General features: G+C 64.1%; 21 protein-coding genes and 1 pseudogene (1 of these 22 running past the window's edge). 16 read left to right on the plus strand and 6 right to left on the minus strand.

Annotated elements, in window-relative coordinates; genetic code table 11:
* From JF545_RS04045 to JF545_RS04105, 13 genes are all read left to right on the plus strand, one after another.
* Nucleotides 1–745, plus strand: partial view of an amino acid ABC transporter ATP-binding protein gene (locus JF545_RS04045; RefSeq protein ID WP_206939426.1) — the 3' portion only. The gene continues 68 nt to the left of window position 1, outside the view; only the last 745 of its 813 coding nucleotides appear in the window; the start codon falls outside the window, past its left edge; its stop codon occupies nucleotides 743–745.
* A 30-nt stretch (nucleotides 746–775) separates the two neighbouring features.
* Nucleotides 776–1618: a transporter substrate-binding domain-containing protein gene (locus tag JF545_RS04050; protein ID WP_206939428.1), complete on the plus strand. Its 843-nt coding sequence runs from the start codon at nucleotides 776–778 to the stop codon at nucleotides 1616–1618.
* A gap of 81 nt (nucleotides 1619–1699) precedes the next feature.
* On the plus strand, nucleotides 1700–2413 hold the full coding sequence (locus JF545_RS04055) for an ABC transporter permease (protein WP_206939431.1): 714 nt from the start codon (nucleotides 1700–1702) through the stop codon (nucleotides 2411–2413).
* A 1-nt stretch (nucleotide 2414) separates the two neighbouring features.
* Nucleotides 2415–3155 (plus strand): ABC transporter permease, encoded by a 741-nt coding sequence (locus JF545_RS04060; protein ID WP_206939433.1) that lies wholly within the window; start codon nucleotides 2415–2417, stop codon nucleotides 3153–3155.
* A gap of 763 nt (nucleotides 3156–3918) precedes the next feature.
* Nucleotides 3919–13803 (plus strand): VCBS domain-containing protein, encoded by a 9885-nt coding sequence (locus JF545_RS04065; protein WP_206939435.1) that lies wholly within the window; start codon nucleotides 3919–3921, stop codon nucleotides 13801–13803.
* Nucleotides 13804–13832: 29 nt separating this feature from the next.
* A complete protein-coding gene (locus JF545_RS04070; protein ID WP_206939437.1) occupies nucleotides 13833–15425 on the plus strand; it encodes a TolC family protein in 1593 nt (530 codons plus the stop codon).
* Nucleotides 15415–16299 (plus strand): efflux RND transporter periplasmic adaptor subunit, encoded by an 885-nt coding sequence (locus JF545_RS04075; protein ID WP_206939439.1) that lies wholly within the window; start codon nucleotides 15415–15417, stop codon nucleotides 16297–16299. The genes JF545_RS04070 and JF545_RS04075 overlap by 11 nt, the downstream gene beginning before the upstream one ends.
* Entirely contained in the window at nucleotides 16296–17663 is a 1368-nt protein-coding gene (locus JF545_RS04080; RefSeq protein ID WP_206939441.1) for an HlyD family efflux transporter periplasmic adaptor subunit, read from the plus strand. Before JF545_RS04075 ends, JF545_RS04080 begins: the two co-directional genes overlap by 4 nt.
* A gap of 2 nt (nucleotides 17664–17665) precedes the next feature.
* Nucleotides 17666–19873: an HlyD family efflux transporter periplasmic adaptor subunit gene (locus JF545_RS04085; protein ID WP_206939443.1), complete on the plus strand. Its 2208-nt coding sequence runs from the start codon at nucleotides 17666–17668 to the stop codon at nucleotides 19871–19873.
* A gap of 89 nt (nucleotides 19874–19962) precedes the next feature.
* Nucleotides 19963–20727 (plus strand): FCD domain-containing protein, encoded by a 765-nt coding sequence (locus JF545_RS04090; protein ID WP_206939445.1) that lies wholly within the window; start codon nucleotides 19963–19965, stop codon nucleotides 20725–20727.
* Nucleotides 20728–20830: 103 nt separating this feature from the next.
* Nucleotides 20831–21529 (plus strand): CDP-alcohol phosphatidyltransferase family protein, encoded by a 699-nt coding sequence (locus JF545_RS04095; protein WP_206939447.1) that lies wholly within the window; start codon nucleotides 20831–20833, stop codon nucleotides 21527–21529.
* Nucleotides 21526–23301 (plus strand): bifunctional alpha/beta hydrolase/class I SAM-dependent methyltransferase, encoded by a 1776-nt coding sequence (locus tag JF545_RS04100; protein WP_206939448.1) that lies wholly within the window; start codon nucleotides 21526–21528, stop codon nucleotides 23299–23301. The genes JF545_RS04095 and JF545_RS04100 overlap by 4 nt, the downstream gene beginning before the upstream one ends.
* The gene (locus tag JF545_RS04105; protein WP_206939458.1) at nucleotides 23298–24785 is read left to right on the plus strand and encodes a phosphatase PAP2/dual specificity phosphatase family protein; all 1488 of its coding nucleotides are present in this window, start codon (nucleotides 23298–23300) and stop codon (nucleotides 24783–24785) included. Before JF545_RS04100 ends, JF545_RS04105 begins: the two co-directional genes overlap by 4 nt.
* Before the next feature lie 10 nt (nucleotides 24786–24795).
* Here the strand turns inward: JF545_RS04105 and JF545_RS04110 are convergent, their stop codons facing one another.
* The 3 genes from JF545_RS04110 to JF545_RS04120 form a co-directional block, all read right to left on the minus strand.
* A complete protein-coding gene (locus JF545_RS04110) occupies nucleotides 24796–34194 on the minus strand; it encodes an immunoglobulin-like domain-containing protein (protein ID WP_206939460.1) in 9399 nt (3132 codons plus the stop codon).
* Nucleotides 34195–35158: 964 nt separating this feature from the next.
* Nucleotides 35159–36589, minus strand: a complete 1431-nt coding sequence (locus JF545_RS04115; protein ID WP_242520681.1) for a sugar porter family MFS transporter — start codon at nucleotides 36587–36589, stop codon at nucleotides 35159–35161.
* Between the two features lie 86 nt (nucleotides 36590–36675).
* Nucleotides 36676–37446 carry an SDR family NAD(P)-dependent oxidoreductase gene (locus JF545_RS04120; RefSeq protein WP_206939462.1) on the minus strand — a complete coding sequence of 257 codons (771 nt, stop codon included), beginning with the start codon at nucleotides 37444–37446 and terminating at the stop codon, nucleotides 36676–36678.
* A gap of 379 nt (nucleotides 37447–37825) precedes the next feature.
* Here JF545_RS04120 and JF545_RS04125 point away from each other — a divergent pair, with 379 nt between their 5' ends.
* The gene (locus JF545_RS04125; protein WP_242520682.1) at nucleotides 37826–39034 is read left to right on the plus strand and encodes an ROK family transcriptional regulator; all 1209 of its coding nucleotides are present in this window, start codon (nucleotides 37826–37828) and stop codon (nucleotides 39032–39034) included.
* A gap of 93 nt (nucleotides 39035–39127) precedes the next feature.
* On the opposite strand, the gene JF545_RS04130 is transcribed toward JF545_RS04125, so the two are convergent.
* The 3 genes from JF545_RS04130 to JF545_RS04140 all read right to left on the minus strand — a co-directional run bounded on the left by JF545_RS04130 (nucleotide 39128) and on the right by JF545_RS04140 (nucleotide 43865).
* The gene (locus JF545_RS04130; RefSeq protein WP_206939466.1) at nucleotides 39128–40054 is read right to left on the minus strand and encodes a Gfo/Idh/MocA family protein; all 927 of its coding nucleotides are present in this window, start codon (nucleotides 40052–40054) and stop codon (nucleotides 39128–39130) included.
* A gap of 114 nt (nucleotides 40055–40168) precedes the next feature.
* Nucleotides 40169–41971 carry an IlvD/Edd family dehydratase gene (locus tag JF545_RS04135; RefSeq protein ID WP_206939468.1) on the minus strand — a complete coding sequence of 601 codons (1803 nt, stop codon included), beginning with the start codon at nucleotides 41969–41971 and terminating at the stop codon, nucleotides 40169–40171.
* A gap of 73 nt (nucleotides 41972–42044) precedes the next feature.
* Nucleotides 42045–43865, minus strand: coding sequence for an IlvD/Edd family dehydratase (locus tag JF545_RS04140; protein ID WP_224852112.1), 1821 nt, complete (start codon nucleotides 43863–43865; stop codon nucleotides 42045–42047).
* A gap of 315 nt (nucleotides 43866–44180) precedes the next feature.
* Here JF545_RS04140 and JF545_RS04145 point away from each other — a divergent pair, with 315 nt between their 5' ends.
* Together JF545_RS04145 and JF545_RS04150 are read left to right on the plus strand one after the other, a co-directional pair.
* Nucleotides 44181–45215, plus strand: a complete 1035-nt coding sequence (locus JF545_RS04145; protein ID WP_206939470.1) for a TRAP transporter substrate-binding protein — start codon at nucleotides 44181–44183, stop codon at nucleotides 45213–45215.
* Nucleotides 45216–45338: 123 nt separating this feature from the next.
* Nucleotides 45339–45532, plus strand: a pseudogene (locus JF545_RS04150) (TRAP transporter small permease subunit); the annotation flags it as partial.

A 45532-nucleotide genomic window follows, 5' to 3' on the forward strand; every position in this document is an offset into this window, starting at 1 on the left:
GGTCAAGCGCTATGGCGACGTTGACGTGCTGCGCGACGTGTCCCTATCCGTCGCCGAAGGCACTGTGACCACCATCATCGGCGCCAGCGGCTCCGGCAAGAGCACCCTGCTCAGGTGCATGAACCTGCTGGAACGCCCGCAGCAGGGTCAGTTGACCATCGCCGACGAGTCTATGCGCTTCACCGCACAAGGTCCCCGCAGCGGCCACACCGACATGCCCCTCAGCCGCCACCAGCTGCAGCGCCTGCGCGCCAAGGTGGCGATGGTCTTTCAGCAGTTCAACCTGTGGCCTCACATGACCGTGCTGGGCAACGTCAGCGAGCCGCCCGTGCGGGTCAAGGGGGTCAGTCGACGCAAGGCCAACGCCCTGGCCATGCACTATCTCGAGCGTGTCGGCATGGCCGAACGTGCGGACGCCTATCCCGCCTTTCTGTCCGGCGGACAGCAGCAGCGTGTGGCGATTGCCCGCGCACTGGCCATGGAGCCACAGATCCTGCTGTTCGATGAACCCACCTCGGCGCTCGACCCAGAGCGGGTCAATGAAGTGCTCGGCGTCATCCGCGGGCTGGCCGATGAAGGGCGCACCATGCTGATGGTCACCCATGAAATGGCATTCGCCCGCGACGTGTCCGACCAGATCGTGTTTCTCGACCGCGGAGTGGTCGGCGCTGCCGGCTCTCCCGAGCGCATCTTCGAACAGAGCGACAACGAACGCTGCCGGCGCTTCATCGCCCCTGCCGCCTGACTGCCCGTCCCACAACAACCAGGAGTTTCCATGACCGTCTTCCCTTCCCTGCGTCCGTCAGTCGATCTCGCTCGCCGCCTTGGCCTGGGCGTCGCGCTGGCCACGACCCTCGGTGCCGCCGCCATCGACAGCGCCCATGCGACCGACCGGGCGGACACCGCCTCCGCGGGCGAGCCCCTCAAGATCGGCATCTCGGCAGAACCTTACCCGCCTTTTACCTACACCTCCTCAGACGGTGACTGGACCGGTTTCGAGATAGAACTGGCCGCAGCGATCTGCGAACAGATGGCTCGGGAATGCGAGATCACCCCGACCGGCTGGAGCGGCATCATTCCCTCGCTCAAGTCAGGCCGTATCGACATGATCATGAACTCCATGTCGATCACCGAAAAACGTCTGCAGGTCATCGATTTCAGCGCCCCCTACTACTACACCCCTGGCGCCTATGTCGCCGCCCGCTCGCTGGAGCTGGATCCCCCCGAGGGCCTCGATGGTCTGGTCCTGGGCGTACAGAGCGCCACCACCAACGCCACCTATGCTCGTCGGGCGCTAAGGGACACCGGCGTCGACATCCGCCTGTACGACCAGGCAGAACAGGTGAACCGAGATCTACTGTCAGGTCGCCTGGACGTCATTCTGGCCGACGAGATCGCCATGGTGGAACTGACCGAGCGTGATGAAGCTGGTGACTTCGAGATCAAGGCAACGGCGCCTCACCATGCGGCCTACGGCGAAGGCGTCGGCATCGGGCTGCGCCAGCAGGACGATGCCCTGACCGAGGCCGTCAACGCCGCCATTGAGCAGGTCAATCAGGACGGTACCTGCACCGAGCTGTCCGAGAAGTACTTCGGCACCGACGTCTGCGTCAGCTGACGTCAATGGCCCGGGCGGTCCCTGCTGCGACGCAGGGACCGCTGCAAGGCTGTAAAACTGGCCACGCCAAGGAGTCTTTTCATGTCTATCGCCTCCCAGGAGGGCCTCGTCGATTGGGCGGGTCCGATCCTTGAAGGAGCCCTCACCACCCTGGAGATTGCGCTGCTGGCCTATGCCATAGGCGTCCTGCTCGGCCTTGTCGGCGCCGCCTGCCGGCTCTCCCGGCAAGCCTGGCTGCGCGGCATTGGCGCAGGCTATTCCACCGGCGTCAGGGCAGTGCCGGAGCTGTTGCTGATCATTCTGCTGTATTACGCCGGCTCCCAGGCATTGACCGCCGCGGCTCATGCGCTGGGACTCTCCGGCCAGGTCGCCATCAACGGCTTCGTGACCGCCGTGGGCGTGCTGGCCTTCGTTCAAGGCGCTTACATGACCGAGGTCTTTCGCGGTGCCATCAGCGCCATACCCCGCGGTCAGCTTGAGGCCGCCGATGCCTTTGGCTTCTCCCCCTGGGCACGCTTTCGCCGAGTCACCCTGCCGGCCATGCTACCCAATGCCCTGCCCGGCATGTCCAACCTATGGCTGATTCTGATCAAGGACACCGCGCTGATCAGCGTGATCGGCTATAGCGAGCTGTTCTTCACCGTTCAACAGGCAGCCGCCAGCACCCGAGCTCACTTCCTGTTCTATGCCGCGGCAGGGGCGCTTTACCTGGCCATGACGCTGACGTCCAACTGGCTTTTTGCCGTCGTTGAGCGACGCGCACGGCGCGGCCTCCCCCAGCTTCAGGAGCATTGACATGGATTTCAGCTGGCTGAGCGATCCCTTCTATCAGGAATATCTGGTGGAAGGGCTGATCAACACGCTATGGCTACTTCTGGTATCGGCTGTGGCAGGCCTGATCCTGGCGGTGGCGATGGCCATGGCGCGTATCAAGGGTCCGCGCCCCCTTGCCTGGCTGGCCACCGGCGTCACGGCGGTGATTCGCGGCACGCCACTGCTGGTACAACTGTTCTTCTTCTATTACGGCGTGGGTCGCCTGCTGGAAGGCATCCCCGGCATCCAGGACAGCATCTTCTGGGGCCTGTTGCGCGACCCCTTCTTCTACGCCACCTTGACCTTTACCCTGTCGGTGGGTGCCTACAGCGGTGAAATCCTGCGTGGCGCGCTGCTCAACGTGCCGCCGGGAGAGCGGGAGGCGGGACGTGCCTATGGTTTCCATCCATGGCAGGTATTCGTCCACCTGTGGCTGCCCAGAGCCGTGCAGCTGTGCCTACCCACCCTGACCGGCGAGATGATTCTTCTGCTGAAATCGATACCGCTGGTCTCGACCATCGCCATGATGGACCTGCTGCAGGCTGCCAATATCATCCGTGACGAAACGTTCTTGACCTACGAGCCGCTACTGCTCATCGCGGCCATCTACCTGCTGCTGACCCTTATTCTGACCCTGGTATTGCAGCAGCTGGAACGTCATTTCCCCGGCGTGCAGCCACAGCGTCGACGCTTTCGCTGGTGGGCACAGGCAAGACACGGGTAAGACTCAAGCGGGGCTCAGACAGCGGCTCGGACAATGGCTAAGGGCAGCCTGAGCACGACAACTGGGCCCCTGCATGTTCACTACGGGAGACAGCGCTCCGGCAACGTTGCCCATATGCCATATCACCGGGCCCGCTTCCGCCGGCGCTTCTACTAACAGTCACCCCAGATCACTCACCCCGCCATGGGGGTGAAATAAAGCGTGGTAGCCAGCGTGGCATCAAACGCAAAAATACGGCTGCCGCTGGCGGCTACATCATAAACGGTAGGCTGGGCGTACACCGGTTTGACGGATTTATCCAGCGCGTCAGTTTTATTGTGCAAAACTCATACTGTTTTTAGACTCAGCTCGGGCGACTGTTCTTTGCGGTTGGCTCCCTCTGCTGCATGTATATTTACTCTCCTTCATTTACTCTCCTTCGACTCACGTTTCAGCCAAGGTGCTGTGGCCGAGACGCTGTCCTTGCGAACCATCATGAGCCCCTTCAAGGTATCCTGAGCCTCTCAAAGTGTGCAGAACTCAGCGCAGCAGCCTACCTATTTCACAGTGCCACCTCTCCCTCATTTGCGCTACATGGCAGACACAGCAACGGCACTACTATAGCGCTCATTCACCCGATAACTTTCGCGGCATATGCATGTTGTGGCAAAGGACTATCGAATCACGCTATGTTTACTGCCAAAAGCGGCATAATAAATCCGCACTGCACCATAATGGTCATCTTTAGTGTGCAAGATGACCAGCCAAGACGGCAGGAGACCGTATGAAGGGATCTCGTACACGACGTATCGCGCTGGAGCCACGCCTGCTGTTCGACGGCGCCATGGCCGCCAGCGCCGATCACGCTGACAGCGACCAGCAGCAGGACACTGGCGACAAGGACAAGGTCGCCGTCACTCCTGCGAGCCAAAGCGATGGTGAGGGGGCACGCAGCACGAGTGCGCGACATCTGGTGGTGTTGGATGCCCGTCTTAGCGATCAGCAGCGCCAGGCGATTCGCGACGGCCTTGCCGATGACGCCGAATGGATAGTGGTAGACAGCGATGAGAACGGCGTGGCCGCCATCACCTCCGCCCTGGCCGGTATGGATCAGGTGCAGAGCATCGAGATCTTCAGTCACGGTAGCGATGGCCAGTTCCAGCTTGGCAATACCCTGATCAGCAGCCAGACCCTGTCGGACTTCAACCAACAGCTTGGCCAATGGCGCGATGCTCTCAGCGCCGACGCTGACCTGCTGCTGTACGGCTGTCGGGTCGCGGCCAGCGACCATGGCGTCGCCTTTCTCGAGAATCTGTCCGAGGCCACCGGCATGGACGTCGGCGCCTCCAGCGACAATACCGGCAGTACGCTGGAGGGAGGCGACTGGGTCCTCGAGCGTCAGCTGGGCGAACTAGACGACGACCGTGGGGTGGCGGTCGCGGCCCTCGCAAGCCTGGATGGCCTGCTGGCGGATGCGCAGCCGGTGGCCGACCTGCCGGCCTCCAGCGCTCAGGTGCCCCTCGGCGAAACCTTCGAGTTCAGCGTCAACGTATCCAACGCCTCCAGTGCCCAGGAAGGCTATGCGCCCTTCGTTCAGCTGGTGGTGCCAGCCACCGGCAAGGACGGCGCTGGCGCCGCGGTGGATGACGGCATCACCATCACCTCAGCGAGCTACCTGGGAGGCCAGCTGGATCTGTTGAGCGTCACCTTCGACGCCAACGGCCAGGCAGAGCATCCTCTGGCCCGCGGCAGTGACGGCCAGCCGCTGGTCATCAATGCGGCAGACTTCGGTGCTCGCGCCGGCGATACCCTTATCGTCGTCGCCCTTCCCTTCGCCAGCCTGACCGCCGAGCAGCCCGATATCGAGGTGACCTTTACCGGCCGCTTGAGCGCCCTGGCCGACACCGCCCAGACCAATGGTAGTCCGGATCTGGTGATCCAGGCCCTGGCTGGCTTCGAGCTCGGCAATGATGCCCAATCGAACCCCGAGCAGGATCCCACCCTGCTTGGCAGCGCGGTCGCCTTTACCATCACCCCCACGGTGATCGCGGTGGAGCAGACCCTCAACATGAGCGAGGGCGATACCACCACCGGTGAAAACTATCCTCACAGCCTGGTCACCACAGTGCGGCCGGCCGGCGCCGGTATTACCGCTCAGACCCTGACCGACGTGGTCATCACCCAGCCGATCCCGACCAATGTGCAAGTCACCGCCATCGACCCCGGCGCTGGCACCCTGACCTCGATCACCCTGGCGAGTGGACTGACGCTGGTGCGTCCTGACCTGATCCAGCGGGCCATCGATGGCGATGCCTTCATCACCTCCTACACCGTGACCCACGACAGTCTCACCGAGGCCCAATCCAGTCGGGTGGACTTCTTCGTGCCGGAGTACGATGCCGACGGTAACGCCATCCTGGATCCGACCAACGGCAATGAAGAGACCATCACCTTCGGCGCCCCCAGCGGCGCCGGTGTCTGGCTTCCCCTGGATAGCCGAGACAGGAACCCCAACGATCCTGACGGCAAGGTCAGCTTTGCGGGTACCGGCGATGAGATCAGCTTTGTCGCCAAGTCGCTGACCGTAGAGAAGAGTGCGTCAGTGGTGGTGGATACCGGGTCCAGCGGTCTGACCCCCGGCGATACCCTGGAATACCAGCTGGAGGTGGCGCTGTCGGACTACTTCGCCTTCGGCAAGGACACCCAGCTGGAAGGTCAGTTTATCGTGACCGACTCACTCGGTGACGGACAGACGCTGACCGGTGTTCCGACCCTGACGCTATATAGCGGCACCAATGCCACCACCATCGAGCTGGACGTCACCTCCACCACCAACACCGACGGCACCACCACCCTGGTCTTCGATATCGCCGAGTCGATCCGGAAGGCCCTTGGCGACCAGGCCTGGCTGGCGGGCGACGCGGCCTTCGACAATGTGATCGATGCCGGTGCCACCCGTGCGCTGATCAGCTATCGCGCGGTCGTCGATGACGTCTACTCAGACGACAACGTGACCGACCATCCAGATATCAACGAAGGGGACAGCATCGGCAATTCGGCGCAGGTGAATGCCACCCTGCTCTACGATGCCAATAACCTGACAAAGGAAACTGAAACCGACACTTCCAGCACCAACCTGACCGTTCCGATCAGCGACGTGGATATCGCCATTGAAGGAGGCGTGACCGAGTTGGCCCCCGGCGATGAGGTCACCTTCACCCTCAGCTATGACCTGGTCACCGGCGACCACGAGGGATTTCAGCTTATCGCCTACCTGCCGCTGCCGCTGCTGGATACCGGCGTGGTCGGCACCGACTGGAACGGCCTCAACCCTCCGGGTTCCTGGTCTATGCACCCGGACAACACCTGGACGGGCAGTATCGCCAGTGTCGAAAGTGGCCCTGGTAACTCGATCGTCTTCACCTTCGACGATCTCAGCGCCACCCAGGCCAGCACCATCGCCGTCAGCTTTACCATGACGGTAGGCAACCAGCCCTTCGCCGATGGCCGCTCGCTGGATGTGCTGGCCGAATCGCGCCAGACCACCACAATCGACAAGACCGAACTGATCTCCCAGGACGTGGTCAAGGTGCAGTCGGTGGCCGAGCCGGTCGTCTCCATCACCCACGGAGTGGTGTCCTCGACCAACGGCAGCGTCAGCGGGACCAGCGGTAGCTGGAATGCCCCGGGCACCTCGGGGGCGCCGTTCACCGGCAGCATCACTGATCCCGCGGCGGTGGACGGCGACGTCACCGACATCGACGCCGGTGACACCCTGCGCCTGGCCACCCTGCTGGAAAACACCGGCGGCGGCGGCGCCTTCGATGTGGCGACCTCGATCGAGCTCCCCGCCGACCTGGCATTCGTGGGCGGCAGCCTGGCCTCCGCCAATCTGATTCTGACCCTGGGCGATGGCACGGTGCTCACCGAAGGCACGGACTACAGCGTCAGTGGCACCACCATAACCTTGCTGGACGCCGGAGGACAGGCAACGCTCCAGGCGGGGCGCGATGGTAGCGCCAGCGACGACGCCGGCCGCAACATCATCGTCATCACCTACGATGTGATCGTGGCCTCGGCGGTGGCCGCCAGCCGTACCCTCGGCACCACCGCCACCCTGAACTACTACGCCAGCACCAACGGCGGTCCCGACTTTACCGCCACCGATCTGAGTGACGACGCTACCCAGCAGGTGGCGGCACCGACCATCACTACCACCTTTGCCGACGGCGGCAGCGCCACCGCCGACGATTCCAGCGAGTCCCACACCGGCGGCGCCAACCTGGTGGTTGGCGAGTCCATGCTCTATGACATCGTCGTCACCTTGCCGGAGGGCGGCACCCAGAACCTGCGCATCTCGGACCTGATCCCGCCGGGCATGGCGCTGGACACCAGCTTCAATGGCAACACCGGCTACGAGTTGATCACCCTGGCAAGCGGCAGCGGGAACCTGAGCGACGATTTTGCTGGCAGCGTCAGCGTCGGCGGCGTCACCGGCCCGAGCGGTATGCTGGTCGATGACGAAGGCGTCAACGCCGTCTTCTCCTTCACCGCCGCCAGTGCCACCGGCGACAATGACGCCGGCAACAATACCTTTGTGCTGCGCGTGCGGCTGATCGCTACCAATACCCTCAACAACCAGGACAACAGCGAGAACAGCAACCCCAACTTCACCCACGAGCACAAGGCCAGCTTGAGCTATCAGGACGCCGACGGCGACGAGGTCAACGGCAGCACCGCCGTGGAGCGCGATGTCAGCCAGTCAGGCGCAGGTCCCATCACCACCCTGGTGGAGCCCGCCGTCACCGTCGAGCAGACGCTGACGATACCGGCCGACCCAGGCCTCGGTATCGATGCCGGCGACGCCATCGAGTACACCGTGGTGCTGACCAACGTTTCCAATTTCGGCGCCTTCGACCTCGACCTGTCGGTCGCCCTACCGACGGAGCTGGACAGCCCGAGCCTAGCCTCGGTCAGCTTCAGCGACGCTACGGGCCCAAGCCTCGCCGACTTCGAGATCATCGGCACCAGTCTGCGCCTGAAGGCCGGCAGTGACGTCGACCTGCGCTCGTCACAGACCATCACCCTGGTCATTCAGGGCACCGCCAGCGCGACCGCCGTCAACCTGGCCAACCTGACCTCGGTAGCGCGGGTCGACTGGACCAGTCTGAATGACGAGACCACCACCAGCGCCGGGGAAGAGCGCGACGGCAGTGACGGCGCCATCTTCACCGGTGTGATCAACGATTACCGTAACGTCGATACCCTGGAAATCCCCATTGCCCAGACGCTGCAGGTGTCGAGGGTTGGCGGCATGGAGGGCACGGAGGCCGCAGATCCCACCAACGCCGAGTTCGAAGATGTCGCAGTAGGTGAGATCATCCGCTATCGGGTCGTGGCGCTGCTGCCAGAAGGTTCCATCACCAACTATCAGCTCGTTATTGAGGTCGATGAGGGACTGACCATTCTTCCCGAAACCGCCAACAACATCCTGATGGCGGTCCTCTCCAACAATGGCAGCATTACCAGTACCGATCCCACCACCGGCGACCCCATCGACCTGAGTCCTTATGCGATCAGCGGCAACGGACAATCTTCCGAGGCAGGCCTGATCAACCCGGACTTGTCCAACGGACTGAACACTGAGCTAGCCAGCGGCCTCTATGCCATCACCAATGGTGGACGCACCCTGACGATCAGCCTAGGGAACCTGCTCATCAATGATGGCAACGATAGCGACCGGGAGGGCATCTCGCTGGAGTTTAATGTCCGCGTCGACAACGTCAGTGCCAACCAGACAGGCACAGCACTCGGTCTCACCGTTATCGAGAACCGCGACGACGCAGCCTTCGGCTCCCAGACCTTGACCCAGGTGATCGCCGAGCCTTCCTTTACCGACATGGCCAAGACCGTGGAGGCGTTCAATCCCAGCATTGGCGGCGGTGATGGCTCGGCGACCGTCCAGGTCAGCTTCGAACAGGACGGCGGCATGCCGGCCTACGACGTGGTGCTGACCGACGCCTTTCCTTCGGGCAGCAACTACGTCATCGACCGCATCGTCATCGACGGCCAGACCTATTCCCTGTCCGACCTGCCGGATGGCGTCACCGCCACCGCCTCGGGGTCAGGCATCAGCGTGACCTTTGCCCAGCTCGATCCCGGCACCGAGGTCAGCGTCGTCTATCGTGTCGAGGTACCCAATAACACGGTGGTCGTCGATGCCCAGGCACAGCTGATCTGGTCGAGCCTACCGGACTCCGCCGAGGCGGACGGCGGCGCCTTTACCGACTTCGGCGGCAGCGATATTGGCGCAGACGGTACCGCTCAAGGCGAACGTACCGGCGATGACGGCAACGGCGGTCTCAATGACTATCTGCTGACGGCCAGCGCCAGCCTAGGCGTGATCAGCGGCACCCTGTGGGATGACACCCTGTCGCCTACCAGCAGTGCCAGCCCGGATGGTGCAGGCCTTGACGGTGTCACCGTCACCCTAACCTGGGATGGCAACAACGACGGCGACTTCGACGACGTCGATGACCTCACCTTTACCACCCTGACAGACGTAAACGGCAACTACTCCTTCGGGGTGCTGCCCTCGGGCAACTATCGCATCTCGGCCAGCGAGAGCCTCACCGACGCCAGCGCCGGCAAGCTGAAGGCACGTATCGACTCCGACGGCACCTTAGGTGACGGCAGCCTGTCATCGATCACCGGCGACGTCGACGGCGCTGACACCTTCGATGCCGATATCGGCTATGTCGAACTCAACGACGCCCCGGTGCACACCTTGCCGGCCTCGCCGGTCAGTGGCAATGAAGACACCGAGTTCGCGATCCCCGGCATCAGCGTCAGCGACCCGGACGCCCTCCCCTCCAGCATCCTGACCACCGAGCTGAGTGTGCCCGCTGGCACTCTGACCCTGGACCAGGGCGGCGGGAACGCCACTATCACCACCAATATCAGCGGCAGTGGCAGCACCACGATCACCATCGAGGGCACCCTGGCTGATATCAACGCCGCTCTCGCCAAACTCAGTTACAAAGGCGCCGAGAACTTCAACGGCGATGTGACGCTGACCATCACCACGAACGACAACGGCAACTTCGGCGACCACCCGGACAATGGCAACGGCAACCCCAATGAACCCGACGACGCCCTGGAGACCACCGACACCCTGACCATCGAGGTGATCGCGGTCAACGACGTGCCCGAGGCCATCGCCGACAGCGCACTCGCGGTGGAGGCCGGTGGACGCTTCAATACCAATGGGGTAAATCCCAACGGCTTTGTGGTCGCCAACGATGACGACGCGGACCTCAACGATGCCGATCCCGACGTGTTGACGGTAGTTCAGGCAGGCGTCAGTGGCGGTGCCCTGCAAGCGGTCAGCGACGATCCGACCCAGCCCACCCGCATTCAGGGGCGCTACGGCACCCTGGTGATCGGGGCCGATGGATCGGCAGAGTACCTGCTGGACAACGACAACCCCGCCGTCGAGGCACTGAGGCAGAGCGGTGATCCGCTGCCCGACCCCGAGATCTTCGTCTACAAAATCAGCGATCGCGCGGGCGCCATCTCCGATGCCGCGACCATCACCATCACCATTGAAGGCGCCAATGACGCTCCCGTGGGTGTCGATGATAACGCCGTGGCCATCGAAAAAGGCGGCGTCGCCAATGCCACCGGCGGGCAGGATGGCACTGGCGATGTGCTCGACAACGATACCGACGTGGACGCCTTCGGTGAGACGAAAGTCGTCACCGGTATCCGTGAAGGCGACGATATCCTGGGCTCCTTCGAGGACGTCAGCAGCGCGACCGACATCGAGGGTGAGTATGGGATCCTGACCATCAACCCCGACGGCAGCTACACCTACGTCATCGATGATACTGTCCCGGCTGTCGAGGCGCTGGCGAGCGGCGACACCCTGTCGGAGACCTTCACCTACCGGGTCACCGATGCCGAGGGCCTGGATGGCGCCGCGGTGCTGACCATCACCATTCGCGGCGCTCAGGACGCCCCCATCGCCACCGACAACAGCACCAGCGCTCAGGCCCCATCCACCGACGGGTCGACCGCGGCGGTGGACGGCCGCGGCAACCTGATCACTGACAACGACGGCGACGGCATCGACAGCGACGTGGACACGGTCGACCAGGGCGCCCTGCGCGTGGCCGGGATTCGTGCGGGCAGCGAGAGCGCTGGCGGTAGCCTCAGCGTCGTCGGCAGCGCCGGTGCCAGCGTGAACGGCATGTACGGTCGCTTGATCGTTACCGCTGATGGCGGCTATCGCTACGTGGTCGACGGCGGCAACGCCGCTGTCCAGGCTCTGGCCGTGGGCGACACCCTGAATGAGACCTTCACCTATCAGGTTCGTGACAGTGCGGGCAATACCGACCTGGCAGAGCTGGTAGTCACCGTGGTGGGTGCCAACGACCCGCCCACCCTGGTCGCCGACAAGGCCGTTGCGGTAGAAGCCGGCGGCACCGCCAATGGCACCCTGGGCACCGACCCCAGCGGCAACGTACTGACCAACGACAGTGATGTCGACGGCCAGGCCATCACGGTCGATCAGGTGCGCTTCGCTACCACAACGGTGTCTGCCGGGCAGGCGCTGGCGGGTCGCTTCGGTACGCTGACGCTCAATAGCGACGGCAGTTACAGCTACGTCGTCGACAACAGCAACCCGCAGGTGGAGGCCCTCAGGACCGCCAACGATACCCTCACCGACGTGTTCATCTACCGTGCGGTCGATCCGCTCGGCGCGACCACCTCGGCCCGCTTGACCATCACCATCGAGGGCCGCGACGACGCCCCGGTGGCGTCGAATAACATCGCCCTGGCGGTGGCCCGCAACGAAGACGGCAGCGCGCGCAACCCCAGCGGCAATGTGCTGACCAATGACAGCGATATCGATGCCGGCGACCGGCTGGCGGTCAGCGGCGGCCGCCCTGGTAGCGAGGCCTCCGGCGGCAGCCTGGCGACCTTGAGCGGGGGCAGCGTGGTACTGGTGGGCCAATACGGCACCCTGACCCTGAACCGGGATGGCAGCTACCTGTACGAGGTGGACCAGAACAACGCCGAGATCCTCGGTCTCGGCCCGCTGGAGTTCCGTCGCGATATCTTCACCTATCAGGCCCGCGACCTGGCTGGCCTGACCGACCTGGCAGAGCTGACCGTCTTCGTGCGCGGCCAGAATCAGGCACCGGACCCGGTCAACGACAACGGCCTGGCGGTGGAAGCCGGCGGTCGCGACAACGCCACGGCCGGTCAGGATGCGGTGGGCAACGTGCTGACCAACGATATCGACGTGGACGGTGATATCAATCTGGGCATCGACCTGCTGGGCCCCAACCTTAGCGTCACCGGTGTGGCAACGGGCGACGGCACCGCGGGCAGCCTGGGTAACGCCCTCAAGGGACGTTACGGCAGTCTGATCATGAATGCCGACGGCAGCTATCGCTATGCGGTCGACGACGATGATCCACGGGTCCAGGCCCTGCGTGTCAGCGGCCAGACCTTGAGCGAAAGCTTCACCTACGCCCTGACGGATCGCTGGGGAGGCGCCAGCAGTGCCACCTTGACCATCACAATCGACGGTCGCAATGACGACCCAACCGCCCGCGATGACGCCGGTCAGGCCATCGATACCGGAGGTGGGGCTGGCCGACCTGATGCCGTCGGCAATGTGCTGCCCAACGACAGCGACCCTGACGCCACGGCGAACGGCGAAACCCAGCGTGTCGCCTCGGTCTCCCAGCAAGGCGTATCGGCCCAGGCCGGCGAGCCGCTGCAGGGTCGCTACGGCACCCTGATCATCGAGGCCGATGGCAGCTATCGCTACTTCATTGATCGCACCAACCCCGAGGTGCTGCGGGCCAGCGGCCTTGGCCCGGTGCTTGAAGAGGCGTTTGTCTACACCCTGGTGGACCGCGCCGGAGCCACCGACACCGCGACCCTGACGCTGACCCTGGACATTGCGGCCCCCTACATCCCGATCAAGAGCGGCGATATCGGGCCCCATTTTCAACATCGCGAAGGCCTCACCCCCAGCACCCAGGGGCTCGGTGACCTCGATCCGGTGGTCTTTGTCACCCCAGAGGTCGAGCGCAACAATCGCGAGGTCACCGACTACCTACGGCTGTCCCATGGTGGCCAGCCGCTGCTGGTGCGCCCCTTCGAGACGCGTATTGCATCCTTGGCAGAAGGCCTGGGCCAGGTTCAAGGCCAGTACGTGTCCTATGGCGTGGCGCTCAGTCGGGCCTTCGCCGAGCTCGACCAGATCAAGCTGCTGGGCCGACACGGCCGTACCGACCTCACCGCCGATGGACTGCTGGCCGATCCCTCGCTGTATGCCCCCACGCGAGAGCAGCTACTGGGCAATGCCGACGCTTCCTCTGCCACGGCCGCCCCCTCTACCACGGCCGCACCCTCTACCACGGCCACTTCCTCTGCCACCGGGGAAGCACAGCAAGCGCCCACCCCCGAACAACAGCGCTTCGACGGTCGCCCGCCGTTGCCCGAGGGAGCACAATGGCTGGCCGACACTCCCCTGGATAGCGACGCCACCGACAAGCGGCAGGACGCCGCACCGGCGACCGCCAGTGGCTTCCGCCAGCAGCTGCTGGCCATGGCGGACACCACTGCGCCACTGCGCGGAGACCCGTAACAATGACAGTGTCACGACAAGGAAACGGCATGTACCGACTCACCCTCCCGGCGCTGGCGGTCACCGCCGGCCTGGGTCTCAGCGCCTGTGCAAACCTGGAGCCACAGCCCTACGACGCCGATCAGATCCGCCAGCGGGCGATCAGCGATCAGGCTCAGATGTATCGCTTGCAGGAGCCGCTGAACCAGCCGGTCACCTTCTATGAAGCCGCCGCCCGCGCGCTGAAGTACAACCTGGACTATCGCCTCAAGCTGATGGAGAGTGCGCTGGCGTCGAACCTGCGGGACGTATCGCGCCACGAGCTGCTGCCGCAGATCGTTGCCGAAGCCGGGTACAGCGACCGCAGCAACGATTCAGGGGGCACCTCCATCGGTATCGAGGATGGCGAAGAAAGCTTGCGCCCCTCGACCTCCGAGGAGCGCTACCGCTCTACCGCGGGTCTCGGCTTGTCCTGGAGCCTGTTGGACTTCGGCCTGGCCTATTACGAGAACCAGCAGAAGGCCGATCAGATGCTGATGGCCGAGGAGCGTCGCCGCAAGGTCGCCCAGAATGTGCTGCGCGACGTGCGCAACGCCTACTGGCGAGCGCTGGCCGCCCAGCGCCTGATTCCCCAGTTGAACGTCCTGCTGGCGCGCACCGAGGTAGCCCTGGACGCCGCCCGCGAAGCCCAGCGGCAGGGACTGCTGCCCCGCCAGGAGGTGCTGGCCTACCAGCGAGCGCTGCTCGATTCCACCACCCTGCTGACTGCACGCCGCCAGGACCTGGAGCTGGCCAAGACCGAGCTGGCGGCGCTGATGTCGCTGCCTCCCGGCACTCGCCTGATCCTGGCCGACGAGCCAGAGATGCCGCTGCCTCCCGAGGTCACCGACATCGAGCGTCTCGAACAACTGGCGCTGCAGCACCGTCCTGAGATCATGGAAGAGTGGTATCGCAAGCGGGTCAACCAGAACGATCTGGAGGCGGCCAAGCTGCGCCTGTGGCCCAATATCACCGTCAGTGCTGGGGTGCAGTACGATTCCAACGACTACCTGTACAACAACGACTGGACCGAGACCGGCGTCAACGTCTCGCTGAATCTGTTGAAGCTGTTGTCCTACCCCGATCTGGACAATGCCCAGCAAACCCAGGGCGGTGTCGATGATCTCAGGCGTACCGCGCTGTCCATGGCCGTGCTGACCCAGGTTCGCGTTGGCGCCCTGCGCTACCACCTGGCCCGCGAAGAACTCCAGTACAGCGATGAAAGCCTTGAGGTAGACGAGGATCTGCTGGCCTACGCCAAGGCAGCCGCCAGCTCATCCATCGGCTCCGAACTGGAGGTTATCCGCGCCGAGAGCCGCTACCTGCTGTCCCAGTACCAGCGTGAAGCCGCCTATTCCCGTGCCCAGGCGGCCTGGGGACGGTTGTTCAATTCGGTAGGACTGGACGTGATGCCCGAGACCATCGCCCAGCATGACATTCAGACCCTGGCGCGAGAGATCGAGAACACCATGACCACCCATGAGCGCCAGGGCATCATTGCGCCCCATCCAGGACAACCCGCGGCGACCACCCCGGGGCCGACCCTCGAGCCGCGTCCGGCACCCGCTGTCGACGGTCAGGGAGGTGCCAACGATGCGGTATAGACGACATCCCTCGCGGCTGTCAGCGCTCATCACCACGGCCATGTTGGCGGGTACCACCATCAGCGGCGCCTGGGCCCAGTCCAGTGACAATCAGGGCGCCATACGCGCCCTGCTCGCGCCCCACACCGATGCCACCCTGTCCAGCCAGATGGAAGGTACCCTGTCTGAGCTGCCGGTTAGCCTGGGCGTCCAGGTCGCTGAGGGCGATACCCTGGCCCGCTTTGACTGTCGGATTGAGCAGGCCAGAGTTAACGTGGCCAATACCGAGCTGGGCGTGGCCCGGCTCAACAGCCAGGCCAAGGACCGCCTGCGGCGACTGGACGCGGTGGGTGATCTCGAGGTGGCGCTGGCCCGCGCCGAGGTCGAAAAGGCCCAAAGCACCCTCAACCTGGCCGCCGCACAGCGCGATCGCTGCACCTTGACCGCGCCGTTCAGCGGTCGCATCGCGGCGGTGCATGTGAAGCCGTTTCAGACCATGTCGGCAGGCACACCGATTCTGGACCTGGTCGCCGACGGGCCACTCAAGGTACGCCTTAACGCTCCGTCCTCGAGCCTGGCCTCGCTCAGCGTCGGCCAGCCGTTGACCCTCAACATCAGCGAGACCGGCAAGCGCTACGCCGCTACTCTCAGCGCCATCAATGCCCGGATCGATGCTGTTGCCCAGACCGTCGAGCTGGAAGCCGAGCTTGACCAGGCCCACCCGGAACTGGTGGCGGGCATGACCGGGCGAGCCCTGCTGGACGCCCCCGACGCGAGCATTCCCGACCAGAGCACTCTCGACCAGAGCACCCTCGACCAGAGCCCCCTCGACCAGAGCCCCCTAGATCAAAGCACCCAGGAAAGCACTACTCCCGAGCCACAGGACAACCCATGAGTGCCAGCGAGACGCCTCGACCTGCGTCGCTTCCGGCATTGGTCCTGGCCCTGCGCGACCGCGCCATGACCGCCGCGACGCGCACGGAGTTAGCCTTTTCCATCGCCAACGACAGCTACCCCCTGCTGCGCTTTCGCCAGGCGCTGGTGGTGGAGCGGCGCAGCGCCAGCAAGGTACAAGTCCATTGCGTATCGGGGCTGGCCACACCCAAGGAGCGCACGCCTTTTCTCAACTGGGTCGAGACACTGGGCGGGTGGCTCGACCAGCATTATTCGCCCAGTGAGGCCAGGCTGCTGCTGCGCGAGCAGCTGGACCTTCCTCCATCGCTGGCAGAGGGCTGGGCCCAGTGGTGGCCTGAGGTGCTGTGGCTGGTGCCATTGAGCCCCGCCGACCCTGCCACCTCGCGAGGACCTGCAGGTCGCGCCTGGGCGCTGTTTCTGCTCGAGCAGGCCCCGCCTGAACCGCTGCGGCCACAGCTGGCCGGGCTCGCTTACAGCTGGCGCTACTGCTGGCAAGCATTGGCGCCGCGCCGACGGGCGCTGCGCCTGCCAAGGCAGCGTCTGTGGTGGCTGGTGCTGGTCGCGGTGGTGGCCATCCTGCTGCTGCCAGTACGTCTGTCCGCGCTGGCACCGGCCGAGATCATCTCCCTCGACAGTACCGCCATTACCAGTCCGCTGGATGGGGTGGTCGCTGACATGCTGGTGGAGCCCAACCAGGCCGTCGAGGCTGGCACGCCACTGCTGCGCCTGGACCGCAGCGAGCTGGAGAGTCGCGCAGAAGTGCTCAGGCGCCAGCTTGACGTCGCCAGGGCCGAGCTCGACGCCGCCGGCAACCTGGCCTTCGATGATCGGAGCCGACTGGCTGACATGACCCGTTTACGCGGGCAACAGGCTCAGCGCCAGGCCGAGCTGACAGCCATCGAGGCCCGCCTCGAACGCACCCTTGTCGTTGCCCCCGCAGCGGGGGTCGCCGTCTACTCTGACCGCGACGATTGGGAGGGACGCCCGGTCACCACCGGCGAGCGCATCTTGCGTCTGGCAGACCCCGCTCAGCCGGCGGTAGAGATCCAGCTGGCGGCGGCCGATGCCATCGCGCTGGCACCGGGTGCCGAGGTCACCGTATTCCTGAGTGCCCAGCCGCTGACACCGCTCAAGGCGACGCTGACACGGACCAGCTACGCCACCCAGCCGGACGCCGACGGCATTGATGCCTACCGACTGCTGGCGCGACTCGACGACGCCGACGCCACACCGGCGCGCCTGGGCTTGCACGGCACGGCCAAGGTCTATGGTGAACGCGTCAGCCTGGGTTACTACCTGCTGCGGCGGCCGCTGGCCACCCTGCGGGCCTGGACCGGGTGGTAATCATGCACCCATCGCCGCCCTTCAGCGGAGCCGCCCCAGCCGGAACGCCATCGGCCGCTGCGGTGACGCTAGACACCGCCGCGCCGGGCCTGTCGGCTGCAGATCCTCGCGAGCACCAGCCGGTGCCACCCCTGCGCGACGATCTGCAGCTGCACGACGCTGGTCGAGACGCCCAGGGCGAGCCACAGTGGTCGATCCAGGACCCCGTCACCAATCGCTTCTATCGCATCGGTTGGCTGGAGTTCGAATGCCTGACTCGCTGGGGCCACAGCCCTCGTCGACTGTGCGATGAGATTGACGCCGCCACCGCGCTCTCGCCCGAGGTAGGCGATATCCTGGCGCTGGTCGATTTCCTGGATCACCATCGTTTGCTGCGGGCGACGGCGGAGGTCAGCCAACGCCTCGCCCAGCAGGCGCAACGCGGCGCCGCCTGGCAAAGCCTGTCCTGGTGGTTGCATCATTACCTGTTCTTTCGCCTGCCGCTGGTGCGCCCACAGCATTTCCTGGAGGCCATGGTAAGACGGCTGCCGTGGCTGTTCACCCGAGCCATGGTCGGCGCCGTGCTTATCCTGAGCCTGATCGGGCTGATCCTGGTGATCAAGCGCTGGGACCTGTTCACCCACGCGGTGATGGACGCCTTTTCCTTCTCCGGTATCGTCAGCTTCGCCCTGGCCCTGGTGGTGGCCAAGGCCTGTCACGAGCTCGGCCACGCCCTGGTCGCGACCCGCTTGGGGGTCAGGGTGGCGCATATGGGGGTCGCCTTCATTGTGCTTTGGCCGATGCTCTATACCGATACCGGCGAGAGCTGGAAGCTCAGGCGCAGTCGCTCGCGTCTGGCGATCTCATCGGCGGGCATGCTGGTGGAACTGGGCCTGGCCGGTGTTGCCACCCTCGGCTGGGTGCTGACCGAGCCCGGCCCACTCAACAGCGCGCTGCTGTATCTGGCGACCACCAGCTGGGTGCTGTCACTGGCGATCAATGCCAGCCCGTTCATGCGCTTCGACGGATATTTCGTGCTGTCCGACCTGCTCGACTTTCCCAACTTGCACGAGCGCGCCGGAGGCCAGGCCAGGACCTGGCTACGACGCCGGCTGCTGGGTCTGTCCGAAGACTGGCCTGAGCCGTTCATGCCCCACCAGCGCCGCGCCCTGATCCTGTTCGCCTTCGCCACCTGGATCTATCGTCTGCTGCTCTTCCTGGGGATTGCGCTGGCGGTCTATCATCTGTTCTTCAAGGCTCTGGGCATTGCCCTTTTCGCCGTGGAAATTGCCTGGTTTATCCTGATGCCCGTGTCTCGCGAACTCTCTCACTGGTGGGCGTCTCGCCGCGCCGTCCCTCGCCGCCATCGCCTCGGCTGGCTGTTGGCGCTGGCGCTGGCCGTCGTGCTGATTTGCCTGCCCTGGCAGACTCGCGTCAGCGGTCCCGGACTGCTTCACGCCGAGCACGAACTGACCGTGTATTCCCCCTTTCCCGCTCGCCTGGAGCGCCTTATGACGGAAGGTGCTGTCAGCCAGGGCACTGCCCTGGCCAGCCTGGTGGAGCCGGATATCCAGCACCAGCTACGCTCCAGTGAACAGGCCATGGCCTGGCTGGATGCCGAACTGGCCGGACTGCTCGCCGCCGACGACGGGCTCGACCGCGACGCCGCAACCCTGGCCCAGCGCCGCGTCAACGAGAGTCATCAGGCAGCCGCCAGCCAGGAGCTGTCTCGCCTCACCCTGCGGGCACCGTTCAGCGGCGTGTGGCAACGCCACGACCTCGAACAGGCGCCGGGACAGTGGGTCGCCCCCCAGCAGCCGCTGGGCCTGCTGCTGGATCCTTCCCACTGGCTCGTCGATGCCTACCTGCCCCAGGATGATGCCCACCGGCTGACTACTGGCGCCAAGGTGCGGATCTTTGCCGAAGGACAGCTCACGCCACTCGAGGGAGAGCTGGTCAGTGTCGGGGCAACCCGCGCCACGGAACTCGCCCATCCGTCTCTGGCGGCCCGCCATGGGGGACCGCTGAGCACTCAACCCGCCACTGACCAGACCCAGGACACCCTGCGCCTGGCCGATGGTCGGGTGGCGGTAAAGGTGCGCCTACTATCTCCCTGGCCCGAGGCCAGGCGCAGCCGGGCTCAGGTCCACGTCGACGCCGAACGAGAGAGCCTGGCCGGCCAGTTCTTCACCTGGCTTGCGGCGGTGGCGATTCGCGAGAGCGGATTCTAGGCACGGAGAAGCCCCTCCGCCCTTCGTCGACATTGTCACTATGTTGTACATTCGCTAGGATCAGCAGCACATTTGCCAGGAGTCACCCTGTGGCCGTCACATCCCGCACCACCCCCAAGCGCCCCAGCGTGGCAGACTACCTGGCCGAAGCGATTTTCTCGGGCCATTATCGACCCGGAGATTTCGTGCCCAAGGAAGTCGATCTGGCCGAGCAGTTCGCCTTGAACCGCTCGGCGGTTCGCAGCGATATTCGTCAGCTGGTCGACGTCGGCATCATCGAGCGCATCTCAGGTCACGGTTCCAAGGTGCGTAGCGTCGAGGAGTGGAACATCCTTGATCCGCTGGTCACCGACTGGATGACCCGCTACGCCTCGCCAAGCCCCGAGATCCAGCGCGAGATCCTGAGCTTCCGCCTGGACGTGGAGCCCTATGTGGCGATGACCGCGGCCAAGCGCGCCACTGCCCGGGATCTGGTCGCGATCGAGGAGGCCTTCGAGGGCATGGAACGGGCCATGAATGCCGCGGAAGGTGATGCCAAACGGCTGCACAGCGACCATGACATCGCCTTCCACGTGGCCATCTTCAAGGCCACCCGCAATATCGTATGGTCCCAGCTGTCGCACATCCTGCGGCCATCGATCTACCTGCTGATCGAATCCTCCAACGAGAGTGCCAGCGACCCCGAGGCCAGCCTGGAGCGCCACCGCGAATTGATGGAAGCGATTCGTGCACGCAAGCCCCACGCCGCCTTCCGTGCCGCCCAGGCAGTGCTGGCCGGCACCGCTGACGCCCTTGGCATCCAGCCGGGCGACAGCGTACTGGGCAGCGATCAGGAACCTCCCCCGCTAGACTGAGCACATGCCCCGGCCCTGGCCAGGCCTCTCCATGCTAAGCTGGCAAGCGGTCGCGGCACGCTGCCAAACCCGGTAGCACCGCTTCGTCAAAAGGATCTTTGACATGGCCTCGGTCTACGATTTGAAGCCCCGCTTTCAGGGGCTCCTGCGCCCGCTGGTACGCCGCCTGCAGGGTCGCGGCGTCAGCGCCAACCAGGTGACGTTAGCTGCCCTCCTACTATCGCTGCTGGTGGCGGGCGTGGTCGCCCTGACGGCGGCGGAGCCTGACGCCTCGCGGGGCTGGTTCCTGCTGATCGCGCTATGGCTGCCGCTGCGCATGGCCTTCAACGCGGTGGACGGCATGCTGGCCCGGGAACACCACCAGCAGACGCGCCTGGGAGCCTACCTCAACGAGCTCTGCGATCTTGTCTCCGACGCCGCCCTGTTCGTCCCCTTCGCCCTTCTCCCCAACGCCCATCCGCTGCCGGTGCTGGTGGCCCTGGTGATGGCCCTGATCGTGGAATACGCCGGTGTCATGGGGCCGCTGGTGGGCGCCAGCCGCCGCTACGATGGCCCCATGGGCAAGAGTGATCGGGCGCTGGTCATCGGCCTGCTTGCCCTGGCCATCGCCCTGGGGCTCACCTCCTCCTGGGTCGTGGCTACGGTGTTCTGGCTGATGAGCGCGCTGATGCTGGTATCGCTCAGCCACCGGGTGCGCCGCGGAATCGTCGAGGCAAACGCCGGCGAAGCTGATAAGCGTCAGGCAGATGACGGTCAGGGCGATGCTCGTAAAGGCGATGACCGTCAAGGTCATGCCCAATGAGCCGCCCCGCACAGTCCCACGCCTTTGTCGCCCATGATGGCCAGCGCATCGCCTACCGCCATTGGCCAGCGACCGGCGACGTGCCCAAGGGCGCGGTGCTGCTGTTTCACAGGGGCCACGAGCACGGCGGGCGTATGGCACACCTGGTCGAGGAGCTCGATCTGCCGGATCTGGCGTTCTTTGCCTGGGACGCCCGCGGTCACGGCCTGTCCGATGGCGAGCGGGGCGACGCCCCCGACTTTGCTACCTACGCACGAGATGTGCAGAGCCTGGTCGAGCATATCGAGGACCAGCACGGCACCTCGGTGGCCGATCTGCTGGTGGTCGCCCAGAGCGTGGGCGCGGTGGTCGCCACCTGCTGGCTGCACGACTACGCTCCCCCGGTGCGCGGCGCGATCCTCGCAGCCCCCGCCTTCCGGGTGAAGCTGTATGTGCCCCTGGCGCTTCCCGCGCTGCGCCTGGCGACCCGCTTTCGCGACAGGGTCTTCGTCAAGAGCTATGTTCGCTCAAGCCTGCTCACCCACGATCTGGACCGTCGCCGAGGCTACGACAGTGATCCCCTGATCAGCCGTCAGATTTCGGCACGCATCCTGATCGGGCTGCGCGACACCTCCGATCGCCTGGTCGCCGATGCCGCCACCATCGACACCCCGATCCAGCTGCTGCTGTCGGGTCGCGATGTGGTGGTCGAGCGCAAGGTTCAACAACGCTTCTTCGCCCGCCTGCCCCATCCGGACAAGGAATGTCACCGCTTAGAGGGGTTCTTCCACGATACCCTGGGTGAGCGGGATCGCCACTTGGCCCTGGCGCCGATGCAGCGCTTCATTCGCCGCCAGTTCAGCCGCCCGTCACAGGCCCTGAGCCGGCTGGACGCCGACCTCGGCGGCAACGGCTGCGCCGAGGCGGAGGCCCTCGCTCGACCGCTGCCCAAGAGCGGGATCAAGCAGCGCTACTGGCAGCTGCTGCGCAAGGCGCTGCAGCAAGGCGCAAGGCTATCGAACAGCCTCAAGGTCGGCGTCGACCACGGCTTCGACTCAGGCTCGATGCTCGACCAGGTCTATCGCAACCGCCCGGATAGCCCGAGCCGACTGGGCCGGCTGATCGACCGGGTGTACCTGAACGCCATCGGCTGGCGCGGCATCCGGCAGCGTCGTGTCCATCTGGAGGCGCTGATCGAGCAGGCCGTCCGGGAGCTGCGCCACAACGGCCAGCAGGTCCACCTGGTGGATATCGCTGCAGGTCACGGGCGCTATATCCTGTCGGCCCTGGCGGCACTGGCAAACGCGTCCGAGGCGCCAGATAGCGTCCTGCTGCGGGACTACAGCGCCACCAATGTCGCGGCCGGCCAGGCGCTGATCAAGGAAATGATCCCATCTCAGCCCCTGGCCCAACGGGTCCGCTTCGAGGCTGGCGACGCCTTCGACCGCGCCAGTCTGGCCAGCCTGACGCCCGCCCCGACCCTGGCGGTGGTGTCGGGGCTGTACGAGCTGTACCCGGATAACGCCAGGGTGCGAGCCTCCCTCAGCGGTCTGGCCGAGGCCATGGCGCCGGGGGCGCTGCTGGTGGTGACCAACCAGCCCTGGCACCCGCAGCTATCCTTCATTGCCAGGGCGCTATCCTCCCACCGGGAAGGCGAGCCTTGGGTCATGCGCTGTCGTAGCCAGGTCGAAATGCGCCAACTGCTGGCCGCCTGCGGCTTTGCCATCGTCACCCAGCGCATCGATCCCTGGGGCATCTTCTCGGTCATCCTGGCGCGCCGGATATCGCCATGAGCGCCTCCCACTGCCGACTGGCGCACCGCGGCTGGGGTCTGCGTGTCAGGGCCGGCCTGTGGCTGTTGCTGCTGGGTGTCGTGTTCTTCTCGAGCTACGCCCTCACCAGCCACTTCAGTGCTCTGCGCGCGCCATTGCCCAGCATCATGTTCGACTGGGAACGGGGAATCCCGCTCTTGCCCTGGACCATCGTGCCCTACTGGTCCATCGATCTGATGTATGCCGCGGGCGTGCTGCTGTTGCCTCAGGATCGCCGCCAGCTCAGCTCTCTGGTGCGACGCCTGCTGACGGTGCAGGCCCTGTGCGTGCTGGGCTTTCTGGCCTGCCCGCTGACCTTCAGTCTCCAGCGGCCACCCCTGGAGGGGGTCTTTGGCACCCTGTTCGATGTGCTGATGAGCTTTGATCAGCCCTACAACCAGGCGCCGTCGCTGCATATAGCCCTGCTGGTCGTGCTCTGGCACGCCTACGCCCAGCGCCTGGGGAGCACCGCCTGGCGCTGGCTGCTGCACGGCTGGTGCGTGCTGATCGGCCTGTCGGTGCTGACCACCTGGCAGCACCACTTCATCGATGTGCCCACGGGGGCACTCGTCGGCGCCATCAGCCTGTGGCTATGGCCATCCCGCGGCGCTGGCCCCCTGCAACGGGCAAGGCTCAGCTATGACCGGACCCGTCGACGCCTGGCGGCACGCTACGCCATCGGCGCAGGCGTGATCGCTGCACTGGCGGTCCTGCTCGGCACAAGTTCGCTGGGAACGGGCACGCAGGGAGCGACTACGCTGGGCGGTTGGTCATGGTGGCTAGGGTGGCCGGCGCTGTCGCTCTCGCTGGTGGCCCTCAACTACCTGTGGCTGGGCGTGGCAGGCTTTCAGAAAGACAATGATGGCCGGCTGTCGCTGGCGGCACGCCTGTTACTGGCGCCTTATCTGGTCGGCGCCTGGATTAACTCACGGCTGTGGACCCGGCGGCGGCCCCATCCCGACGAGGTCTGCGATGGGGTCTCTATTGGCCGTCTACCGCTGCGGCAGATGCCCGCTGCCGACATGGCGCTGGTCGATCTGTGCGCTGAACTCTCGGCGCCCACACAGCGACGGGCCTACACCCCTGTGCCAGTGCTTGACCTGGCCGTGGCCTCGGCTACCGAGCTGCGCCAGGCAGCCGAGGCCATCGAACAGCATCGCCGCCACGGGCCGGTGCTGGTGTGCTGCGCCCTGGGGGTATCGCGCAGCGCCAGCGCCGTGGCCGCCTGGTTGCTCCTCAGCGGTCGGGCAGCCAGCGTCGATGACGCTATCTCGATCGTCAGGGGGGCTCGTCCCATCTGCGTGCTGCGAGCCCCCCACCGGCAAGCGCTGAAGGCGCTGGTCGAACGGGCCGACGAGACGACATACGAGACGCCATACGAGACGCCATACGAGACGCCATGGCCGTTAAACGAAAACGAAGATAAAGCCGGCACTGCCCTACGCGAGCCGAGCACCAGGCGGTGAGATGGGATCGTCAGATCTCCACATCGACATCCTGCTGGATATTCAGCACCGCGTGATTCGCTCCTTCGTAGACGTTAAATACCACGCCGTCGCGCTCCACCGTTGCATCGGTCGCCGACCACTGCTCGCCCACCAGACTGACACGATCCTGGGCATCACCGAAGATGAACAGCTCCTCGCCTCCGGCCACGTCGAGCACATCCTGAGCGCTGAGGGCCAGGCTGTGGTCCTGACCGATGACGCCCAGATCCACTGCCTCGACGTTTTGCACCCTGGAGACATCCAGCGGCTCATCCAGACGCAGCCTGACCACATCGAAGCCATTGAGCCCGTCGATGTTCACGCCACTGTAGAGCAGGATATCGTCTCCGGTCGTCGCCGCTACGCTGCGAATATCCAGTAGCGCCTGAGTCTGAAAGACCGGGGAGACGTCGTTGCCATCCACGCTCATCAGGCTGATATCCAGCATCACACTGCCGTTGGTCGCCTTCTGCACCAGCGACAGATCGTTCACCTGGCGCGCCCCCAGGCCCTCCAGGGTATAGCGATCAAGCTCGGCGTCGTAGGCAGCGGAAAGCAGACTGTCGGCGGCGAAGAACGAGGCATGTGGCCCTAGCCCCTCTAGCGTGAGCGTGACCGTCTCCGACCCATCCCGATCCAGCACGGCAACGTTCAAATTCAGGGGAATACGCTCGCCCTCGTCGCCGAAACTGAGCAGCGGCTCGGCACTGACCCGATCGGCCACGGGCTGTACCGAGGTCGTAAAGGACTCACGACTGATGAACGTATCCTCACCAAGACTCGCGATCGCCGTCAGCGACAGCTGATCTGCCCCCACCAGTTCACCACTCCACTGGGCAGGCGGCATGAGGCCGACAAAGCCGGGCAAGATGCCGCCTTCGCCCAGGATCCACCAGCCTCCCTGCCCAATGGCACTGACAGGACGGGCCGACGCCGCCGAATCCCCGGCCACCACCACCCAGCCATCAGGCACGTTCTCGACCAGCACGGCGGCAAGACTCTGGTTCGGGTCCAGCAAGGTCACCGTCAGCCCCGTCAGGGCTATCAGCGTGTCCTCCTCCCCGCTCAGGTCGGCAATACGGATCTCGGGGGGAGGCGGCGGTACATCGCCCACGGTGCTTGCGCTTAGCTCCACCACATTGTCGGCACCGGTTTCCCGCACGCCCCCCTCCACCGTCAGTCCTACCTGTCCCCAGGTGCCCCGGGCAGGTTGATAGACAATCTTCAGGGGAGCCTCCAGGCTCACCTCATCAAGGCGAAAGCGTCCATCGTCCTGGGCAATCAGCTCGCGTCCGTTGTACCACAGCGTGCCACCGGGAGTGCTCTGCCCGCTGGCATCCCTGACCTGATCCTCCTGCAGGCTGAGGTACAGCTGTCGTCCATCGATCTCGCCGTGGGGCGCATCGTCAGGCGTCGCCACGACAAGGGAGAACTCGATGCTCTGGGCGTCCTCGGCCACAGCGGCCACCAACTCCGTCTCGATGGCATCGGTGACCGGCGACACCGGCGGCACCAGGGCCAGGCTTGCTGAGCTCAGCTGCCCGGAGGGTGAGCGAACGGTCAGTCTGGCATCGACGCTGAACATGGCGTTGTTATCGTTGCTGTTCGGCGGCGCGGTCAGCGTGATCGATGCCAGCAGTTCATCCAGGGCATTCGGGCCGCTGTTGGGCACGCTGGCAAACCACACCTGTTGCCCGCCGATGTTGCTTAGTTGCATACCCGTCACCAGGGTCTCCTCGGGCAGCCCCGAGAGCGTGAGGGTCAGCGTGCTATCAGTGCCAGCACCTAAGACCTGGCCGCTGACCAGCTCGCTGAGCGACGCCGGCGTATCTTCACTCAGCGCCACGCCCCGGTCCTCCAAGTCGATGCTGACCTGGCCCCCGCCGATGCCCCCTCCACCTGCACCCAGGGTCGTCAGCGACCATTCGGTGCTGGCACTCTGCAGCGCTACCTCGATGCCGGCATCCTGGGTCACCGCCGTGATGGTGATCGGCTGAGCCTGGTCATCGTCGTGCAGGCCGCCTTCAAGCACCGTGAAGACCAGTTCATGGGTCAGCTCGGCGCCCTGGAAACTCTGGGAGGATGGCAGCAGCACCTTCCAATGCCCGCCGCTGTCGGTGCCGGCTCCCGGCAACACACCGACGAACTCGGCGCCTTCCACCACCACGCCTTCGGGCACCCCCGCCACCAGCAACTCCACCAATGACTCGCTGCCATCCTCATCGGCCAGGCCAGCGGCATTGGCATCCAGGGATTGGCCCACCCTCAGCGTGATCCGGACGCTATCCCCAGTCGCCGCCGTGACCTGGGTAGCGCTGATATCGGCCTGACTTCCTGCGCTATTGGCAATCGCCGCGATGTTGATGGTGGGCAGGTCGGTGATGGCCTGGAAGGCAATATGATGGATGGCGTCGATCGGTGCGGAGGTGGTGTTTGCCAGGTTACCCTCGAAGCCGTCATTGGGGCTGTCGGTGACCTGATAGCGCACCCGGATGTCGACTCCCGCATCGCCCAGGTTGGGGTCTCCCAGCACACGCACGCTGTCCCAGGCGCCGTTGATCAGCTTGATGTAGTCGCCTTCGTCGATAACGTCTGGCCCCTCCAGACCGAGCACGGTCAGCGGTGCCGCCGCCAGGTCGGCCGCATTCAGCCATACCGCCGAGATGACTTCGTTGAGGTCATCGTTCTGGGGCAGCAGCCCAAGATCCAGCAGCCCTGCCACATCTTCCACCAGCAGCGACGTGGTCTGCAGCAGCGCCTCGGGGCTCGGGGTCACCTCGAACGCGACGACCTCGACCACCTCCCGCGCGTTGCCGTCGTTCTCGGTCACCACCGACATCACATGCAACTCGACGCGACCGCTGAAGTTGGCGGGGCCGTCGATGGTGATACCCGCCAAAGAGGTGGCCACCCACACCCGCTGTTCTCCCAGCGTTCCAGGCGCCGTGAGCTCGACCGCCCCGGCCAGCGCAAAGTCAGCGTCAAGCCCGGTGATGCGGTAGGCCAGGGACTCGGAGTCGTCACGGTCGCCACTGGTGACCTGAATCAAGTCAGCCAGCACCGTCAACTGTGCACCGTCATCCAGCAGTTGTTCCGGCTGGCTGACCACCTGGGTGTCGATGTTCGGCCTGTCGGCCACGCCCCCCACCACCACCAGGATCGTCTGTGGGTCACCGATAAACTCGTCGACCCCGCCGCCAAAGGTGTCGACGCTGGTGGGCGTTACCTGAATCGAGAAGTTCTCGTTGCTGTCGGGTGGCGGCGTCAGCGTCAGCGGGCGCAGACTGTCGAAGTCGTCGATGACATGCTGGCCATCGCTGCCCCTAGCGACCACCTGGCCATCGTAGTGCAGCACCGCGCCTTGCGGCACGCCGGAAAAGGAGAGCCGGTAGGTCTCGGTGGGATCATCGCTCTGCGGGAACAGATCCAGGGCCACGGCCACATCTTCCGCCGTCGCCACCACAGGCTCAAAGCCCAGTGACACACGGTCGGCCTGGGGATCGTCCACCACGATGCCCTGCAACAGCGCCTCCCCCGAGACCGCGGTATCCAGATTGCCCTCGGCATCACGATCCACCGTTTTCGCCTGTACCCTCAACTGGAAGGTGCCCTTGCGATTCTCCGGCGCGCGAAATTCCAGCGACGAGAGAAACGCCACCGGGACCTCCACGGGACGGCCATCGAAGCTCACCTCCACCCACTGGCCCGCCCCATCGAGATAGCGAAAGCTCGACCCTTCCAGTCCCCCCGGTTGGCCCGCCACCCGCTCCGGCGTCAGCAGGGCGAAGGTTTCCTCGGACCCGTCAGCGTCTTGATTCGACCAGCCCTGGGCCAGGTCGAAATCCGCGTTGGTCAAGGCAAACCAGCCATCCTCGGCGACGGCATCGTCCGGCCCGTACACATGCCCTGCCGTCATGGTCAAATCGGGCAGCCCATCCTGGTCGGTGTCGCCCGCCCCCCCTGGTACAGGTGCGCCCACCGCCGAGGTGATCACTTCAGCCTTGGGGGATATGCTGGGCTTGAGCTCCAGCAGCGTGACCGATGAACTCTCGACGTCGGTGCCATGGATGCTGGCGACATCGCGGATGCCGACCTCGATCGCGATGGTCGGATCCGTGCTGTCGTGGGCAGGGCCAAGCAGGCTGTACTGACGGAAGTCACCATTGTCGACGTCCGTCGTGGGTAGGCTGAAGCCGTCGACGCCGTTGCCGGTATGCACCAGAACGCCCTGGGCATCGAAGATCTTCCAGCCAGTGGGCACGGAGGCAAGTCGTATCGAGGTGATCGACTCGCTGGTGATGGAGCCACCAGCATCGCTGCCATCGTTGTCACCCAGCCGTAGACCACTGAGGAAGGCAAAGGCCTGATCTTCTATACCGCTGGCGGCAAGCGTCGGGGTGTCGACCACCGGCAATACCACCAGGTCAAGGCTGACGCTATCCTGCTGTTGGGCAATCACCCCGGCGGGGCCATCGGCGTCGGTGTCCTGTCCCACCAGGATGACGGTGACGTCTTCGATGACCCCACTGAAGTCCGGTGGTGGCGTCACGCTGATGCTTGGAAAACCGCCGGTAGCGCTGCTCAATCCCGGAGCCGCAATGCTCACTTCGCCGCTATTGCCCCCGGTACCGTCCCCGACGGTGAGTCGGCGGCTGTCATCGACCACCACCACGCTGCCTGGCGGTAGCCCCTGAATCAGCAGCGTGCGCACTTCGCTGCCATCCAGATCGTCAAAGACCGCCTTGAGACGTGCGCTCAGATCAAGGCTTCCATCTTCATCGATCGTGAATTCACGATGGTCGGTGCCGTCATCAAAGGTCAGCGTCACGCCATCCGTCACTGCCTTGACCCCGACGTCGACCTTGACGCTGGTCGTCGCCCCGGCAACCCCCGCCAGGGGGGCGCCGGCATCATCGACCTCGAAGCTGGTGGCCGCCAGCGTCAACGAGAGATTCCCGCCATCGTGCTCCGCTGGCAGCACTTTCAAGCTCTCGAACTGCGCAGCGGTCAGCACCACATCGACGTCGGTATCTGCCAACGTGGACAGGTGCGCCCCCCCCTGGATCTTGATCGAGATCCCGCGCCCGTCCACTCCCAGGATGTCATCGGCGCCGTCAACCAGCAGCCTGGCACCCTGAGGTAGCCCCGACAGGGTGATCGCTCCCAGCCGTTCTGGAGAGTCAGCATCCGAGGAACCATTGAGGTCTCGATCATCCGTCGGAACCGGTAGCGTAAGGCCAAGGGCCACCGCGCTATCCTCGTCGGTCACCACACTGACCGCCTCCAGTGAGGGCGCATCCGCCACCGGTATGACCGTCACGTCGACGTCTACCGCGGTCACCCGACCACCTTCTGTAAAGGTGTAGCTGAAGCGGTCTGCACCACTGTAGTGACGATCCGGGATGTAGGTGATCTTGCCGTCTGCATCGATCGTGACCGCACCAAATTGCGGGGCCGCACTGATCGACAGCGTCCCTCCGGTGGCATTGGCCTGGGTGAACAGCGTCTGGCTGCCGTCTTCGACCACCGTCAGCTCAACGTCGCTTGCGATGACGTCATTGACCACGCTGACAGTGACACTATCCACCTCCCTGTCACCGTCGCTGTCGACCACCTGGAAAGGAAGATCGATCGCCAGCGTGTCTTGCGCCGCGGTGTGATCCAGGGGCTGTCTCAGGGTAAAGAGGTAGCCCCCCTTGGGATGCGCGCTGTCCGGCGATACCAGCCTGACGGTAAACACCTCAAAGGCGGCTCCGTTGCGGTCGTCGATTGCCACCGCTATCACTTCGCGGTCTGCGTTAGACAGGAAATAGCTCAACGCTTGGCCACTTGATGTCAGGTTGAGCGCTTCCAGTGCCGCCAGCGTATCGCCGGTGAAGCTCGCCTGGGTGCTGTCCTGGGCCACACGGATATCCAGGCTTTCCGACACCACCTGCCTGGCGCTGTCAGGCGCTGTACCAGACGGCAGGTGGCGCTCCTCAAGACGGCCGTCGACCGGTTCTCCAATGCTGTGACGCGTATCGTTCACTACGATGGTCTGCAAGGCAGCGGTGGAAAGGCTTCCATCACCATCCACCAGGAGGTAGTGGAAATCATCGTGGAGGATATCGCCGCTATCACCGGCGGTAGGTCGCGGATGGGCGGCGCTGTCCACCGACTGGTAGCTCCAGAATCCGTCGCTATCGACGCTCAGGTGCCCGTAGCGTGTGTCGACGCTTACGCTGCTGCCCGCCGCGATATCAGCCCGTGCGTCGTTGCCTTGACGATCCACGTAGAGAATACCGGCAACTCGCGCTTGATCAGCACCCTCGACATCATTGCCAAGCAGGTTGTCACCTGCCCTCAGCCCTTCGCCCTCGACGGTCACCAGTGGCGCGCCGCTGGCAGCGGAGGGGGTATCGTCGGTGATCAGAATATCGAGCACATCCTGGCGACTGTCTCCTGACCCATCCACCACGGTCAGCGCCAGGGAGTCCAGCACCTCTCCTGCGGAATGATCAACCGCCGCCGTTAGCTCGTAGCGATACGAGAGCTGGCCAGCAGACGTATCGTAGCCGGTGATGAATAGCCGCCCGTGGTTCATATCAATCACGATGGGATCACTGACACTGGCAGCGCTCAGTTGCGCTGGGGTCCGGATCTGTGTCTGGGCCTGGCTCTGGGCCTGGCTACCGAAAATCACCCTCGCCAGATTATCCACCGCTCCCGACCCCAGCGATATCACGCCGTCGATTCGATGGCTGCCATCTGCCAGGGATCCACTGTCGAGACCCGCTTCACTGACGCTGTTGTCTCCCGACACGGTGGGACCGTTGTCATCACTGATCACCAGCCCAGGACTATCGCTGAGCACCCTGATGGTCTGGTCGACCCCCGCCACCAGCCGCTCATAGCCGCCACCTTCGAGCGCGACGATACCCACCGTCCAAGCGGAACTGCTCTCGGTGCTGGCGCCCGCTCCCAGCGCTTCGCTGTGGTTTGGCGCCTGCAGGGTGACGGTAGCGCTGGTGGTGTTCTCGGCAATCAGCACCGATGTGCCATCGCTCAAGGTAATCTGCAAGGGGCCGCCACGGGGGGCGTCGTTGACGCTGAGAGTCACTTCCACGGCCCCGCCTTCGGCGACCTGGTCAGGCAGACGCAGTGACACCAGGGTGCTATCCAGGGTGTCATCGACCAGGGTGGTGACGGTGGCGGTATCGACTACCAGGGTTTCGAGGCTGCCTGGGCTGCCAGCCTGGTCCTGTTCGGCCGAAAGGATGCGATTGACGACCGTACCAGCGTCCACGTACACATCGTCCGCGGGCGCCGCCACGCTCAGCGAGACCGTGGCCTGGCCCGGAGCCAGCGTCAGCGTTTCGCCATTGGCCAGGGTGACGTTGATCGCCGTTGTCGCGGCGCGCAGTTGGCCCTCGGCATCCCGTAGCTCCAGGCTATAGGTAATGGTTTCCCCTTCTTCGACCCGCGCGCTGGCCGTAAGCAGCAAGTGACGTGGATCGCTATCGTCGGTGACCAGGGCACTGGCGGTACTGCTGGTATCGACCCGATCAAATCCCGTGGGGGACACCGCGGTCAGACGAATGATCTGATCGTTACTGCCTTGAATCACGTCATCGTCGTCACGACTGGCCACCTGGGTGCTGCCCTGCTGCTGGCCTTCGACAATGGTGATGGTCGAACCATCATTCAGCGTCAGCACGATGTCACGATCCAGGACATTGTCGATAGTGGCGGTCACGGTGATAGGCTCGCCCTCGATCACTGGCCCGCTGGCGCTGAGCGCGATGCCCAGCACCACCGGCGCAGCATCACTGGCGCTGGCGGTATTGCCTGCCGCATCCACCACCGTCGCCGCGACAAGGACGTCAGTCTGGCCGACGGGCACGGGCACGCCGAGCTCAATCCCTTCGGCCAGATCAATCTCGGTCACGGGACGCCTCAGCAGCAGCGTGCCGTTGCCATCGACCACGCTAAGGATATCGCCCACAGCGGTCTGGGCGGTCAGCGCTATCGTCGCCGTGACCTGACCATCACCCCCAATCTCACCCTGGCTGAAGGCCCCGTCGTCACCGTGACCTGTCAGCGCGACCTCGACTCCAGGCACTTGAGCCTCCACCGCCTTGCTGTCCTGGTCGCGGCCGCGATTGCTGGAGGGATCCGTCACGTTGGCGGTCACGCTGACGCTGTCGCTACCGGGGATGACCGGCACCGTGACCTCGACACCATTGATCAGGTCCAGCGCCGTGACGGTGCGTTCAAGCAGCAGCTCTCCCTGTGCATCGGTGACCTCGAGTCTGTCGCCCACCTCGGTTCCAGGACCCAGCGTGACCACCGCCACCACACTATTGTCGCTGCCGATCTCACGCTGGTTATAGATCCCGTCCTCGCCGGCACCCAGCAGGGTCACCGTCACCGTGGGTGCCTGGAGGTCAAGGGGCCTGGCGTCACTGTCACTGGCGGTGTCACCGTCGGCCGCCAGCAGGGTCGCTTGAACACTGACGTCAGACACGCCGCCGGTGGGCACTTCGAGCTCCAGCCCACCAGCAATGTCAACCGCGGTCAGCAGTCGATCCAGCAGCACCCGGCCGACACCATCGACCACCAGCAGGCGATCGCCCACCGCAGCGTCCCCGCCCAGCACCACCCTGGCGGTCACGCTATTGTCCGCACCAATCTCGTTCTGCGAGTAGACGCCTTCAGGCCCCGCCCCCAAGAGGCTCACGCTGACGCTGGGTGGCGGATCGACCGGGGCGCCATCGAGATCTATCGCGCCATCGGGGATTGGCTCATCGTCATCAGTCGTCGCTTGATCAAACGCAAAGGCTAGCGGGTCCACCGACTCGACGATGCGCAAAAGACGCACGAAGGGGTGCCCCTCATTCCCTGCGCCCACGCTGAGTCCTGGACCGCTGGCCGGTGGTTCGGACTCAAGAGTCGCCAACAGCGCGTCAAGGGTATCGCTGTCGATCACCACGTCTGCCACCCCTGCGGACACCGCCAACTGACCACTAGCAGCGCCAGCACTAAATTCATCGCTGTCGCCAACAGCGTCAACGCTTTCCGCGGCTTGCACATCGACGCTTGGCTGCCGCGGTTCATCCTCTATTCCAGTGTGGTCTGGCGAGCCCTGCACATCCCTGTTGGCCGCGTCGCCCAATGCCTCGACACTGGACAACAGGGCCAGCATCTTGGCCACTTCCAGTCTGTCACTCGGATCCACCGCCCACCTCAGCGTGGGAGCATCTTCCAGCACCAGGGTCGAAGGAGTACTTGCCGAAAGCACACTCGACGTCGACACCCATTCCCCTGATGTCAACCGATGGGGCTGTCCTGACTCATCGCGGACCCAGATCTCACCGTTGACTTCGACAATTCTTCCCAAGGCACCCATGACGCCCCTCCTGCAAAGGGAAAGCCCGTCCCACCTCTGTCGCCCGACCGCGCGCTTCGCCTCCCCACCACTGCGTCACTAGCAACAGTCGAAGAGGGCATTGCGCCACTGGCCGGCCTTTGCAACGGCGATCAACGCCTGATAAGGACCACATCGCGAAGTGATAAGAAGTGATAACGATGGAGGAATGGCCGAGAAAAGCGCTGGCAGCGCCATCGACCATTGCCTCGACCGAAGATCCGTGCAGGACCCCTTCTGTACGACGTTGACTGTGTTGCATAAGGCCTTGAGCGATAGACAAGATCGGATTTCGATAAATAACGAGGGACGTCAACGCGATAGTTTAAGATTGTTATAGGCGTCGACCCTCGACTCACTCGCAGGCGTAGGGGCACATCATTGACCTGATATAGTGAAGCACCATCATCTAACTCATGAGAAATAACAACATACTATGAGTATGAAATGCCTCACCAAAAAAATAAGAGAGCTGCATGTTTCTACCTCTTAATGGCTAGCATCTTGATCATCATTTAGCCAGCATACTCATCATTCTCTTGAAAATACTGGCCGCAGAAAAAGTAAGCACCAGAGGCAATAACACACTCCCTCCTTTGCGCAATGTCTAACCACTAGAGGTGTTAGACAAAACAGATATTGCGAATAATTGCATATAAAAACATTCTGCTTTATCGATTTTCTGCTGACCGACCTATCCACTAACTGACTAACATTTCCCACGCTTCCATTGAGATGAAAAGGTGCCATCGAAGCACCGTTTACTACCTCTTCTGAGTGCCCATGAGTTACGAGGTACGGTAGATGACAGGGACACACGCCAACGACCTGAGGCCCATGACAGCGGTTCAGATGCAAACAAGGGGTCGACATGGAGTGGCATCAAAAAGAAGGCCCACTACCGAGGTAGTGGGCCTATCAGGCGGGATCGCTGAGGCGATACGGGCTATTCGTAAGCCATCTGCTCGAGCTCCCGTCCGCGGGTTTCCTTGACCCACTTCATCACGAACACCACCGAACAGGCGGCGAAGAAGGCGTAGACCCCATAGGCGCCGGCAAGGCCAATACCGCCAAGCATGATCGGGAAGGTCATGGTGATCGAGAAGTTGGCCAGCCACTGGAACAGTCCAGCCACCGCCAGCCCAGAGCCACGCACCTGATTGGGGAACATCTCGCCAAGCATGACCCACATGACCGGCCCCCAGGAGAGATTGAAGAACAGTACATAGGCGTTGGCGGCGAGCAAGGCGACGATCCCCATATCCCCGGCCAGTGACAGACGGCCATCCACCATCGTGGCCGTCGAGAAGGCGTAGGCCACCAGGCACAGGGTCAACGCCATGCCCACCGATCCCGCCCACAAAAGCGGCTTGCGTCCAATTCGATCGATCAGCGCGATGGCGATCAGACAGGCGCCGATGGACACCGCACCGCTGATCACATTGATCAACAGAGCATCCCCTTCGGAGAAGCCCACCGCCTGCCACAGCACCGCACCGTAATAGAAGACCACATTGATGCCGACCAGCTGCTGAAACACCGCCAGCCCTATACCAACCCACACGATGCCGTGGACTCGCCCCGTTGCCGAGTTGACCAAGTCCCGCAGACTGGGGCTGTGATCGGCCGCCAGCGACGCCCGGATATCCTCCGCCTTGGCGCGCCCTTCAGCCTCGCCCATCAACAGCCCGAGCACCCGTATCGCCTTGTCATCGCGACCGCGACTGATCAAGAAGCGCGGGCTCTCGGGGATCCCCAGCAGCGCCACCAGAAACACCGCGGCAGGCAGGATCTCGATCCAGAACATCCAGCGCCAGGCGTCGAACCCCAGCCACAGACTGGCAGTGGAAGCCCCGGCGAGGTTGGCCAGCAGGTAGTTGCTGAGAAAGGCGATGAACAGGCCGGAAATGATCGCCACCTGTTGAATGGTCGCCAAGCGCCCACGCCGGTCTGCCGGTGCGACCTCGCTGATATAGGCGGGGGTCATGACGCTGGCAGCGCCGACAGCCATGCCGCCCAGCACGCGATAGACAACGAACTCGAGGGAGCCGGTGGCCACGCCGGAGCCCCAGGCGCTGACCAGGAAGAACACCGCGGACACGATCAGCAGCGACTTGCGACCGAAGCGGTCGGCCAGGCGACCGGCAAAGAAGGCCCCAATGGCGCACCCCAACAGCATGGAGGCCACGTTAAAGCCGGTACCGACACTGTCAGAGCCAAAGGCACTCTGCAGGCCGTCGACGGTGCCATTGATGACACCACTGTCAAAGCCAAACAGGAAACCGCCGATGGCGGCGACACTGCAGATCGCCAGGATATAGCGTTGTCGCTTGAGTTCAGCGAGCTGGTCTGGCGTGGTGGTGGAAGGGTCGTTCATGGGTACTTCCTCGCATCTTGTTGTAGGTTGTGATGGAGCCCCGATACTGCTGGCATGGCTGGGGTCTCTACGGCTGGCTGCATTGGCTACAGCCAGCCGGCGTCGACCCAATAGTTGTGGGCGGTACATGCGGCTGCGGCGTCAGAGGCCAGGAACACCACCATGGCCGCTATATGGTGCGGCTGGATGCGCACCTTGAGCGCCTGTTCGGCAACGATCTGCGCCTCGTCTTCAGCGCTGTACCAGCGGGACTGCCGCTCGGTCTTGACGTTGCCGGGAATGACACAGTTCACTCGAATACCCTCTGCGCCCAGTTCGCTGGCCAGCGCCCTGGTCAGGCCTTCGATCCCGGCCTTGGCGGTCTCGTAAAGCGCTAGGCCTGGCTGGCCCAGGTGCCAGCTGATGGACCCCAGGTTGACGATCGACCCTCCGCCCCGTCGCGCCATTCCCGGCGCCACCGCCTGGCTGGCGAAGACCAGATGGCGAAGATTCACCGCCATGCGCTCATCGAAGTAGTCCGGAGTGATATCCGCCAGGCGATGGCGATCATCGTTGGCCGCATTGTTGACCAGCACATCGATGTCGCCAATCTGGCCAAGGACCCCCTTCAGCGCCTCGGTATCGGTGATATCACAGGCATGAAAGCTCACTCGCCCAGGGGTCCGCGCGGCCAGACGCTCGACCAGGGCCTCGGACGGGGCTTTGCGGATATCGAGAAAATGCACCTCGGCGCCCTGCTCGGCGAATGCCGTGACCAGACCTTCGCCAATGCCTGTGCCTCCGCCGCTCACGACCACTCTTTGGCCGGCAAGTCCCGGGTAGTAGGCAATACCGTCTGCTCTTTGCGTGTTGCTCATGTTGGTCCTCTGGTGCGGCTCGTCAGAGTGGAGGGCGATGCTGCTGACTCCCTGTCATCCGCCCCTTTGCTGCGCTCTTGCACGCGTCGTTCCGCCCTGCCCTGCGCGACGACAATGCGTAACGACAATGTGCATGAGCCTTCCGGCGACGTTGTGCGAGCCATTAGTTAATAGAACTTACTTAAAGCCGAGTCTTGTAGAATCCTCACTGGAGCGCCATTGCACTTATGTCGAACCTATCAGCAAACACTGCTGTATCGCGGCGGCGACGGATCTCATTCCGGGCGCTGGCCCCGGGCCGGAAACTCCAGTCAAGCACCGCGCCGACTGATACACTGACGCCAACAAAAACTGACGGTTAACAACCCGGATGCTCGCCATGACGACACGCCCCGCTGGAGACCTGGGGTTTCTTAAACAGCACAATCGCGCCTCGCTGCTGGAGCTCTTGCGGCAAACCCCGGGGCTGACCCGTGCCGAACTGGCACAACGCTCGAAGCTGACAAAGGTCACCGTGGGGGCGGCGGTGCAGGAATTGCTGGAACACGGATGGCTGTGGGAAGGCGCGCCGATTCGTGGCGGCAGCGGTAGACCCGGAAAGGCGCTGTCACTGCATCCTGGTCATCATGCGGTGCTGGGGCTGGAAATCGGCGTGCACGGCCTTCACGCGCTGGCCATCGACCTCTCCGGCGCCATTCTGGCGCAACGACATCAGCGCTTTTCCCCGTCGCAGCCCGATACGACTCTGGACACCCTGGCGGAGATGGTTCGCGAGCTGATCGACGACGCCCTTGGCACTCGCCAGCTGCTGGGCGTCGGACTGGCCGTGCCCGGCCCCACCTCGCCGCAACAGCACCGCCTCAGCCTTGCCCCCAACCTGGGCTGGCGAGATCTACCCCTGCTCGACATGTTGAAGCAACGACTGCCGGGCCTTGCCGGCATCTGGACCATGGACAACGAAGCCAAGGCCGCCGCCTTCGGCGAGCTGTATCTGGCACGATCATCGACCACTGACGAAACGCCGGCGTCACTGCTCTATGTCAGCGCCGGCACCGGCATCGGCAGTGGTCTGGTGGAAGACGGCTCTCCGCCCAGGGTGATTCGCGGCGTGCACGGGCTGGCCGGGGAAATTGGACACACGGTATTGGTACCGGATGGCAAGGCCTGCCACTGCGGCAACCGCGGCTGCGCGGAGACCCTGGTATCGGGTTGGGCGCTGCGCGACCGGCTGGCCATCGACGACCATACCGAGCTTCACCAGGGCATCGACCAGCATCCCGACCAGGCAACGGTGGCGGACTGCCTTGAGCAGGCCGGCAAGGCCCTCGGCCTGCTGCTGCTGAACCTCCACCACACCTTGAATCCAGGCCGCATCATCATTGGTGGCTCTCTGGTATCGCTGGGCCCGCGGCTGCTTGATCCCGCCCTCAGGTTCTTCGCCGATCATCAGAAGCATTTACTGCCCCAGGCCTCGACCGTGACGATCCAGGTTCTGGAAGATAGCCGCTCCATCGCCTCCAGAGGCATGGCAGCCCAGGTGCTGTGCCAGGCGTTGGCCCGTCATTATGATGTGACTGTCTCGGCCTAGTCCGCCCTAAGGAAACACTGCATAAATGACTGCGCCGCATAAAACAGCAGCCGCGGCGCATAACACAGCAGCAACGGCGCCAGGCAAGGCAGGTCACTCGACAAACGGCTCGGTAACCCGGCGATGGCTCAACATCAAGGCGTCGGCCACCTGTTCCAGCGGCGCCAGATCCATGTCGCTGTCACCGGTTGTCAGCAGTTCGTGAAAATGCCGGTAGACGCCCAGATACTCCCGCTCAGGGGCATCGACAAGGGTCTCGCCATCGAGGGACAGCCGAGCGCCACCACGGGACAGCACAAGACGGCCCGCCGTGGTGGCGAAGGTCATTTCCCAGCAAGGGGGATCTTCATGACGAAAATCGAAGTCGGCGCTGACGGCTGTCTCCGTCAAGGTCCGCCAGTGCAGACGCGCTGCGATGGGCGTCTGGGCGTTGACCGGTATCTCGAGCTCGCCCTGGACCAGCAGCAAAGGGTCCGACACTAGACAGGTGAGTATCGACAGCGCGTTGATCCCAGGGTCGAACACCCCCATGCCGCCGGCCTCCCACAGCCACGGCTGGCCCGGGTGCCAGACCCTGACATCCTCGTGCCAGCGGATGTCCACCCGCTCGATATGCTGCTCGGCTAGCCATTCCCGCGCCCTGGCGATGCCAGGCGCATAACGGGAATGCCAGGCAGCAAACAGCACCTGGCCGCGTGCTTCAGCCTCCGCCTTCAACTGACGGGTTTCGGCCAGAGTGGCTCCCGGCGGCTTCTCCAGCAGCACCGCCTTACCCGCCGCCAGCGCTTGGCGGGCCAACCGATGGCGCAAATGGGCCGGGGTGCAGATGGCGACCGCATCAATGCCCGAATCTGCCTCCAGCATGGCGCCGAGGTCAGCATAGCCAGGGATGCCCTCCAACCGAGCGTGAGGGTCGGCGCTGGCGACCAGTTCAAGTCCCGGCGTGGCGGCAATCGCCGCCACATGCTGATCCCTGACGATCTTGCCGGCGCCTACCACGCCAAGTCGGAAGTGCCCCATGGCTGACTCCTGCAGCGGAGGCCAATGCCTCCGCGTGGGTGAAAAGCCGCTCAGCATACGCCATGGCAGGCGCGACTCGCCAGTCAGCTATCACCCTCGCGGGCAACCACACCCTCAATGATTGTCCCTGGGCGGACTCTGGCGCGCCACATCTCGATAGGCATCGGCACCGCGCAGGGTCATGCCACGGTCCAGCGGTTCGATCAGGGTCCGCTGAATTTCCTGCCAGGGGGTCTGGTGACGCGGATAGGGATAGCCACCGTTGGCCTCAAGCTGCTGGCGTCGTGCGGCCAGCTCCTGCTCATCCACCATCAGCCGGACCTCGCAGCGTGCCAGATCCACCCGCAGGCGATCCCCTGTCTGGACCAGTGCCAGTGGGCCGCCGGTAGCCGCTTCCGGCGAGGCATTGAGGATCGATGGCGAGCCCGATGTGCCTGACTGTCGCCCGTCACCCAGGCATGGCAGGGAATCGATACCCTGGCGAATCAAGGCCTCGGGCGGCTGCATATTGACCACCTCGGCGCCGCCAGGATGCCCCACTGGACCGGCGCCGCGCATGATCAGGATGGTGTTGGCATCAATCTCGAGCGCTGGGTCATCGATCCGCGCGTGATAATCCTCCGAGCCATCGAAAACCACCACCCGGCCCTCGAAGGCCTCGGGATCGTCGGGATTCTCGAGAAAGCGACGGCGGAAATCCGGCGAGATGACGCTGGTCTTCATCAGCGCCGAATCAAACAGGTTGCCCTTCAGGTTCAAGAAGCCGGCATGCTGGACCAGCGGATTATCGAAGCGGCGGATGACCTCCTCGTCCAGCGTTTGCTGGCCGCTGACATTATCGGCTAGGCACTGTCCGTTGATAGTCAGCGCCTCACCGTGCAGCAGGCCGCGATCCAGCAGCTCGCGCTGAACCGCAGGCACGCCGCCGGCGCGATGGAACTCCTCACCCAGGTACGCCCCTGCCGGCATCACGTTGGCCAGCAGCGGCACCTGGTGACCAAGACGCTGCCAGTCGTCATTGTCGAGCTCGACACCAGCATGGCGGGCGATGGCATTGACGTGAATTGGCGCGTTGGATGAGCCTCCCAGCGCCGAGCACACCACCACGGCATTCTCGAACGCCTGGCGAGTCAGGATATCCAGCGGACGCAGGTCTTCCCAGACCATCTCCACTGCCCGCTCGCCGGTCTGATAGGCCACCATGGAGCGTTCCTTGTAGGGCCCTGGGATCATCGCCGATCCCGGCAGGCTCATGCCCAGTGCCTCGGCCATGGAGTTCATGGTAGATGCGGTACCCATGGTGTTGCAGTGCCCCACCGAAGGCGCCGAATCGGTGGCCCGAGCCAGGAACTCGGTGTAGTCGATGTCACCTGCGGCCAGACGCTTTCTCAACTCCCAGATGATGGTGCCCGATCCCACCCGCTCGTTGCCCCGCCAACCGTTGAGCATGGGGCCGCCGGACAGCACGATAGCGGGAATGTTCACGGTGGCTGCGGCCATCAGGCAGGCCGGGGTGGTCTTGTCGCAGCCAGTGGTCAGCACCACCCCGTCCAGCGGGTAGCCATGCAGCACTTCCACCAGCCCCAGATAGGCCAAATTGCGGTCCAGGGCAGCGGTGGGCCTGCGCACGTTCTCGTGAATCGGGTGCAGCGGGAATTCGAACGGCACCCCGCCGGCGGCGCGAATGCCATCCTTGACGCGCTTGACCAGCTCGATGTGGTGGCGGTTGCAGGGGGTAAGATCCGAGCCAGACTGGGCGATCCCGATGATCGGCTTGCCCGAGGTCAGCTCATCGAGGGTGACCCCATAGTTCATGTAGCGCTCGATGCACAGCGCCGTGGTGCCCGGATGATCAGGGTTGTCGAACCACCAGCGCGAACGCAGCTGGTCGGGGGTCAGACGTGGACGATGGGACATGACAGCAGCTCCTGCCAAGGCCGGTGGCGCACCACCGGCCAAAGATGAATGTGGGCCCTTGTTGGTGCTTGCCTCAGTGGGAGTGACGCGGCACCTCGGCGCCACGGCAGCCCACCAGGAAGTCAAAGTCACAGCCCTCATCGGCCTGCAGCACGTGCTCGATATAGAGCTGGCGATAACCGCCGGTTGAGGCGATCTCGCGCGACGCCGCGGTGGGATCGCTGGCCGCCAGCCGGCGGCTGAGCTCTTCCTCGCTGACATCCAGGTGCAGACGGCCTTCGTAGGCATCCAGCTCGACCCAGTCACCGTTTTCCACGGCGGCCAGGGGGCCACCGGCAGCGGCTTCCGGCGCCACGTGGAGCACCACGGTACCGTAGGCGGTGCCGCTCATGCGTGCGTCCGAGATACGCACCATATCAGTAACGCCCTGGGCCAACAGCTTGGAGGGTAGCCCCATGTTGCCGACTTCCGCCATGCCGTGATAGCCCTTGGGACCGCAGTGCTTCATGACCAGAACACTGCTGGCGTCCACCTCCAGGTCCGGGTCGTTGATGCGCGCCTTGTAGTCATCGAAATTCTCGAATACCACGGCGCGGCCCCGGTGGCGCATCAGTTCAGGGCTGGCAGCGGAAGGCTTGAGCACCGCGCCCTTGGGCGCCAGGTTGCCACGCAATACGCACATGCCGCCATCATCGACAAGGGGGTTGTCCAGGGCGCGAATGACCTGATCGTTATACAGAGGCGCATCCTGAACGTTCTCCCACAGGGTCCTGCCGTTGACCGTCAGTGCCGACTTGTGGGGAAGACGGTCTGCCTCGCCCAGGCGGCGCAGCACGGCGGGCAAGCCACCCGCATAGTAGAACTCTTCCATCAGGAAACGGCCCGATGGCTGCAGATCGACAATGGTCGGGGTGCCGCGACCGACTCGGTTCCAGTCATCCAGCGCAAGCTCGACCCCCATGCGCCCGGCGATGGCCTTCAAGTGGATCACCGCGTTGGTGGAACCGCCGATGGCCGCATTGGTACGGATGGCGTTCTCGAAGGCCTCCTTGGTCAACACCTTGGACAGCTTGAGGTCTTCCTTGACCATATCGACGATGCGGTTGCCGGACAGGTGGGCCAACACGTAGCGACGCGAGTCCACCGCCGGGATAGCGGCATTGTGAGGCAGCGAAACGCCCAGAGATTCTGCCATGCAGGCCATGGTGGAGGCCGTGCCCATGGTGTTGCAGGTACCAGCCGAACGGGACATGCCCGCCTCCGCCGCCATGAAGTCGTGCATCGAGATCTTGCCGGCCTTGACCTCTTCCGATAGCTGCCAGACCACGGTACCGGAACCGATATCGCGTCCCTTGTGCTTGCCGTTGAGCATGGGCCCACCGGTCACCACGATGGCGGGAATATCACAGCTCGCCGCCCCCATCAGCAGCGCAGGCGTGGTCTTGTCACAGCCCGTCAGCAGCACCACCCCGTCGATGGGGTTGCCGCGAATCGCTTCCTCCACGTCCATGCTCGCCAGGTTACGGGTAAACATGGCCGTCGGGCGCAGGTTCGACTCGCCATTGGAGAACACCGGAAACTCCACCGGATAGCCACCCGCTTCCAGCACGCCCTTCTTGACGTGTTCCGCCAGCTTGCGGAAATGCGCATTGCACGGTGTCAGCTCGGAAAAGGTATTGCAGATCCCGATGATCGGACGGCCATCAAACTCATGATCCGGAATCCCCTGGTTCTTCATCCAGCTGCGATACATGAAGCCGTTCTTGTCGGCGGTACCGAACCATTGATGGCTACGCAGCGAGACCTTGCTGTCGGAGGAGTCCGAACGGGTCGCCTGGTCGCCAGAGGCGTCGGTACAAGAGTCGGCAGGGAGATCCTGGTCGCGGTTGGCCATGGGTCGGTTCCTCGGGTCAGTCACGGATAGCAATAAGGGTGGTGGTGGCACTGGCGCCTGTTGCCGGCGAGTTCAGCGCGCACGACGACGGCTTCAACGGCTACGGCTCTGTCCGCAAAGCGCCTGTCGAAACAACAAGGGCGGTGACGAGACGAACGCTGTGCCGAGCCAAGGCGGCGTCGAGATAGACGACACCTTACGGAGCAGGGACGTCAAAGTACACACATACAAAAGTCTATGTTGAACATTTAAAGAGGGCGAGCAAGAATTGCCGCCACACCAATAACGATCACGCTCTCATCAGGGAGATCGACCATGTCAGCACCCCTCACGCTTTCTCGTCTGGCCGCCGCCGTCGGCGTCGCGACCCTCGCCATCGGCGCCGCGAGCACCGCTCAGGCGGCAGAATACGAGTGGACCTTCCAGGCGTCGGAGACCGCCGGCGAGCCCAGCTTCAAGATCAAGCAGGAGTGGGCAGAACGCATTCAGACCATGACCGATGGACGCGTCGCCATCGAGGTACTGCCGATCAACGCGGTGGTCGGCCCGACCGAGACCCTGCAAGCGGTCAGCTCCGGTATTCTTCAAGGCCACATGACCGATCCCAGCTACTTCTCGGGCCAGAACCCTGCTTTCGGCATGATCGGTAACCTGGTAGGCGCCTGGAACGACTCCTACGACTTTCTCGAGTTCATGCATAACGCTGGTGGCGAAGAGCTCTACAACGAGCTGGTCGAACCCTATGGCGCCCACCTGATCAGCGCGGCCACCTTTACCCTGGAGTCGATTCCCTCCACCGTGCCGATCGAGACCCTCGAGGATTTCCAGGGCCTCAAGATTCGCGCGCCCCAGGGCATGGTCTACAACATTTTCGAGCGCGTCGGCGCGACCCCGGTGAACCTGCCGGGCTCCGAGGTGTACACCGGCCTGGAGAAAGGCGTCATCGACGCGGCTGACTCCACCGTGCTGTCGAACAACGACGCCCAGGGCCTGCACGCCTTTGCCCCCTACCCGCTGTATCCCGGCTTCCACTCCATGCCGATGATTGCGGTATCACTGAACAAGGACATCTGGGACGGCCTGCCGGACGATCTCAAGACCACCCTGGAAACCGCCTTCGACGCCATGTCCTATGACCTGATCGCACGGCTCAAGGCCCAGGACATCGAGACCCTGGCACGTCTTCAGGCCGACCCCGAGGTGCACCCCTTCGACCTGCCGGATAGCGAGCGCAAGGCGTTCCGTCAGGCTGCCGAACAGGAATGGCAGGAGTGGTCAGGCAAGAACGAGATGACCCAGAAGATCTACGACTCGGTCACCGCCTTCCTGACCGCCCGCGGCCAGCTGTAAACGGCGAGCCCTGGCACAACGCCAGGACCTCACCTCCACCCACCCTTGCGGCGGTGCCACGGCACCGCCCCCTCATTTCCGGATCGTGCCCTGGTGCGATCCTCAAGCCGTCGAGGAAGTCCCATGACAGACCTGCCGGGACAGGACGCCGACAAGGCGCCCGAACGCGCACCCGACGTGGTGCGCAGCCGCTTTGACCAGGGCGTGGTCAAGGTCGCTCAGCTGGCCGCTTGGCTGGTGTTCATCGCCATGGCCATCAGCGTGTATGAAGTCATCATGCGCTATGGCTTCGGCTCGCCCACCTCCTGGGTGCACGA

It is taken from the genome of Halomonas litopenaei (genome assembly GCF_017303055.1).
Taxonomy (GTDB): domain Bacteria; phylum Pseudomonadota; class Gammaproteobacteria; order Pseudomonadales; family Halomonadaceae; genus Halomonas; species Halomonas litopenaei_A.

Coding starts and splice junctions, on each gene's coding strand:
- JF545_RS04120 (WP_206939462.1), bottom strand. CDS start 37,446: ATGAGCAACACGCAAAGAGCAGACGGTATTGCCTACTACCCGGGACTT.
- JF545_RS04075 (WP_206939439.1), top strand. CDS start 15,415: ATGCGGTATAGACGACATCCCTCGCGGCTGTCAGCGCTCATCACCACG.
- JF545_RS04135 (WP_206939468.1), bottom strand. CDS start 41,971: ATGTCCCATCGTCCACGTCTGACCCCCGACCAGCTGCGTTCGCGCTGG.
- JF545_RS04130 (WP_206939466.1), bottom strand. CDS start 40,054: ATGGGGCACTTCCGACTTGGCGTGGTAGGCGCCGGCAAGATCGTCAGG.
- JF545_RS04095 (WP_206939447.1), top strand. CDS start 20,831: ATGGCCTCGGTCTACGATTTGAAGCCCCGCTTTCAGGGGCTCCTGCGC.
- JF545_RS04140 (WP_224852112.1), bottom strand. CDS start 43,865: ATGGCCAACCGCGACCAGGATCTCCCTGCCGACTCTTGTACCGACGCC.
- JF545_RS04065 (WP_206939435.1), top strand. CDS start 3,919: ATGAAGGGATCTCGTACACGACGTATCGCGCTGGAGCCACGCCTGCTG.
- JF545_RS04070 (WP_206939437.1), top strand. CDS start 13,833: ATGTACCGACTCACCCTCCCGGCGCTGGCGGTCACCGCCGGCCTGGGT.
- JF545_RS04125 (WP_242520682.1), top strand. CDS start 37,826: ATGACGACACGCCCCGCTGGAGACCTGGGGTTTCTTAAACAGCACAAT.
- JF545_RS04105 (WP_206939458.1), top strand. CDS start 23,298: ATGAGCGCCTCCCACTGCCGACTGGCGCACCGCGGCTGGGGTCTGCGT.
- JF545_RS04100 (WP_206939448.1), top strand. CDS start 21,526: ATGAGCCGCCCCGCACAGTCCCACGCCTTTGTCGCCCATGATGGCCAG.
- JF545_RS04080 (WP_206939441.1), top strand. CDS start 16,296: ATGAGTGCCAGCGAGACGCCTCGACCTGCGTCGCTTCCGGCATTGGTC.
- JF545_RS04085 (WP_206939443.1), top strand. CDS start 17,666: ATGCACCCATCGCCGCCCTTCAGCGGAGCCGCCCCAGCCGGAACGCCA.
- JF545_RS04145 (WP_206939470.1), top strand. CDS start 44,181: ATGTCAGCACCCCTCACGCTTTCTCGTCTGGCCGCCGCCGTCGGCGTC.
- JF545_RS04050 (WP_206939428.1), top strand. CDS start 776: ATGACCGTCTTCCCTTCCCTGCGTCCGTCAGTCGATCTCGCTCGCCGC.
- JF545_RS04055 (WP_206939431.1), top strand. CDS start 1,700: ATGTCTATCGCCTCCCAGGAGGGCCTCGTCGATTGGGCGGGTCCGATC.
- JF545_RS04060 (WP_206939433.1), top strand. CDS start 2,415: ATGGATTTCAGCTGGCTGAGCGATCCCTTCTATCAGGAATATCTGGTG.
- JF545_RS04110 (WP_206939460.1), bottom strand. CDS start 34,194: ATGGGTGCCTTGGGAAGAATTGTCGAAGTCAACGGTGAGATCTGGGTC.
- JF545_RS04115 (WP_242520681.1), bottom strand. CDS start 36,589: ATGAACGACCCTTCCACCACCACGCCAGACCAGCTCGCTGAACTCAAG.